Below are 55,123 nucleotides of genomic sequence, written 5' to 3' on the forward strand. Positions count from 1 at the left end.
ACCCGTACCCCCGCCGTCGCAAGAGCCCGCCGGGCCACCCCCGCACGAGCACCCCGAAGGGCCGCCGCCGGCCCCCGCTCGCCGCGCTGCGTGCCGTCCCGTGGCGCCACGACCTGCCCGCCTCGCTGGTGGTGTTCCTGGTCGCCCTCCCGCTGTGCGTCGGCGTGGCCGTCGCCTCCGGCGTCCCGGCCGAACTCGGCCTGGTCACCGGCATCGTCGGCGGCCTGGTCGTCGGCCTGCTGCCCGGCAGCACCCTGCAGGTCAGCGGCCCCGCCGCCGGACTGACCGTGCTGGTCGCCGACGCCGTCCAGCGCTTCGGCGCCGGCGCCCTCGGCCTGCTGGTGCTCGGCACCGGCCTGCTCCAACTGGCCATGGGGGCCTTACGCCTCGGCCGCTGGTTCCGCGCCATCTCCACCTCGGTGGTGCACGGCATGCTGGCCGGCATCGGCCTGACCCTGCTGACCGGCCAGCTCTACGCGCTCGCCGACCGCCGTGCCCCCGCCACCGGCCCGGACAAGCTCGCCCGGCTGCCCGCCCTGCTCGGCGACACCCTCACCGGCGCCGCCCACCCGAGCGCCGTCCTGCTGGGCGTCGGGACCCTGGCGGTGCTGATCGGCTGGAAGCACCTGCCGCAGCGCCTCGCCACGGCCGTCCCCGCGCCGCTGGCCGCGGTCGGACTGGCCGCCGCCGTCACCGCCGCCGCCGACCTGCCGGTGGCCCGGGTCCGGGTCGCCGGACTGCTCGATGTCGTCCACCTGCCCGAACGGGACTCGCTCGGCGCCCTGGCCGGCACCGCCGGGCTCGGCACCGTCGTCGCCTTCACCCTGATCGCCTCCGCCGAGACGCTGTTCAGCGCCGCCGCCGTCGACCGGATGCACCACGGCCCGCGCACCGACTACGACCGCGAACTGACGGCCCAGGGGCTCGGCAACACCGTCTGCGGGCTGCTCGGCGCGCTGCCGATGACCGCGGTGATCGTGCGCAGCGCCGCCAACGTCCAGGCCGGCGCCCGCAGCAGGGCCTCCCGCTTCCTGCACGGCCTGTGGCTGCTGCTGTTCACCGCGCTGCTGCCCGGCGCGCTCGGGCTCGTCCCGCTCTGCGCGCTGGCCGCCGTACTCGTGCACGCCGGCGCCAAGCTCGTCCCGGTGCGCCGGATCGTCGCGCTGTGCCGGGAGCACCGCAGCGAGGCGGCGGTGCTGGTGGTGACGGCCGTGGCGATCATCGCCACCGACCTGTTCGAGGGGGTGCTGATCGGCATCGGCCTGGCGGTGGTCACCTCCGCCTGGCAGACCTCCACCCTGCAGATCGCCGTCGAGGAGGTGGTGCTGACGACCGGGCAGCCGCTGCACCGCGTCCGGCTCAGCGGCAACGCCACCTTCCTGCGGCTGCCCCGACTGCTCGACACCCTGGAGCGGCTGCCCGCCGACCGGCCGGTCGAGCTCGACTGGTCCGGCCTGCGCCACCTCGACCACGCCTGCACGGTGGCGCTCACCTCCTGGGCGGCCCAGCACCGGGCCCGCTCCACCGCCCCGCTGGCCGTCGAACCGCCGCTGCCGACGATCGCCTGAGCCGGCCCGCCCGTCACCGACGGCATGGCCCGCGACTGAGGTGCGGACTCCCCTGCGGAGGGGCGGACGCGGCCGGTCGAGCACCGGCCGAGCGTCAGGACCTCAGCAGTCCGCCCACCCACCAGTCGTGCGGCCTGCCGTCGTTGGCGATGCTGCGATTGCGCAGCGTCCCCTCGACGGTGAAGCCGAGTCTCTCGGCGACGGCACGCGAGCCGGTGTTCCCGGCCATGGCCCACCACTCGATGCGATGCACGTCGAGGGTGGCCCAGCCCCAGTCGCACAGGGCCCGGGCGGCCTCCACCGAGTACCCGCGTCCGCGCTGCTCCTTGACCGCCCAGTAGCCGAGCTCCCAGACTCCACGGCTGATCAGGGTCAGGCAGTACGAGCCGACCAGGGCGCCGGTGTCCTTGCGGAACGCGCCGAAGGTGTAGTCCCGGTCCTCGGCCCACTGGGCGGGCAGCTTCTCGCCGACGAGCTGCTCCGCGTCCGCACGCCGGTACGGCACCGGCACCGGGGTGTAGAGCTGGATGTCCTCGTCCTGGCACGCTTCGTACACCGCGTCCACGTCCGCAGGTGCGAAGGGCCGCAGCACCAGGCGGTCGGTCTCGAACGTCACCGGATCCATGCCGGCAGTATGACCACCACCCATGTGCGGCGACCAGTGAATATCCGGACCGGGCGCCGGGATCGGGCGCCGGCCGGGCACCGTGCTCCGGGCCGGTCGACGGTCGTCACGACCCGGCTGGCCCGAGCCGGAGCCGCACCCGCCGTCGACGGCGGACCGCGCCGTAGCCTGGTCGCGGCCGGGGTGACCCGGGCCGCGACCAGTGCCGTCGACACAAGGAGCAGAGCCGTGATCGCAGCATTCTCGGTGACCCCGCTGGGCATCGGCGAGGACGTGGGGGAGGCGGTGGCCGCCGCCGTCCGGGTGGTCCGGGCGAGCGGGCTGCCGAACCGCACGGACGCCATGTTCACCAGCATCGAGGGCGAGTGGGACGAGGTGATGCCGGTGATCCGGGCGGCGATCGAGGCGGTGAAGGCGTACAGCGGCCGGGTGAGCACGGTCATCAAGATCGACGACCGGGCGGGGGTGACCGACGGCCTGACCGCGAAGGTGGCCACCGTCGAGCGGCACCTCGCGGAGGGTTGAGCACCGGGCTGAGTGACCGATCGATCTTGACCGATCGGTCTCGAAAGGCTTAGCGTTCCCTCATGGCGCGAACGAAGGAATTCGACCCGGACGCGGCGCTGCAGGCGGCACTCGAGCTGTTCTGGCGCCGCGGCTACGAGGCCACCTCGATGGCCGACCTGGTCGAGGAGCTCGGGATCGCCCGCGCGAGCATCTACGCCACCTTCGGCAGCAAGCACGAGCTCTACCTGCGCGCGTTGGAGCGGTACGCCGAGCAGACCGACCCGGTGCTGCTGGCCGAACTGTCCCAGCCCGGGCCGGTGCTGCCGGCGGTGCGGGCGATGGTGCGCCGGTACGCGACGTCCTCCACCGAGGACGGGCGGGAGCGCGGCTGCTTCGTCACCAACACGGCCGTCGAGCTCGCCCCGCACGACCCCTCGGCGGCCCGCCGGGTGGACGCCAGCCTCGGCCACCTGGAGACGGCGCTGACCGCCGCGCTGGTGCGGGCCGGGGCGCAGGGGGAGCTGCCCGCCGGGCGGGAACCCCGGGCGCTGGCCCGGATGCTGATGGTGCTGATGCAGGGCATGCGGGTGATGGGGAAGACCGCGGACGGCGCCGCGCGGGTGCGGGACGCGGCCGAGCAGGCGCTGGTGCTGCTCGACTGATCCGTGCGGGGGGCCGGGTACGTTCGCGGTTTTCTGCTGTCCCGATACTGGATCGAACGGTCGTTTAAATGAGAGGGGGGTTCCATGGGCACAACCACGAGCGCGACTGCGACTACGACTGCGACTGCGACCACGCCCGGCCGGCCGGGCTTCGCGCTGCTGGGCGGCGTGCAGGCCGCGCTGATCTTCACCATCATGATCCTCTCCGTGCCGCTGCCCCTGGTGGCCCGGGAGTTCGGGCTCGGCCCGTCCGGCGTGCTGCTGCTGAACGCCGCCTACGGGCTCTCCTTCAGCGCGCTGCTGCTGCTCGGCGGCCGGCTCACCGACCGGTACGGCGGGCGCCGGACGCTGCGCGCCGGCCTGGCCCTGCTCGCCGCCGCCTCGATCGCCTGCGCCCTCGCGCCCGGCTTCGCCGTCCTGCTGGCGGGCCGCTTCGCCGAGGGTGTCGGCGCGGCCCTGACCGCCCCGGCGGCCGTCGCGGTGGTCCGCGAGCTGCGTTCCGAACCCGCCGCCTACCGGCGGGCGATGGCCACCTGGGGCGGCCTCTCGGTGCTCGGCGCGACGGCCGGCAGCCTGGCCTCCGGCGCGGTCGCCGCCGTCGCCTCCTGGCGCTGGCTGTTCGCCGTGCCCGTCCTGGTCGCGCTCACCGGGCTGCTGCGCTCCGGCGTGCTGCCGCCCGCCGCACCCGCCGGCCGCCGCCCCGCCCTGGACCTGCGCGGCGCCGCGCTCGCCACCGCCGGTGTCTGCGCGGCCAGTTACGGCCTGGTCGGCTCCACCGAGCACGGCTGGCGCACCCCCGCGACGCTCGCCCCGCTGGCCGCCGGGCTCGTCCTGCTGCTCGCCTTCGCCGCCGCCGAACGGCACACCCCCGACCCGCTGCTGCCGCCCGGCTTCCTCGCCGACCGGCGCCGCGCCACCGCGCTCGCCGCCGTCATGGCGACCGCCGCCGGCACCGGGCTCACCTTCGTGCTGCTCGCGCTCTACCTCCAGCAGGTGCGCGGCTGGGGCCTGCTGGCCACCTCCGGCGCCTTCCTGCCGTACGCGGCCGTCCTGCTGCTCGCCGGCCGTCTCGCCGGGCCGCTGACCGCGCGGTACGGCCCGGCCGCGGTGACCGCCGGCGGCCTCGCCCTCGCGGCGGCCGGACTCGGCCTGCTGGCCCGGCTCACCCCCGGCAGCGGGTACGCCGCCGACCTGCTGCCCGGACTGCTCCTGCTGCCCGCCGGAGCCGCGGCCGCCTTCGCCGGCGCGGCCGTCCTCGCCACCGGCGGCGTGCCGCCCGAGCGGACCGGCCTCGCCGCGGGCGTCCTCAACACCGCCATGGAGCTCGGGCCCACCGCGGGCCTGGCAGCCCTGATGGCGCTCGCCGCGACCCGCCCGACCGTCGTCGGCGGCTACGCCGCGGCCTTCGCGGCGGCCGCCGCCGGGCTGGCGCTCACCGCCCTCGCGGTCGCCGCCCTGCCCCGAACCACCACGACCACCACGACCACCACCACTACGACCACGACCACCAGCACGACACCTGAACGCATCGACCGCATCAAGGAGTTCACCTCATGACCACGCGTTTCGCCGACAGCTCCGTCCTGGTCACCGGCGGCGGCAGCGGCATCGGCCGGGCCATCGCCCTGGCCTTCGCCGCCGAGGGCGCCCGGGTCGCCGTGGCCGGCCGCAGCGCCGGGCCGCTCGCCGAGACCGTCGAGCTGATCGAGCGGGCCGGCGGCAAGGCCGTCGCGCTGACCGGCGACGTGACGGACAGCCGGGACGCCGCCCGCCTCGTCCGCGAGACCGTCGAGCAGTTCGGCGCCCTGGACGTCGCCGTCAACAACGCCGGGGTGTTCGCCGCCCCCGGCCCGATCGCCGACATCGACGAGGCCGAGTGGCAGCGGCTGTTCGACACCAACGTGACCGGCACCCTGTTCGCGATGAAGCACCAGATCGGCCACATGCGGGCCAACGGCGGCGGCGCGATCGTCAACGTCTCGTCCAACCTCGGCGTCCACCGGCGGATGGAGGGCGCCGGCGCGTACGTCACCAGCAAGGCCGCCGTCACCGCGCTGACCCGCTCCGCCGCGCGCGACCACATCGCCGACGGCGTGCGGATCAACCTGGTCAGCCCCGGCCCGGTGGCCACCGACATGTCCACCCGGGCGGGGGAGAGCGAGGCCGAGAAGGCCGAGCGGATGAAGGCCGAGGTCCCGGTCGGCCGGGCCGGAGCGGTGGCGGAGATCGCGGCCGCGGTGCTCTACCTCGCCTCGCCGGAGGCCGGCTACACGGTCGGTGCCGACCTGGTGCTGGACGGCGGCGTCACCGCCTGACCGCAGCCCGCCGCACCTCGAACACGGCTCAACACCCCCGCGTCACAGGGGTGTTGAGCCGTTCCGCGTTCCCCGGAGCGCCCCCGCGCCCGCCGCGCAGGCGCAGCCGTCGCGGCCGCGGCCCGTCCGCGCACGACCGGCCGAATCTGACGCGAACGCGTAATCCCGCTGACACCCGCTGCTCATCGTGGGGTTTCCGCGCCGTCGTTCGGGCAAGACACGGTTTCGGCCGGAACCGACATACGAAAGGCGGACGCGCAACCCATGCCGACCGCACCGCACGCCGCGGCCCCCCGGGGCCGCACCCCGTCACCACGTCAGCGAGAGCGGCGCTGGGGCGAACACGGGCTCGCCTGGGCCTTCCTGCTGCCCTCCCTGGTGGTCTTCGCCCTCTTCATCGGCTACCCGCTGGGCCGGACCCTCTACCTGAGCGCGCACGCCAACGACCTGTTCGGCGCGCCCTCGAAGTACGTGGGGCTGAAGCACTACACCGACCTGCTCAGCTCGGCCGACTTCGCCGACACCCTCCTCACCACGGCGCTGTTCACGCTGCTCACCGTGGTCCCCGGGGTGCTGGGCGCGCTCGTGCTGGTGCTGCTCCTGGAGAACCGGATCCGGGGCGTGCGGCTGCTGCGCTCCGCCTTCGCGCTGCCGTTCGCCTTCTCGGTGGCGAGCGCGTCGGTGGTCTTCGCGGTCTTCTACAACCCCGCCAGCGGCGTCCTCAACGGCCTGCTCTCGCAGGTCGGCCTCGGCCCGATCGGCTGGCTGACGGACTCCCGGTACGCGCTGGTCTCGGTCGCCGCCACCACGGTGTGGATGAACCTCGGCTACAACGTGCTGGTGCTCTCCGCCGGCATCGGCTCGATCCCCACCGAGATCGTCGAGGCGGCCCGGCTGGACGGCGCCTCGGGCCTGCGCCTGGCCCGCTCGATCACCGTGCCGATGCTCGGCCCGAACCTGTTCTTCCTCACCGTGGTCTCCACCGTCCACTCACTGCAGAGTTTCGGCCAGATCCACATCCTCACCAAGGGCGGGCCGGACAGCTCCACCAAGACGCTCGTCTACTCCGTCTACGAGAAGGCCTTCGCGTACGGCTCCAGCGACTTCGGCCGGGCCAGCGCCCAGGCCGTGGTGCTGCTCCTGGTCGTCCTCGCCTGCACGGCCGTCCAGTTCGGCGTCCTGGAGCGGAAGGTGCACTACGCGTGAGTCTGACTACCACCGAGGCCCCCGAGCAGGCCGGGCCCGGGCCCGTCCGCCCGCGCCCGTTCGCCGGCCGCTCCCCACGCGACCTGCTCGGCCGCGCCGTCGTCTACCTGCTGCTCGCCGTCGCCGTGCTCACCGTGGTCTTCCCGGTGTACTACGCGATCGCCGGCGCCTTCATGGGGCCGTCCGAACTCTCCAGCTACCCGCCCGCGCTGGTGCCGCACTCGCTCACCGGCCGGAACTTCACCGGGGCGGTCGACGCGATCCCGCTGGTGCGCCAGTACGCCAACTCGGCGCTGGTGGCGACGGTCATCACGCTCGCCCAGCTGGTCACCTCGATCCTCGCCGCGTACGCCTTCGTCTTCCTGCCGATGAAGGCGCGGGCCGTGGTGTTCGGGGTGTTCCTGGCCACGCTGATGGTCCCGTGGGAGGCCATCATCATCCCCAACTACCTGACGCTGTCGGACTGGGGCTTCGGCAACACCTACTTCGGCCTGGTGCTGCCCTTCCTCGCCAGCGGCTTCGGCACCTTCATGCTGCGCCAGTCCTTCCGGCAGCTGCCCGGCGAACTGCGCGACGCCGCGCGGATCGACGGCGCCGGCCACTGGCGCTTCCTGTGGCGGGTGGTCGTGCCGCTCAACAAGCCGGCCCTCGCGGCGCTGTCGATCTACGTGTTCCTGTCCGCCTGGAACCAGTACTTCTGGCCGCTGATCATCACCCGCACGGCGGAGATGCGGACCCTGCAGATCGGTCTGACCTCGCTGCGCGACTCCGAGATGGCCGACCCCGGCCTGATCCTGGCCGGCGCCGTCCTGTCGCTGCTGCCCACGCTCGCCCTGGTGGTCTTCGGCCAGCGCTTCATCGTCCGCGGCCTCACCGCGGGCGCCGTCCGGTGACCGGGCAGCCCGTCGTCCCTTCTCGCCTGTCGTCCCTTCCCGCCAGTCGTCCCCTCCCGTCCAGTCGTCCCTTTCCCTCCAGTAGAGAGAGAACCCCCGTGAAGAAGAGTGCCCGCGCGCTCGCGGCCCTGCTGGTGGCCGGCCTGTCCCTGACCGCCGTCACCGCCTGCAGCTCCTCCGGCTCCGACTCGGGCTCCGGCGCCGCCGACGGCGCCCCCGGCGCGCAGGCGCTGGACCAGGCCTCGGGCGTCACCACCGTCGAGTTCTGGCACTCGATGACCGGCAAGAACGCCGACGTGCTGAACGGCCTGGTCAGCCAGTTCAACGCGGCCCACCAGGGCAAGATCGAGGTCAAGGCGCAGTTCCAGGGCAAGTACGACGAACTGGTCACCAAGTACAAGGCCGCGGTGCAGCAGAAGGGCACCCCCGCCCTGGTGCAGGTCTACGACATCGGCACCCGGTTCATGATCGACTCCCAGCAGACCGTTCCCGCGCAGGCCTTCGCCGACAAGGACGGCTACTCGCTGGACGACCTCGACGCCAACATCCGCAACTACTACTCGGCCGGCGGCAAGCTCGTCTCGATGCCGTTCAACTCCTCGATGCCGCTGCTCTACCTGAACGACGACGCGTTCAAGGAGGCCGGCCTCGACCCGGCGCAGGCGCCCAAGGACCTGGCCGGGCTGGGCGAGCTGGCGAAGAAGCTGACCAAGAAGGACGCCGACGGCAAGACCGTCCGGTACGGCTTCGGTGCCGCGATCTACGGCTGGTTCGTGGAGCAGCTGCTCGCCGAGTCCGGCACCATGTACTGCGACAACGACAACGGCCGCACCAGCAAGGCGGGCAAGGTCGTCTTCGACTCCGACAAGGGCGCCGAGATCGTCCAGTGGTGGGCCGACCTGGTCAAGGGCGGGTACGCCGCCAACACCGGCCGCAACACCGACGACGCCCAGGCCGCCTTCAAGGCCGGCACCGTCGCGATGCACCTGGAGTCCACCGGCGTGCTGCGCGGCTACAAGGAGGCCGCCAAGTTCGAGGTCGGCACCGCCGCGTTCCCGAAGACCTCCGCCGCCGACCAGGGCGGCCCGGTGATCGGCGGCGCCTCGCTGTGGATCAGCGGCCCCGGCCACTCGGACGCCGAGAAGCGCGCCGCCTGGGAGTTCGAGAAGTTCGTCACCTCGCCCGAGCAGCAGGCCGCCTGGCACACCGGCACCGGCTACTTCCCGGTCAACAAGAAGTCCCTGGACGACCCCAAGGACAAGGAGTGGGTGGCCAAGTACCCGCAGTTCCAGACGGCCATCGACCAGCTCAAGGCCACCAAGCCCACCCCGGCCACGGCCGGCTGCCTGCTCGGCGTCATGCCGCAGGCCCGCAAGGGCGTGGAGACCGCCATCGAGCAGACCATCGCCGGCACCAAGCCCGCGAAGCAGGCGCTGGCCGACGCGGCCAAGGAGATCCAGCCCGCGATCGAGAGCTACAACAGCTCCGTGGGGTGACCGCTCCCGGCCCGTGAACAGTGACGGCCCGCCCGGCACGCAGCAGCGTGCCGGGCGGGCCGTCGTCGGTCGGGCGGAGCAGGCTCCGTCACGCCGACAGCGCCTCGCCGCCGGCGTCCTCGGGCAGGGCGCAGGCCGCCGCCAGCTCGTCCAGCGAGAGGTCGAGCGCGAAGGCCAGCGCGGCGATCGTGAAGAACGAGGGCGTCGGCGCCCGGCCGGTCTCGATCTTGCGCAGCGTCTCCGCCGACACCCCGGCCACCGCCGCGATCTCGACCATGCTGCGCTCGCCACGCGCCTCGCGCAGCAGCGCCCCGAAGCGCTCGCCGCGCTCGCGCTCCCACGGGGAAAGCGGAGTCCTCACCATGGCGAGGAGTCTACGGCCATCGACGCCCGGCGGGCGGGGCGGTCCGTGGCCGGGGTCGGTGCCCAGGGTCAGTGCCCGGGGTCAGTGCTCCGCGGGCCAGGAGGGGAGGTCCTTGATCGGGCCGCCGGGCCGGGCGGTGTTCACGGCCAGGCAGAGGGTGACGATGGAGGAGCGGCGCTCCTCGGTGTACGAGCCGAAGACCTCGTCCGGCTCGGAGTCGCACGGGTGCTTGTCGTGCTCGTCGTGGACGACCTTGGTGACCTTGAAGTCCGCGTTGGGCTTCGTGCAGTCGACGAGCTCCATCTTCGGCTTGGTCCCGTTGCCGAGGTCGTGCACGCAGTCGCCGGCCTGGGCGGCCGCCGGTTCGGACTTCTCGGCGAAGCCGGCGACGGTCAGGGCGCCGGCGACCAGCACGACGAACAGGGCCGGGCCCCATGCGCGACGGCCGAAGCGGCGCAGCCGGGAGGGCTGGGCCGGGGTGGGGAGTGCGGGGTGCTCGGGCTGCTGGGCGGCGGGCTGGGTCGCGTCGGCGGAGTCGAGCGGCGGGGTGGTCACGGCAGGTCCTTGAAATTCAGATCATCAGAGTGTGCGGCCGAACACTAGCGGATCCCGGGCCGTCAGGCGTCACGAATTCCCTGGTGAGCGGCCTGCGGCCGCGCCGTGCGGCGTCCCCGCCGAGCGCCCGGCCCGCCGCCGGTGACGTCCGTTCACCATCGACCGTGATACAAATACCGGTATAAGAATTGGATCCAGGGGAGGGGCCGTCATGGTCGAACTCAAGTCGGACACCGCACTCGCCGCGATGCGCGAAGCCGGACGGGTGGTGGCCCGGGCACTGGCCGCCGTCCAGGAGACGGCCGACGTCGGCGTCAGCCTGCTGGAGCTGGACGAGGCGGCGCGCGCCGTCCTCCGGGCCGCCGGGGCCACCTCGCCGTTCCTCGGCTACCGCCCGTCCTTCGCGCCCGTCCCCTTCCCGGCCGTCATCTGCGCCTCCGTCAACGACGCCGTCGTCCACGGCATCCCGGACGGCTACCGGCTGCGCGACGGCGACCTGGTCAGCATCGACTGCGGCGCCGTCCTCGACGGCTGGGCCGGCGACGCCGCCGTCAGCTTCACCGTGGGCACCGCCCGCCCCGAGGACACCGCCCTGATCGCGGACGCCCGCCGCGCCCTGGAGGCCGGCATCGCCGCCGCCGTCGTCGGCAACCGCACCGGCGACATCGCCCACGCCATCGGCGCCGTCGCCAGGGCCGGCGGCTACGGCCTGCCCGAGGACTTCGGCGGCCACGGCATCGGCCGCCGCATGCACGAGGACCCGCACGTGCCCAACGAGGGCCGCCCCGGCCGGGGTTACCCGCTGCGCGCCGGCCTGGTGCTCGCCATCGAGCCGATGCTCACCCGCGGCGGCCGCGACGACCACCGCACCGACCCGGACGGCTGGACGCTGCGCACCACAGACGGCAGCCGCGCCGCCCACGTCGAGCACACCGTCGCGATCACCGAGGACGGCCCGCGCATCCTCACCCTGCTCTGACGGCCTGTCGGTCCGCTTGAGCGGCCGGCCGGGGGCGAGCCGGAGGCGAGTCGGGGGGAAACCCCCACCCCCGCTCGACCGGCTGTCCGGATGGGCCCAAGTCACCAGCCCCAGCAGACTCTTGGGCATGTCGATTCCCCAGCGCACCCTCACCGCCGCAGCCGCGGCCGTCCTCGCCGCCACCGTCCTCGGCACCCTGACCGCCGCCCCCGCCTCCGCCGCCGACCAGCGGCACGGCCGCCACGACGGCCTCGCCTGGACGGACTGTCCGAGCAAGCCGGGCCCGCCGCACGACCCGGCCCAGCGCTGCGCCGCCCTCGCCGTCCCGCTGGACTACCAGGACCCGGACGGCGAGCAGCTCACCCTCACCGTCTCCCGGATCGCCACCGCCAAGCCGGGCCTGCGCCAGGGCGTGCTGCTGATCGTCCCCGGCGGCCCCGGCGAGGACGGCCTCGACCGCCCGAGCCGGGCCCTCCAGCAACTGCCGCAGGAGGTGAAGGACCGCTTCGACCTGGTCGGCTTCGACCCGCGCGGCGTCGGCGCCTCCACCCCGGTCAGCTGCGGCCTGGACCACGACGACCTGGCGCCGGTCAGGCTCCGCCCCTGGCCCGCCCCGGACGGCTCGATCGACGGGAACCTCGCCCTCGCCCACCGCTTCGCCGACGCCTGCGCCCGCAACGGCGGCCCGGTGCTGCGCAGCATCTCCACCGCGAACGAGGCCCGCGACATCGACCGCGTCCGCCGCGCTCTCGGCGAGCGCCGGATCTCCGCCTGGGGCACCTCGTACGGGTCGTACGCGGGCGCCGTCTACGCCACGATGTTCGCCCGGAACACCGACCGGATCGTGCTGGACAGCAACGACGACCCGGACCCGTCGAAGGTCGGCCGCAACTGGCTGGCCGCGTACGGGCAGGGCGTCGAGGACCGCTTCCCGGACTTCGCCCGGTGGGCCGCGGCGCCCGGCAACCCGGACCGGGTCGCGGACACCCCCGAGGAGGTCCGCCCGCTCTTCCTCGACCTCGCCGCCCGCCTCGACCGCGCGCCGCTGCCCTGGCCCGGCGCCGACCCGGCCGAGCTGAACGGCAACGTGCTGCGCGGCGCCATGCTGCAGAGCCTGTACGCGGACGCGCGCTTCCCCGACCTCGCCCGCCTGATGCTGGCCGGTCTGGGCCGCCGCCCGCTGCCCGCGTCGGACGTGATGCCCCCGCAGGCCGAGCCGGTGGCGCAGAACCACATCGCCGCCTCCGCCGCCACCCTGTGCAACGACGTGTCCTGGCCGGCCGATCCGGCGGCCTACGCGAAGGACGTCGCCGCCGACCGCGCCGCCCGCCCGCTCACCGCGGGCATGCCGGTCAACGTGATGCCCTGCGCCTTCTGGCCGTTCGCCCCCGCCGAGCCGCCGGTGCGGGTGACCGACCGCGGCCCCGCCAACGTGCTGCTGGCGCAGAACCTGCGCGACGTGGCCACGCCGTACACCGGCGCGCGCAAGTTGGCGGCGGCGTTCGGCGAGCGCGCCCGGATGGTCACCGTGGACTCCGGCGGCCACGACGTGTACCGGGCCAACGGGAACGCCTGCGGCGACGCGGTGGTGACGGACTTCCTGGTCACCGGCCGCCGGCCGGCCGAGGACGTGGCCTGCCCGGCCGGCTGACCCGGCCGGCCGACCCGCGGGGGAGGGGCAAGGGTGGTGGACGAACGGCCCTTGCCCCTCCGTGGACGACCGTTCGACGCTCGCGAATGCGTCGAAGCTGTCGCGATTTTGTGACAATCGTTCGCCAACAGGCCGCCCACGCAGGCGTTTCGCGGCCTTAATCTTCCGACTATGTCACCGAAGAGCCGCATACCTGCCCAGGACCCGGGCGACACCTGGGTGCCGCGCCCCCGACGCCGTGAGACCCCGATCGGACTCCTCGGCCACGCGGGCAAGTTCCTCGGCAGCAGCGTGCTCGGCGGCATCCTGCTCGCGGGCATCGTGCTCCCGGCGGCCGGCGCGATCGGGCTCGGCGCGAAGAGCGGCGCCGAGAGCTTCGACAGCATCCCCGACGACTTCAAGACCCCGCCGCTCACCCAGGCCACCCAGATCTTCGACGCCAAGGGCGGCCTGATCGCCAAGGTGTACGAGCGCGACCGCACCGTCATCCCCGCCGAGCAGATGTCCCCGCTGATCCGCAAGGCGCAGGTGGACATCGAGGACGCCCGCTTCTACGAGCACGGCGCCGTGGACCTCAAGGGCGTGCTGCGCGCGATCACCAAGAACGCGGAGAGCGGATCCGCCGTCCAGGGCGCCTCCACCCTCACCCAGCAGTACGTGAAGAACGTCAACGTCGAGAAGGCGGGCGACGACCCGGACGCGGTGCGCGAGGCCCAGCGCAAGACCCTCGGCCGCAAGATCCAGGAACTCCGGTACGCCATCAAGCTGGAGGAGGACCTCACCAAGGAACAGATCCTCACCAACTACCTCAACATCACCTTCTACGGCCACCAGGCGTACGGCATCCAGGCCGCCTCCCAGCGGTACTTCGCCAAGGACGCCAAGGACCTCACCCTCGCCGAGGCGGCGATGCTCGCCGGGCTGGTGCAGAACCCCTCCCAGTACGACCCCAAGCTGCACCCGGTGGCCGCGCAGAAGCGCCGGGACACCGTCATCGACAAGATGCTGGAGCAGAAGCACATCACCGCCGACCAGGCGAAGGAGGCCAAGGCGGCCCCGCTCGGCCTCAACTACCGCGACCCGCAGAACGGCTGCATCACCGCCCGGGCCGGCGTGGGCTTCTTCTGCGACTACGTGCGGCGGGTGGTCAAGCAGGACCCGGCCTTCGGCAAGAGCGCCGCCGAGCGCAAGAAGCTGTGGGACACCGGCGGGTTGAACATCTACACCACGCTCGACCCGGACAAGCAGGCCGCCGCGCAGAACGCCGTCTCCACCAAGGTGTACGTCACCGACCCGGTCTCGGCCGCGATGACCATGGTCGAGCCGGGCACCGGGAAGATCCTGGCGATGGCCCAGACCCGCCCGTACGGCCTGGCCAAGGAGAAGAACGAGACCGTCGTCAACTACAACGTGGACGCGGGGATGGGCGGCGGCATCGGCTTCCAGCCCGGCTCCAACTTCAAGCCGATCGTGGCCGCCGCGGCCCTGGAGGCGGGCCTGCCGCCCACCCAGAGCTACGACTCGCCGAACCGGATGGACTGGCCGACGATGACCACCTGCGGCGGCACCTGGAAGAACGTCAACAAGGGCAAGAAGGACGGGGTGATCCCCAACGAGAGCCCGCGCGAGAAGGGCCCGTACCAGCTGAAGGAGGCGATGGCGCTCTCCGTCAACACCTACTTCGTGCAGATGGAGCAGGAGATCGGCCTCTGCGCCGTCAAGCAGATGGCCAACAAGCTCGGCGTCACGGCCAAGGCGAGCGGCGACCCGCTGGAGGAACTGCCCGGCCTCGGCCTCGGCACCGAGGAGGTCACCCCGCTGACCATGGCCAACGTGTACGCCACCTTCGCCGCCCGGGGCACCTACTGCGCGCCGCTGGCGATCAGCCGGATCAGCACCGTCGACGGCAAGGACGTCCCGGTGCCGGCTCCGCGCTGCGAGGCCGTGATGTCCGAGAACACCGCCGACGTGATCAACACCGTGCTGCTCGGCGTGACCGAGAAGGGCACCGGTAAGGACCTCGGCCTGGACGACGGCCGGCAGATCGCCGGCAAGACCGGCACCACCGACGAGAAGAAGTCGGCCTGGTTCACCGGCTACACCGGCAACCTCGCGGGCTCCGTCTGGCTCGGCAGCCCCGGCACCAAGGTGCCGATGCGCAACATCCGGATCGGCGGCGAGTACCAGGCCGAGGTGTTCGGCGCGACCGGGCCCGGCCCGATCTGGCGGAAGGCGATGAGCGACGCCGTCCAGGGCCTGCCGGAGAAGAACTTCACCACCGTCTACATCCCGGACCCGCCCAAGCGCGACCCCAACTGCCCCACCACCGGCCCCACCTCCGGCGCCGGCTGCACCGGCGGGGCCACCCCGGGCGGCACCGGCAAGCCGCGCGGCGGCGACCCGGTCGGCCGCTCCGCGCCGTCCGCCCCGCCGGCCGACCAGCCGGACGACGGGGGGCAGTGATCCTCCGCTGACCCCGTCCGGACACCCGGGCGGGGGTCAGCGTGCCTCGATCGGCTCGCCGCTGTCCTGGTCGAGGTTGAACACCCGCCGGTAGGAGTCCGTCACCACGGTGATCTGGTCCCGGTCCGTCCAACTCGCCGTCACCAGCCGGGAACCGTCCGGCCCGCCGCCGATCTCGGCCAGCGACCAGCGGCGCGCCGACCAGCCCTCCCCGGCCTCCAGCAGCACCTGCCACCGCTCCCCGCCGCCCGGCCCGGCCGGGAACTCGCGGTGCACCACGACCAGGGTGCGCGCCGGCACGGCCGGGGCGTCCTCCCGGCTGCGGGTCTCGGCGGCCGACACCTTGTGCGCGGTCAGCACGCCGAGCAGGAACACCACCCCGGCGGTCACCGTGACCGCCCGGGTCGCCTGCCGGACGGCGGTGCGGCGGTCGCCCAGCCAGGCCGCCGCGATCAGCGCGGCCAGCGCCGAACCGAGCAGCAGCTCCGGCTGGTTGAGCAGGTCAGCGACCAGCATCCGCCCGCCCGAACGGCTCTCCCACTGCCCCTCGGTGTACAACAGCACCGCGGCCACCCCGGTCGCGGCCAGCACCCGGACCAGGACGCGCCTGGCGCGGCGCCGCCCGGGTTCCCCACCTGTTCCGATCACTTCATCCCCCCGGTCACGGTGTCACAGTTCGGCGAGCAGTGCCCGGCCCTCCGGCCAGTCGCCCAGCCCGGAGGCCGAGTTGAGGTGCCCGTACGCCCCCGGCTCGACGTACCGGGCACCCCACGCCGCGGCGAACGCCCGGGCCCGCTCCGGCCGCACCCACGGGTCGTCCGTCGAGGACACGACGACCGTCGGGAACGGGAACGGCGCCAGCGCCACCGGACGGAAACCGACCAGCTCCGGCACCTCGGCGGTGTCGACGTCCGCCGGGGCGACCAGCAGCGCGCCCCGCACGGCGGCCGTCCGCTCGGCGGAGGCACCGGCCACCCAGCGGGCCGCCGTCACGCAGCCGAGGCTGTGCGCGACCAGCACCACCGGCCCGTGCGCCGCCGCCCCGGCCACCGCCGCGTCCACCCGGGCCACCCAGTCCACCGGCTCCGGGTGGTCCCAGTCGGCCTGCTCGACCCGGCGGAAGGCCGCCGGCTCGGCCGCCTCCCAGCGGGACTGCCAGTGCTCGGGCCCCGAGTTCTGGTAGCCGGGAAGGACGAGGTAGGTGGTGCGGTCCGGCAAGACGGTCCTCCGGGAGCGGATCGTTCGTACCACGGCTGGGCCGCGGTCGGGCACCTGGAGTCTAGGCCGCGCCCCCGCCCGCCGCCGCAGCCGGTCACCCACCCGGCGCGCACCGCCCGCCGCCAGCGCGCACGGGCGACCACGCGCCGTGTCGCACCCGGTGCGCCCTGTTGCCAACGGGCCCGCCGGTACGCAAGGTTGGACCCGGCCCCGGGCAGGCCCGCCCGGACGCCCGATCACGGGCACGACCACGTGGAGGAATGTCGGCGATGGCAACCAAGATCCTGCTCGTCACCGGGGACGCCGCCGAGTCGCTGGAGGTGTTCTACCCGTACCAGCGGCTGCGCGAGGAGGGCTACCAGGTCGACATCGCGGCCCCGACCAAGAAGCGCCTCCAGTTCGTGGTGCACGACTTCGTCGACGGCTACGACACCTACACCGAGAAGCCCGGCTACACCTGGCCCGCCGACATCGCCCTCGCCGACGTCGAACCGGCCGACTACGCCGCCCTCGTCATCCCCGGCGGCCGCGCCCCCGAGTACCTGCGCAACGACCCGCACGTGCAGCGGATCGCCCAGCACTTCTTCGCCGCCGACAAGCCCGTCGCCCAGATCTGCCACGGCCCGCTGATCCCCGCCGCGGCCGGCCTGCTGGACGGCCGCCGCAGCTCCGCCTACCCGTCCCTCGCCCCCGACATCAAGGCCGCCGGCGCCGAGTTCGTCGACGGCGAGGCCGTGGTCGACGGCCTGGTCGTCTCCGCCCGCGCCTGGCCCGACCACCCGGCCTGGCTGCGCGCCTTCCTCGACATCCTGCGCGACAAGGCCCCGCTGTCCTGACCCCCCGGCGGACCGTCCCCCGAGAGGCCTCGAGGGACGGCCCCGGACGCCGATCAGCCCGGACGCGACGGCGGTGACCAGCACCAGCAGCGCCACAGCCGCGGCCGGGACGAGCTGCTTCGGCTCGCCGGTGAAGGTGACGCGGATGCCCCGGACCTTGACCAGGTTCATCGGGTCCTGCCAATTGGTCTCGCCCTTCTTCAGGTCTGGGGCCTGACGCCGCGTGCCTGCCAGACGGATCGGTCAGAGGCCGTACTTGCGGCGGCGCAGCTTCTCGGCCAAGCCCGTGTACGGGTCGGGCTCGGAGTGCGGGGTCAGGCCCCCGGCACCCAGCAGGGGCTTCGGGGCGGCGACGGCGGCCAGCCGCTCGGCGTGCGCGCGCACGGAGGCCTCGTCGCCGCCCTGAACAAGGGCCGCGAGGACCGGCGGGAGGGCATACTCGGCGGCGATCCGGTCGCGCAGGGCCTGCTCCTGGAGCTGGGCCACCTGAGCGCGCAGCTCGTCCGCCTCGACGCCGGCCTCCTGGCCGCGCTCGCGGGCGGTGTCCAGGTCGGCCTGGATCTTCTCGTGCAACGCCTTGAGGTTTTCAGTTTTGGTGATCAGTGGTGAACTCGCCCGAGGACTTTCCACAGTCGGTAGGGCGTGCCATCGTTACCTGGAAGTCCCTTCAGTCCAAGGCTTCTTGGCCCAGCTCTGACGGGCAAGCGTTCGACCATGCGGGGGTTACGGACATGGCAATGCGCAGCTTCCAATACGTGTGCGGCGAGTGCGGGAGGCGTACCGGGTGGCTCCCCGAGAGCGCGGCCCAAGCCGCTCAGACAGCCCACTACGCGGAAAAGCACCCGGGCATCTTCCCCGGTGGCATGGTCGAGTACCGGGAAGGGGGAGAAGGCTGCTGCGGAGGCGGCTGTTGTCTGATGGTGTTTGTCGGCCTCTGGGGCCTGGCGCTCACGGCGTGGTTCCTCCTGTAGGAGGACGGCTCGTACGGGCTCTCGAGATGCCGTACTGGTTAAGGCGCTTGCGGGCGTTGAGGGCGTGCCGGGTCAGCGAGTAGTCCCGTACGTGCGGCAGTGCCACGGTCTCGATCGCGCCGACCATCGCCATGTGCTCGACGGTGGTCTCGCGCTGGTTGCCACGCATGTCGTAGCCGACCGTCGACTTCCCCGACGCCTTGATCAGTAGGTGCTTGCCGTGTTTCTCCGACCAGTCGGCGACGTACGACTCCCACCCGGCGATGTCGGCGAAGAAGCCGACCACGGTGTACCGCTTGAAGACGTGGGCCACCATGTCATTGACCTCGGTGCCGTCGACTTCCCAGTTCCTACCGGCCGGGCCGTCCGGCTTCTCCCGCAGGTCTGCATTGCAGCGTGCGGTGCGGGTGTGGGACGGTGTCCGCGACGGTGCGGACCGGCTCGTAGGTGATGGTCAGGACGGCCACCTCCTACGGCGGTCTTGTCAAGGCGGCTGTGGCAGGGAGCAGATGAAGCTCTACGCTCACGGCATGTCAACCTCGCAGGCCAACCAGGGCAAGACCTCTGCCCGTAAAGCAGCGACCTCGCGCACCGTCCAGGGCCGGGTGATCTCCACAGGAAGCGATCGGCTCCAGATCGGCGGCAGAACTGCCAGGCCGGAAGCCCCTTGGTTGCGCATCGCAGCCGAGCTACTGGGCAACGTATTCGGGCGAGGCGGGCTTATCGACTCGTGGCGCGACGTTCGGAAGGTCGAGATCGAGGTCGACGCCGATATCCATAAGGCCGAGATCGCGGCCGACGTTGAAGTACGTAAGGCCGAGATCGCGGCCAACGCTGAGGTACGCAAGGCCGAAATCGAGGCCAACGCAGAGGTGCGCAAGGCCGAGATCGAGGCTGAGACCCGCCGCGAGGCAATGCGCCTCGGTGTGAAGCTGACCGACGCAAAGACGGCATGAACCCCAGCTCCTACCGGGCTGCCTCTCGCTGGGCGCGCTCCTCCAGCAGCCGGGCGGCGTTCACGGAGACGTGCTCACCGGCCGCGAAGGGCGAGTTCATGTCGTGGGCCCACAGTTCGCGCGCGACGGCCTGCGGGACCTCGGAATCCAAGCACGCCTCGTAGTAGACGATCGTCCGCGCGATGCGCAGGGACTCGCCCGAGGGCCCGGCGACTCGGGTCTTGCGGCGTGCCACGGCAGCCCCCTCTTCTCAGACTCGGTTGCCCCAACAGGCGGCGATCGCGTCGCGGGCGTTGTGGCCTCGACGGTTGCCTTCGCCCTCACCGCGGATCTTCGCGAGGTAGCCGGCCGCGCTCGCCCGGTTGGTCTGGGCCTGCGCGATAGCCCGGATGGAGGACCATCATCCCCGCCCGGTTACCGCCTGGGATCGCCGGCATCGGCAGAGTCCTTACGGAGCACGTGCCAGTCGCACAGCGCGCGGAGGTCGGCGGGGTCGTCGGAGCCGCCTTCGGAGGCGGGGACGATGTGGTCGCAGTGGCGCGCGGGCTCGCCGCACGGCTCGCCGGTGTCATACCGGATGAGCTGGCACATCCAGCCGTCGCGGTTCATCACCGCGCGGCGAAGCCGGGCCCAGTGCGCAGGGAGCGGGGCCGTCCGGCGCGAACTCGCGGCCATGGCGGCCTCCTTGAAGCGCAGGGCCCCGCCAGGTGCTCGACCGCAACCGGAGAGAGGGCCGAGCGGGGAGCGTTGCCCTGGCGGGGCTGCGAGGGGAGGCCGGCCGGGTGCCGCAGCGACAGGTGCGCGCACGCGCGCGAACCGCCTCCACATGTATTGAGGCCGCCCGGTTAACATGCCGGCCGACACCTGCGGCCCCCTGTGCTGGTGGGTGAAATGGGCTGGTCAGCGGGTGCGGTGACCAGGCAGGGCCCCTCGTCGTCGGCGTGGTGAGTCCACTCATCACACCGGCGACCGAAGGGGCTCTGTCGGTTCCGTATCGAGCCACGCTCGACGACCCGCATGAGCTCGTCGAGCATGTTGCCTGGCTGCTGTACGAGCACCGCCGGACCCGCAACTATTCAGGATGAAAGAGGCCGAGGGAATCAGCCCGGCCTCCCCGCCTACGGCTTCACATCGAGACGCACGAGCGCGCCGATCTCCACGAGTTGGTCCGGCAGCGCCAAGTCGGAAACGCCCATGACCGTGCTGGCGGGCCGATGCTCCCCGAAGTACTGGGCGTGGAGGCGTGCTGTCGCGTCGAAGTTCTCCCGCAGGTTCCTCACCAGAACCGTGGTCTCCACTATCTGGCTACGCTCGGCCCCGAAATTCCTCAGCACCAGGTCCAGATTCTCCAGCGCGGTGCGGACCTGCAGTTCGAAGTTGCCGGCACCCACGAAGTTGCCGTGACGGTCATGAGACAGCTGCCCCGACACATAAACCGTGTCACCGACCTGGGTGGCCTGGCTGTACCCGTACAACGACTCCCACGGCATGCCGAACCCGAATGCCCTCACCTGAGAAATCATGACCCACTCCCTTGATGCAGCGCGTGGAACCGTCAGTTGCAGACAGGCCCCTTGCGCATAGACGTTACGGGTCCGTATGAACGATGCTTTTCTGGTAGCGCCATCCAAGTTTTCTCTGCGCGCACAAAATTGGCTGCAGTGGGCTCCTCCGGGCACCGGTGTGGTGAGTGGAACCTCTACGCCACGACGAGGCGCCCTGCCTCCTCACCACATTCGTCGGCCAGCCCGTTTCACCCTCCAGCAAGAATGAAAGAGACTCACTCTCTGTGCAAAGTGCGTGGCGCTACCAGGAGCTGAACGATGCAGAGAGCAGCAACGATTACCTTCTGGCTCCGGACACCAAAAGCCAGCAACGATTGTGCGACAGAAATTGCGGGATCCTCAACAGGAGTCCGCTGCCTACCTGGTGAGCTGACGGGTTCGGGCCTGAACGGACCCTACGACGCCTCAGCAGGCCGTCAGGGCCGCCCTAGCGCCGATTCACCCCGGAGGAACGTGGTTCCCAGGCTCCGACTCGCCGCAAAGGCGGCCCGAGGGCCTCACGGGTTGTCAGACTCGGCAGTCAGAAGCTTTTACTGCTTTTTGCAGTATGCGAAGGCTTCCGTGCATCCACTTTAGCAAGCCCCTTGGTTCCCCGGCCCAGGTGACTCAGGAGGCTCCCCTTTGAGATCGCACAGCGGGCACATAGCCCTACCCCAAGCACGACATAACCCTTCCGCCAGTGACCACCCCCACCCGCGCCCCCTGGATACCCGGGGGCGGCACCGCCCTGGAGTGGGGGCTGCGCAACCCCTGCCAGGTCGGGGTCGGCCCCGGTGGTTACCGAGGCGATGGCGGGAAGGTGTGGTGCCTGGACTGCGGCGACCGCTACACCGGCCGCCCTGCCCGGACCGGTGACGAACACCTCCACCGCGACGCCGCCCACCACGCCGCCCGACTCCACGCAGACGGCCACGAAGCCGAGATCCGCCGCTTCATCACGGCCGAGCGCACCCGCCAGACCCGCGAGAAGTCCGGGTGGACCACCCGCGTCCACGCCCTGGTCGCGGCAGCCTGCGGGGAGGACTACAGCGGGGTCTGGCGGGACGGCATCGGCTACCGCCTCGTCCCCGCCGGAGCCCGCCTCGACGCCAAGGGCCGCCGGGTATGCCGCCGCGTCGTCGAGCTGGTCATCAAGGCCGGGTTCCTCCAGCAGGGCGGCCGCTCAGTCCTCCGCCGCCACCACGGCCACGGCCGTCGCCAGGGCGGCGGCGATCAGCCAGGCCAGCATCGGCAGGCCCATGGTGAGGGCCAGTGGCCAGCGCCAGCTCAGCAGCCGCGCACCGACGTCCCAGGTGAGGAGGAACAGCGGGACCAGGATCACCGCCTGGATCCTCCACGCCTCCAGGAACGCCCCGGCCAGGCCGCCGGCCAGCAGCGCCGTGCCCGCCACGACCAGCAGCCCGATCGGGAACATCAGGGCCCACGGGGTGGTCGGCGGGTCGGTTCGGTGCCCCTGGTGAATGATCTCGGCCACCCGGCCCCGCCAGAAGCGCAGTTCCACGGTCGAGCCGACGTCCACCGCGTCGTAGAACGACTCGTCGACCGTGTAGGTGCGGCCCGGCGCGTCCTCCCGGAGAACCGCGAGGCGGTACGAGGTCGAGTCACTGTCGGCGTCCACCCACTTCTTCGTCACCCGGCCGCTCTCGGGACGCAGGCAGTCCGCCTGTGCCACCCCGTCGGCCGTGGCACCGCAGACGGGTGCGTCGAGATAGGCCCTGCCCTCGTCGTAGGCGTCGTGGTAGCGGACGAAGCTGAACACCACGATCGCCAGCCCCAGCGCGGCGATCAGGCCGCGCAGCACCTGACCCGCCGCCGGTCCGCGCCGCGGGCGCCGGTCCCGCGGGCCGTCCACCTTCCCCATGGGCCCCTCCTCCCCTGCCGGACCCATGCCATTGTGCCCCGGGACCGGGGGCGGCTGGCGCGCGGCTGTCGCCCTGGTAGACCCCGATCAGCTGGCCGTCCGTATCCTTGATCGGCGCGAACGTGGCGCTGGGGCCGTTCGTCCGGCTCAGCGGCGACGTGAAGCGCTCGGGAGATGGGCGGGGTCACGTCGTGCAGCTCCTGCTTACGGGAGATGGACCTTCTGCCACTCCAGAGAGGTCATCGAGAGCGCGGCTTCGGCAAGGACGCGCGCCGAGTCGGTCTTGAGGTTGCCGAGGCTGCTGTCGATCCACGGCTGGACGTTCTGGTAGCCCTGCTCGCGGTACTCCACGGCCTGGATCAGGCACTCGAGCTTGTCCGCGTCGTGGGCAACGGTGACTTCCAGGCTCTCGGAGTTCTCGTACTCCTCGACGATGGCCTGTACCCCGGCGACGACAGCCGGGAGAGCGGCGCTGACCTGGTCGGCGGTCACGCGTTCGTTCGAGGCGGCGGTGAGGTAGCGCCGGCCGATGTGCGGGATGTCGCCTACCCGGGTCTCCTGGGTGTCGTGGAAGAGGCACAGCAGGGCGACCTTCGCCGGGTCAGCACCCTCCATCATGGCGAGCACCGCGCCGATGATGCCGGTCCGGAACGAGTGCTCGGCGATCGTCTCGGGGTCCTTGACTCCCACGATCCACCAGCCGGAGCGCTTCGCCCGCTTGAGCATGCCCGTCTCGAACAGGTAGCCGGCGGTACCCCTCGCCTGCGTGTCGTCCGTCATTGATGTCCTTCGCTGGTGGATCGACGGTTGCTGCAACCGCCTACCCACAGACCGTAGTTCACAGACTCCCACTCGCGGCGAGACTGCGGTGAAGGACCATCGCCGTCGAGCAGGACGCGCACTTGTGCGGCCAGGTTGCGAGCCGTACGACGGTCCGCGTCGGCCAGGCCGCGCCTTCCTCGACATCCTGCGCGACAAGGCCCCGCTGTCCTGACCCCTGGCGGGCCGTACCCCGAGAGGTCTCGGGGTACGGCCCCGGAGGCCGATCGGGGTCGTCCCCCTCCCCAGGGCGGAGACCGGGCCGCCCGCACGGTTGACGACCGTGCGAGGGCGGCCTGCCATGGTGTCAACGGCCATGGAAATCGCCGTAGTCGACACCTCCGGCGACCGCACCAGGGAGAACGGCATGACCGTCGCCGACTCGACCACCCGATCCCACCCACCGGGCCTGCGCGCCGCCGTCGCGGCCGTCCTGGGCGTCGTCCTGCTCGTCGCCCTCGCCCCGGCCGCCGCCGCCCGGCCCGCCGAACGTCCGGCCGCCGCCGGCTGCCATACCGTCCACTACTCCCTCAACGGCCTGCACATCGACGACAGTTACGAGACGGACCGGGACGACGACACCGCCGGGGACGACGCGGCCCCGACACACGGCGTCGACCGGCCGGCCGCCGACGCCGCCCTGGCCGGCATGACCGACACCGGCCACGCGACCTCCGCCCTCGCCGCCGTCCGCGACAACGGCCGCCTGGTCTGGCGCAACGCCGGCGGCGTCGCGGACCTCGACACCCGGGCCCCCGCCGACCCCGGGGGCCGCTTCCGGATCGGCGGCGCCACCGAGACCTTCGTCGCCACCGTCCTGCTCCAACTGGTCGGCGAAGGCCGGCTCGGCCTCGACGACCGGCTGGAGTGCCTGCTGCCCGGCGTCGTCCCGAACAGCACCCGGATCACGGTCCGGAACCTGCTCGACCACACCAGCGGCGTCGCCGACTACGCGCAGGACCCGGCCTTCGCGTTCCACGCGCCGGACTGGCTGACCACCCGCCGCTACACGTCCTACCGCCTGCGGGACCTCGTGGACATCGCGAACAGGTACCCGCCCGCGTTCGCCCCGGGGCAGGACTGGAAGCCCTCCGGCACCGACGACGTCCTGGTTGCGATGATCATCGAGAAGCTCACCGGCCACCCCTGGACCGACGAGGTCACCCGCCGGATCATCCGCCCGCTGCGCCTCACCGGCACCTCCGCCCCCGGCGACTTCCCGCTCGTCCCCGGGCCGCACGCCCACGGCTACGTCGAACTGGCCACCGGCCCGGTCGACGTCACCGTGCTCAACCCCTCGATGGCCGGCCCCTCCGGCGGCCTCGTCTCTACCACCGCGGACCTCACCACCTTCCTCCGGGCCCTGCTCGGCGGCCGCCTGCTGCACCCCGCCGAACTCGCCGCGATGCGGCAGACCACCCCCCAACGGCGAGGGCCGGGCGTACGGCCTCGGCCTGCAGCGCGTGGACACCCCGTGCGGACCCTTCTGGGGCCACACCGGGGACATCCCCGGCTACCGGACGACGATGCTGTCCTCCCCGGACGGGCAGCGCCAGGTCGCCGCCGCCACCTCCCCGTACGACGTGCCGGACGCGACCCCGGGCCCGACCCCGGACGCGACCGCGGCCCGGGCTGCCATGGACCGGGTGACCGTCACCGCCCTGTGCGGCGCCCAGCCCGCCGCGGCCGTACCCGACCTCGGCCGCACGGCGCCGTAGCCGGAGCCCTACGCTGACCGGCGGCAGGTACGGCACACCGTCACCAGGAGGACGAGACCATGGCAGAACCGCTGATCGCCGGCATCGGGGGCCTCACGCCCAGCGTCGACCCCACCGCCTTCCTGGCGCCGAACGCCGTGGTGGTCGGCGACGTGACCATCGGCGCCGGCGCGAGCGTCTGGTACGGCGCGGTGCTGCGCGCCGACGCCGGGCCGATCACGGTCGGGGCGGGCAGCAACATCCAGGACAACTGCAGCCTGCACGCCGACCCGGGCTTCCCGCTGGTCGTCGGCGAGCGGATCACCGTCGGGCACAACGCCGTGCTGCACGGCTGCACGGTCGAGGACGACGTCCTGGTCGGGATGAGCGCCACCGTGCTCAACGGCGCCCGGATCGGCACCGGTTCGCTGATCGCGGCCGGTGCCGTCGTCCCGCAGGGCACCGTCGTGCCGCCCGGCTCGCTGGTCGCCGGCGTCCCGGCCAAGGTCCGCCGGGAGCTGACCGAGGAGGAGAGGGCCGGCATCAAGGCCAACGGCGAGGGCTACCTGCTGCTCTCCGAGGCCCACCGGGCCGCCTTCCACAACGACGAGACCGACGAGACCGACGAGACCGACTGGCCCGGCTAGACCGGCGCGCCCGCCAGGACGGCCGGCTCCGCCTCGCGCACCGCGGGCGCGGCGGGCCGGCGCCGGTCGGCCGCCCAGGCGAGCACCGCGATCAGCGCGCCCGAGGCGGCCAGGACCGCGCCCACCAGCGTCGGGGCCGTCCAGCCGAGCCCGGCGTCCAGCGCCAGCCCGCCGAGGTACGCCCCCTGCGCGTTCGCCAGGTTGAACGCGCCCTGCACCGTCGCCGAGGCCAGCGTCGGCGCGCTGCGCGCCTTCCGCATCACCAGGGTCTGCACCGCCGGGACGATCGCGAAGCCGAACAGCCCGATCAGCACCACCGTGACGGCCGCCGACCAGCGGGCGTGCGCGGTTACCGCGAACAGCGCGAGCGTGGCGGAGAGAAGTACGAAGGACGCGCAGACGGTCGGGCGCAGCGCCCGGTCGGCGGCGAATCCGCCGAGCACGTTGCCGATCGTCATGCCCACCCCGAACAGTGCCAGCACCACGGTCACCGAGCCGGTGGCGTAGCCGGAGACCTCGGTGAGCAGCGGCGCGATGTAGCTGTAGCAGGCGAACATACCGCCGCAGCCGAACACCACGGTGGCCAGCGCCAGCCACAGCTGCCCGCTGCGGAAGGTCCGCAGCTCGTGCCGGAGCCCGGTGTGGCCGGGGAAGGGCAGCGCGGGCACCAGCCGGGCGATGGCGAGCGTCCCGGCGGCGGCGATCAGCACCACCACCAGCATGGTGGCCCGCCAGCCCAGGTGCTGGCCGAGCAGGGTGGCGGCCGGGACGCCGACGATGTTGGCGACGGTCAGCCCGGAGAACATCACGGCCACCGCCCGGGCCCGCCGGTCCGGCGCGACCAGTTCGGCCGCGGCCACCGCCCCGGCCCCGAAGAAGGCGCCGTGCGGCAGCCCGGTGACCAGCCGCGCGGCCGCCAGCGTCCAGAAGTCGGGGGCCAGCGCGCACAGCAGGTTCCCGGTGGCGAACAGGCCGGCCAGCGCCACCAGCACCGCCTTGCGGGGCCGCCCGGCGGCCAGCGCGGTGAGCAGCGGCGCGCCCACCACCACTCCGAGCGCGTAGGCGGAGATCAGCCAGCCGGCTTGCGGGATGGAGACGTGCAGGCTGTCGGCGACCTGGGGGAGCAGCCCCATGGCGGCGAATTCGGTGGTGCCGATGGCGAACGCGGTGACGGCCAGCGCGACCAGCGCGAGAGGCAAGGCGGTGCTCCGGGGTGCTGCCCGCGCCGGGGGCGCGCGTCGGGGCGCGCGCGGGGCGGGTGGGGAATTGGTTCGACCGGCATCCTAATCCGCCCGGGTGATGCCCTCGTGAGACGGAGGTGACGGGAGGGGGTCGCCTGCGCGGCGTCCGCGCGCGAGACTGGGGTCATGTGCCGCAACATCAAGACGCTGCGACCGCCCGTCACGCCGGACGCGGGGGAGGAGGACTTCCACGCCGCCGCGCTGCAGTACGTCCGGAAGGTCTCCGGCTTCCGCGCCCCGGCGGCGCACAACCGGGAGGCCTTCGACCGGGCCGTGGCGGCGGTCACCGAGGCCACCGCCCGGCTGCTCGGCGAGCTGGAGGTGCGCGGCTCGCACGCCCGGGCCGCCGTCGAGCCGGTCGCCGTCGACGGCGCCATGGCCGAGCCCGTCATGGCCGAGCCGGTCGCCGTCGAACCCGTTATGGCCGAGCCGGTCGCCGCTGAGCCCGTTATGGTCGAGCCCGTCGTGGTCGAGGCCGCCGCCCGCTAGGGCGCGGGAGCCAGGGAACCGGGGATCCGGGGAACCGAGAGAGCAGGAGACCAGTGATGGGACCAGTCGACCGCTACGCGCTCACCTTCCCCGGCACCCCCGGCACCCAGGCCCCGCAGGACGTGGTCGTGGTGGTGCGCACCAGCGCGACCGGCCCGGGCGGCCACCCCGTCTACGAGGACGAGAGCGGCATCGTCCGGGCCGAGATCAGCGATGCGGGCGAGGTCCGGATGCTGGCCAGCGGCGGCCACCAGAGCCCGCACCTGCCGGTCCGCGCGCACCCGCTGCCCTGAGCGGACGGCCCCTGCTCAGCCGGCCGGCGGCGCCGGGGCCGTCGCGCCCCTGCCCGCCTTGACGCCGTTCACCATCGCCTGGTGGATCGCCCGCGCGGTCGTCTCGTCGGCGGCCGGCACCGGGCTGCCGGCGACCGTGTACCAGTCCAGCGCGCCGGTGTACTGGACGGTCAGCCGGGCCTCGCCGTCCACCCAGGTGGTGTGCACGGTGAGGTCGCCGGAGATGGGGCCGACCTCGCTGGTGGTCACCCCGCCCGGGCCGCTGATGATCGACTGGGTGGTCCAGGTCGCCCACGAGGTGCGCGGGTCCGCCGGGGGTCGGGCGTGCGGGCCGTTCTGGTCGTGTGGGGTCATGCGCCAGTCCTTCCTCGCCGGTGCGCCCCCGCCAGGGCGGCGGCGGCACCCGCGGTCGCGGCGACCGCCCGGTCGGGCCCGGGCGGTCGTGGTCTCGGCGAACCTCAGCCGTTGCGGCCGGGTTCCTCCAGCATGTCCTCGCCCTCGGCCTGGGAGGTGTCCTGGGCGTGCAGGTTCTGCATCGAGGTGATGCCCTCCTCCGGGTCGGCGGCGCGGACGTCCTCGTCGCGGTCGGTGCTCGGCTCGAACCGTCCGCTCATGTCGGTCATCGCGGGCTCCGTCTCCTCGGCCGGTCCCCGCCGCGCCCGAACGGAGGCACGGCGGGGCCGGATCCTTTGTGCCCCTCAAGCCTGCCTCCGCCCCGCCGCCCCGGCCAGCCGGGTGAGGTGCGCGCCGCCCGTCACCAGGCCACGGGCAGCGACGGCATGCCGTGGATCAGCGTGTCGGCGCGGAACTCCAGCTCCTCGGCGGGCACGGCCAGCCGCAGCCCGGGCAGTCGCCGGAACAGCGCGGCGAGCGCGATCTGCAGCTCGGCCCGGGCCAGTGGCTGGCCGAGGCACTGGTGCACGCCGAAGCCGAAGGCCAGGTGCCGGCGGGCGTCCCGGGAGAGGTCGACCTCGTCGAGCGGCCGCCGGTCGGGGCCGCCGAAGACCGCCGCGTCCCGGTTGGCCGTGGAGAGCAGCGCGAGCACGCCCTCGCCGGCCCGGATCACGGTGCCGGCCAGCTCGACGTCCTCCAGCGCCACCCGGGGCAGCCCGCTGTGCACGATGGTGAGGTGGCGCAGCAGCTCCTCGACGGCCCCGGGCAGTGCGGCCGGGTCGGCGAGCCGGGCGATCTGCGCGGGCCGGCCGAGCAGCAGCGCGGTGGAGAGGGCGAGCATGTTCGCGGTGGTCTCGTGCCCGGCGATCAGCAGCAGGAGGCCGGTCCGGGCGGCCTGGCGCGGGGTGAGGTCGTCCCGGGCGGCGAGCCGGCTGAGGATGTCGTCCTCGGGCCGCTCCCGCTTGCGGTCGGCCAGGTCGCCCAGGTAGTCCAGCAGCTCCTGCTGGGCGGCGGCGACGTCCGCCACCGCGCTGTCGCTGCTGAGCAGCGTGCGGCTGAGCCGCTGGAAGTGCTCGCGGTCCTCGTACGGGACGCCGAGCAGCAGGCAGATCACCAGCGAGGGGACGGGCAGCGCGAACTCGGCGACCAGGTCGGCCGAGCTGCGGCCCTCGGTCATCCGGTCCAGGGCCGTCTCCACGATCTGCTGGATGCCGGGGCGCAGCGCCTCGATCCGCTTGACCAGGAAGTCGCCGGTGACCATGCGGCGCAGCCGGGCGTGCTCGGGGTCGTCGAGGCGCAGGAAGGTGGGGTTGGAGGCGAGGATCTCGCGCCGCCCGGGCAGCAGGAGCGGGAGGGCCGGGTGGCGGATGTCCGCGCTGAAACGGTGGTCGGACAGCACGGCGCGGACCTCGGCGTAGCCGGTGACCAGCCAGCAGGTGTCGCCGCCGGGCAGTTCGGCGCGGGTGACGGGGCCGTCCGCGGCGGCCTCCAGGTAGGCGGGCGGCGGGTCGAACGGGCAGCGGGCGGAGTGGGGGGACGGCATCGGCACGGCAGGGCGGGCGGGTGCGGGTGAAGTGGTCACGGTGGGGCCTCCTTGGTCGGCGGGGTCCTCGGAGTGGGTGGTCGGTGGAGCGGGGGACGGGTGGCTCGGGGCGCGGGACGGACGGCCGCTCAGCGGCGCGCGGCGTCGTCCTCGACGGCGTCCTCGACGACGCTGATCGCGCCACCCGGGCACAGGTCGGCCGCCAGCCTCAGCTCGGCGAACTGCTCGGGACGGAAGGTGGATTGACGCAGCATCACCAGACCGTCGCGGTCGTCCTGGTCGAAGATCTCGGGGGAGTTCGTGACGCACATGCCGGAGCTGCAGCACAGCTCCCGGTCGACCTTGACCTGCACGGGTGGAATCCTCTCGACAGCGCGGCGCCGACAGCCCGGCGGCCGCGTCTCGTTGTCATTGCCAACTTTGTAGCCAACCTGACCGCCGATATTCCGCCCCCGCACGGCGTGTTGGCCGGATCGTCGAGAATGGCCGATTCGTCCCGCTCCGAAGTGGACGGACGCGCGGGGGATTTGACTTCACGCTCCTCCACGGAGCAGTAGCTCACAACCCCTCGGCAGCCGCGATCTCCCGGACGGTGGCCACGGTGTCCGCCTCGCCCGCGCCCTTGTCCGGTCGGTAGCGCACCACCCGGGCGAAGCGCAGCGCCAGCCCGGCCGGGTAGCGCGGACTGCGCTGGACACCGTCGAAGGCGATCTCCACCACCAGTTCCGGACGCACCCGCACCGTCCAGTCGTCCCGCTCCGTCTCGCGGGCCAGCAGCTCCGCGGTCTGCCAGGCCAGCGTCTCGTCGGTCAGCCCCTTGAAGGTCTTGCCCAGCATCACCCACGGGCCGAGCCCCGGCTCGCCCGCCGCCCGCGCCCCCAGGTGCAGGTTGCTCAGGAACCCGCGCCGGCGCCCGCTGCCCCACTCGGCGGCCAGTACCACCAGGTCCAGCGTGTGCCGCGGCTTGACCTTGATCCAGCCCGCGCCCCGGCGCCCCGCCGCGTACCCGGCCGACCGGTCCTTCACCAGTACGCCCTCGTGGCCGAGCGCCAGCGACTCCCGCAGGAACGCGGACGCCCGTTCGCGGTCCCCCGTCTCGGTGCGCCCCACCCGCAGGCCCGGCGGGACGGCCTCGGCCAGCGCCGCCCAGCGCTCCAGGCCCGGACGGTCCACCAGGTCCGCGCCGTCCTGGTGCAGCAGGTCGAAGAAGAAGACGCTGAGCGGGACTTCGGCCCGCAGCCGATCCGGGTCCCGGCGGGACGCGGCGCGCGCCGCGGTCTCCTGGAACGGGCGCGGCCGCCCGTCCGGGCCGAGCGCGATCGCCTCGCCGTCCAGCACCGCCGACCGCAGCGGCAGGGCCAGCGCGGCCTCCGCCACCTCCGGGACCCGCCCGGTGACGTCCTCCAGACCGCGGGTGAACACCGCCACCTCACCGCCGTCCCGGTGCACCTGCACCCGGACGCCGTCCAGCTTCCACTCCAGCGCGGCCGGCCCCGTCCGTTCCAACGCCGAACCCACGTCCGGTGCGGAAGCCGCCAACATCGGCCGCACCGGCCGCCCCACCTCCAACCGGAACGCCGCCAGCGCCGGCTCGCCACCCGCCAACGCCGCCTCCGCCACCGCGCGCGCCGACCCCCGGAACATCAGCGCCCGCCGCACCGCCGCCACCGGCACCCCGGCCGCCTGCGCCACCGCCTCCCCGACCAGCGCGTCCAACGCACCCTGCCGCAGGTCCCCCACCAGCACCGCCCGCAGGAACTCCTGCTCCACCGCCGTCGCCCGCGCGAACAGGTCCACCAGCAACCGCCGCCGCTCCGCCCGCGCCCCCGCGCCGTGCACCCCGGCGATCCGCTCCAGCTCCCGCTCCGCCTCCCGCACCCCCAGCGAGGCCTCCGCCGCCGGCCCCGGCAGGTCCCGCAACCCCGCCGGCCCCACCCCCGTGCGCAACCGCTGCGCCTCCCCGGACAGCAGCACCACCGCCGCCGGGCCCTCCTCCGGGCCCAACTCCCGCAGGCAGTCCGCCAACAGCGCCGTCTTCGCCCGCCGCCCCGACTCACCCGCGACGGCCCGCGAAACCAGCGCCACCCGGCGCAACCCCATCGGGCCGGTCATCTCCACGCCACCAGCATCGACGACCACCCCCGCCCCCGCGCGGCGAGCCCGGGCCGGACCGGGCGGACCCGGCCCGGCAGCCGGCAGGGCCCGGTTCTGGCCATGGGAGATCAACTGGGCCCGATCAAGGGGTCCAGGGAGACGGTCGGCGCAGCGGTTGCGCACGGGGGTGGGCCCGGCGGTGTCCGGCAGCCTGCTGGAGGTTCGCCCGGAGTGCTCAGCGATGGTCGCGGGGCCGGCGGACCTGCTGCGTGAGGAAGAGGGCTGCCCGGTCCAGTGCCTGGTCGGCCTCGTCGAGAACGCCGGCGAAGGACTGGAACACGTGGGGCACGTCGGCGGTGATGTCGAGGACGACGTCCACTCCGGCGGCCCGGGCGCGGGCGGCCAGGCGGGTGGAGTCGTCCAGGAGCACTTCGTTGGTGCCCGCCTGGAGGAGCATCGGCGGGAAGCCGGTCAGGTCGGCGAGGACGGCGGGGCTGAGCATGGGCTGGTGCGGGTCGGCTCCCGCCAGGTACATGGCCCCGGTGTGTCCGAGGCTCTCGCGGGTGAAGAACGGGTCGATGCCCGCCTTGGTGTCCATGCTCTCGCCCGTCCGGGTGGCGTCGAGGCCGGGGGAGAAGGCCACGATGGCGGCGGGCATCGGGAGGCCGGCGTCGCGGGCGGCGAGGCAGGTGGTGACGGTGAGGCCGCCACCGGCGGAGTCCCCGGCGAACGCGATGGTCGAAGGGTCCGCACCGCTGTCGAGGAGGGCGCGGTAGGCGCCCAGGGTGTCTTCGATCGCGGCCGGGAACGGGTGCTCGGGGGCGAGCCGGTAGTCCAGCGAGTACGACCTGAAGCCGGTCCTGGCCACGAGCTGCCCCGTGAGTGACAGTGCGGTCTCGGGCGAGCCGAACACGAAGCCGCCGCCGTGGAAGTACAGGATCGTCCCGGTGCGCGGGCCGTTGTCCGGCTCGATGTGCAGGGAGGGCCGGCCGCCGAGCGTCGTCCGGGTGATGCGGATGCCGTCCGGGACGGCCATCCGGGCCATCATCGCCTTGAATCCGGCTCGGAGCGCCTCGACCGGCTGGGGGCCGTCAGGTCGGGGCTGCCGCAGCATCGCGTCGACCTGCGCGCGCTGTTCCTTGCTCATGTGTGCTCCCGCCGTAAGTAGGTTCCCAAGAACTATATTCCTAGGCATGTAATGTAGGCTACATGCCATGGCATCCACAGCGGGCGATGAGACGGTCGACCTCCCGGGCTTCTTCGCCGACCTCGTCCGATGCGAGACGCGCCTGTACAACGCCCTCAACGACCGACTTCGAGAGCGGCACGGGATCGCCACCTCGCAGTTCGAATTCCTGCGCTACCTCCGCGACCGTCCCGGATCCCGGGTGGCCGACCTGGCCGCCGAGTTCGCTGTCGGCATCGGGGCCACCAGCAAGGGCGTCGACCGCCTGGAGAAGCAGGGGTGGGTGGCCCGCCGGCCGAATCCGTCCGATCGCCGGTCGTCACTGCTGGCCCTGACCGACGACGGCCTGCAGGTGGTCGACGCGGCAGAACGGACCTTCACGGAGCGGTTGGCCGAGTTGATCCCGGACGCGCTCAAGGCGTCGCCCCTCGCGACCGCCGCGCAGGCCCTCTCGGAGCTGCGTTCGCTCCTGGAGCGCGACCAGATCGGCACACCCACGGGCTGACGCGTTCCACCACCGGTCGAACCGGCCGCGTCGTGGTCAGCCCCGGCGCGCCATCGGCATCGGCTCGTCCAGGACTTCGGGCCCCGAGGCGATGAGCGCGTCCTGGACGTCCTCCGCCACCTCGGCCGCATCCGGGCCGGCTCGCCCACCCGTCGAGCCGGCCCGGGCCCGCCCACCAGGACCAGCCCACGGTCCCCGCGTCGCGCTCCGCGCGCTCCCCGGTCCGCCGCACGGGTGGCGGGGCGCCACTTCGGGCGGCGGCGGCCGTTCTCCCAGGGGCGGCCCGAGGGGGTGTCAGGAGGTGGGTGTCAGGAGGTGGCGGACATTCGTTCGGAGTTTTTTGTTATCGCCCTCCGGCCCACGGGTCTCCTGGGTGTCGGCACCCGATCGGCCGGCCCGGACAGAAAGCGTGACCAGGTGAACAGCGACGACAGGACGACCATCCTCCCGGCGAGCGGCAACGGCGGAGCCGACCGCAGCTCCGGTGGCCGGGCCGCGCGGCGGGCGGCCCAGCGGAACGCGGCCCAGCGGCACGCGGGCCGGGGCCGGCGGGCGCGGCGGCGTGGCGGGCTGACGCCCGTGACGGCGGCGGTCGCGGCGGTCGCGGGCACGGGGCTGCTGGCGGCACTGGCCGGGGCCGGGTACGCGGCGTACGGGGGGAAGCAGACGGACCGGGACATCGCCGCGCAGTCGGTGGCGGCGGACGGCCTGATATCCGCCGAGCTCGGCACGCACGACGGCATCCAGGTGCCCGGCGCCGGGGGAGTGACCCGGGTGGCACCGGCGGCGGGCAGCCCGACCGGGACCCCGACCGCGACGGACACCCCGACCGCCGCGGCGACGCCGTCCCCCACGGCCACCGCCACCGCGACGCCCTCGGCGACCGCGACTGCCACGGCTTCCGCCAAGGCCACCCCGACCGCCGCCAGGGCCACCGCGACCGGCGCCCCGAGCGCCGCCCAGCGCACGGCCGGCGGCACCGGCGGCAGCACCGGCGGCGGTTCGGGCAGTGCGGGCAGCGCGGGCGGGGGCCCGGCCTCGGGGTACGCCCAGCAGGTGGTGGACCTGGTGAACGCCGAGCGGGCGAAGGCCGGCTGCGGGCCGGTCACCGCCGAGTCGCGGCTGGCCAGCGCGGCCCAGTCGCACAGCGACGACATGGCCGACCGGAACTACTTCGACCACGCCAGCCCCGAGGGCTACCACGCCGACCACCGGATCGAGGCGACCGGCTACCGCTGGAGCACCTGGGGCGAGAACATCGCCCGCGGCCAGAAGGACCCGGCCGCCGTGATGGACGCCTGGATGAACAGCCCCGGCCACCGCGCCAACATCCTGAACTGCGCGTTCAAGCAGCTCGGGGTGGGCGTGCGGACCGGTGCGGACGGCCCGTGGTGGACGCAGGTGTTCGCCACCCCGTCCTGAGCGGGGCGCGAGTCCCCGGGTCGAACCTATGGGTCATGACTCCGGGTTGAAGCTCCCATCCGAGCCGATTTTCCGATTCGGTGCACATTGTTGTTATCTGATCACTCCCCACGGGTCTCCCAGGAGGCAGCGGCGGACGGATACACGGCAAGACGGAGTGCGGACCATGAACGCTGACGTGCACGGCAGGGACCTGCGGAACGGGACCGGGACCACCCTGGTCCGCGAAGCCCAGGGCGGCGACCGGCAGGCCCAGGAGGCGCTGGTCGCCACCTGGCTGCCGCTCGTCTACAACGTGGCGGGCCGCGCGCTCGGCGGCCACGCCGACGTCGACGACGTCGCGCAGGAGACCATGATCCGAGCCCTGGACGGCCTGGACGGGCTGCGCGACCCGTCGTCGTTCCGGTCCTGGCTGATCGCGATCACCATGAACCAGATCCGCCGCCGACACGCCGCCGGCCAGCAGCAGCCCATCGTCGGCGGCCTCGACGAGTCCTGGGAACTCGCCGACCCCCGGGGCGACTTCACCGACCTGACCATCCTGCGCCTGGGCCTGTCCGGTCAGCGGCGGGAGGTCGCCGAAGCCACCCGCTGGCTCGACCCGGACGACCGCGAACTGCTCTCCCTGTGGTGGATGGAGGCCTCCGGCGAACTCACCCGCACCGAACTCGCCGAGGCCCTCGACCTGACCCCGCAGCACACCGCCGTCCGCGTGCAGCGGATGAAGAAGCAGCTGGAGGCCGGACGGATCGTGGTCCGGGCCCTCAGTGCCTACCCCCGCTGCCCGGAACTCGCCGAGGTCACCGCCGGGTTCGACGGCACCCCGAACTCGGTGTGGCGCAAGCGGATCGCCCGCCACATCCGCGGCTGCGCCGACTGCGACCGCCTCGGCCGTGACCTCTTCCCCGCCGAGGGGCTGCTGGCCGGCCTCGCCCTGGTGCCGATCCCGCTGGACCCGCCGAGCGTGCTGCAGCTCCAGCAGGCCGCGGCGACCGCAGCCGGGACGCCCGCCGCACCCACCGCGCCTGCCACGCCCAGCCCGAGCGGCACCGGCACCGGAACCGGAGGCGGTGCCGACCACGGAACCGGCGCCGGGAACGGCAGCGGCGCGGGGAACGGCAACAGCGCGGGGAACGCGGGCGGCACGAACACCGGCCACGGTGGCCACGCCAGCCGGACGGGCACCGCGACCCGGAAGGCCGTGCTGGCCGGGAGCGCCGCAGCCGTCCTGGCCGTCACCACCCTCGCGTTCGTCTGGCCGCAGCACGAGCAGCACGACGAACCGCCGAGGAGCACGCCGCCCGCGCCGACCGCCCCGGACACCCCGACGACCCTCGCCGTTCCGGTCTCCGCCGCGCCCGCCCCGGTCGTGGCCCCGACCCCGACTCCGACCGCGGAGCCCACGCCCACGGCCACCCCCACACCGACCGCCTCGGCCACCTCGACGGCCACCGCGCGGCCGAGCACCCCGCCGGCGCCCAGCCCGGAGCGCCAGCTGATCGACCTGGTCAACGCCGAGCGCGCGAAGGCCGGTTGCGGCCCCCTGCGGATCGACCCCCGGCTGCACGCCGCCGCCCAGAAGCACACCGACGACATGGTGGCCCGGGGTTTCTTCGACCACGTCAACCCCGATGGCGCCCGGGCCGACGCCCGGATCACCGCGTCCGGCTACCGCTGGTCCCAGTGGGGCGAGAACCTCGACCGGGGCCCGAGCGCCCCCGCCGTGGTCCTCTCCGACTGGATGGACGGCGGCATCCACCAGTCCAACATGCTCGACTGCGGCTTCAAGGACGTCGGCGTCGGCATCGCCACCACCCCGTCCGGCACCTACTGGACCCAGGACCTCGGCGCCCCGCAGCCCTGAGCCGGGCGCGGGGAGTGCCGGCAGGCCGGTCGGGCTAGGCCGGGGTGACCCCGACCAGCCCGTCCGCCGAGCCGGTCACGTACCCGGTGGCGTGGCCGACCACCCCGCCGGCGTCCCCGACCTGGCCGGGCACCACGTCGGGGGCGCTGCTGAGCGGCCCGGGCAGGCCCTCCTGGCCCCCGACCGCACTGGCGTGCGCGGAGGGAGCGGTCAGGGAGGCCACGACGCCGACGGCGAGCGAGGCGACGGCGAGCATGCTGCGCTTCTTCATGGCCGGTCCAACGAGCGTTCCGCCGCCCGGGTTACGGAACGCCGCCGAATCCGGCGTGAAGCAGCGCACGGGGAGGCCGCGTCAGGCCCGGTGGACCGTTCGCCCACCGGGGCCGGGGACGACCGGCCGCACCGCGGTTATCAGCCCGCCGGACGGCCGTGGGACGTCCGTGCCGCTCACCGCCGTCCACCGGTCGTCCACCTCGACGCCGCCCGTCCGCGGTCCGCTCCGCGCGAGCAGTTCGACACCCATGAGAGAACCCCCGTTCGTGTTCCGACCGTTCCTCGATCGTGCTCGGGACGCTAGCAGCACCCACTGACAGTCGAGCCCGGCCGAGCCCCCTCACCCGGCGGGCCCGCCCACCCCGGCGTGGGCGGGCCCGCCGTGGCCGCCCGCCCCGGGAGCGGCCGCCGCTCAGCGCCGCGCGGGCGGCACGGGCGGCACGGGCGGCACGGACGGCGAGGACGGCGAGGACAGCGCGGACGGTGTGGACGGCGAGGACGGCGAGGCGACGGCCGGCTGCGGGGACCGGATCGACTCGATGACCTGCCGGATCTGCGCGAGCGTCCGCCCGGACGGCTCCCGGAGACAGCCCGTCAGCTCGATCCGCACCGGCTTTCCGAGGGCCTCGATTCGGCGGTGGCCGACGAGCTCCCCGGTACCGCCCCGCGCGGCGCACACCGTGCCGGCGGGGACGGTGGACAGGGACGTCAACGCACCGGGCTCGCCGGGGTCGGGTTCCGTCGGCCCGCCCAGGCGCACGGTGAGCACGGCGCCGTCGACCGGCAGCGCCTCGACCGGCAGGCAGCCGGGGTCGGTGGCCCTGCAGAGGGACGAGCGGTCGAACGGCACGTTGGCCAGGTGCTCGACGCCGTCCCGGGGCGCGTCGGCCGAGGTCCGGGCGCTCCAGCCCGGCGGCAGGTCCCCGATCAGGCCGTAGATCGGGAACCGGGTCGCGATCGCCGTCTCGACGCCGGGCGAAGCGGACACGGAGGCCGAGGGCGCGACCCCGGCCGGTCCCCGGCCCGCGGCGGCGTCGGCCCCGGGCGACGGGGCGAGGGCCGGCGCGGCGGCGAGCACCGCCGCGAGCAGCCCGGTGGTCAACCCGCCGGCGAGTCCGGCGGTCCGCTTGCGGGCACGCGTCCGGTCGGCGCGCGCGAGCACCCGCTGCATCCGGTCCTCCGGGGTCGGCAGCGGCGGTACGGCCTGCTGGAGCAGGTCGCGCAGCTCCCGTTCCTGCCTTTCCTGCCGTTCCTCCAGCTCCGCCTGCTCCTCCGGCTCGTCCCAGCGGAATTCAGACGCGCTCACGAGGCCCCCCGGTCAGCAGCAGCTCGCGGTCCGGCAGCCGTCCGCGCAGCGCGGCGAGCGCGCGGTGCGTCTGGCTCTTGACCGTGCCGGGGGAGCAGCGCAGCACCTCGGCGGTCTCCTCGACGCTCAGGTCCTCGAAGAACCGCAGCACCACGACGGCCCGTTGGCGCGGCGGCAGCCCCCGGACGGCCTCGGCGACGACCTGGCCGAGCACCACCCCCTCGTACGGGTCCGCGTCCGTCGGCGGCTCCGGCAGGTCGTCGTGCGGCAGTTCGCCGGTCCAGCGGCGGCGCCACCAGGAGACGTGCGAGGTGACGAGCACCTTGCGCAGGTACGCCTCGGGCCGGTCGAGCGCGATCCGCCCCCAGCGCGGCCAGAGTTTGGCGAGCGCGGTCTGCAGCAGGTCCTCGGCCTGGTGCCGGTCCCGGTCAGCAGCCAGGCCACGCGCAGCATCTTCGGGCCGCACGCGGCGACGAACTCGGTGAAGTCCGGTGTCGCTTCGCTCATCCCGCCGTTCCCGCCATGGTGTCCGTGCCGTTCCTGTCAGCCGTGGCGGCCGGGTGGGCCGCGTCGTCGGTGAAGCTCTCACGGCTGGTGAACGCGGTGGGGGCCGGTCCGGGTTGCCTGCCCGGGCGGGAAATCTGCGCACGAACGTGGACGGCCCGCGCGCCGGCCGGGACTCGGCCGGGCGGCGGGCGGGCCGTGGGCACCACGATCGCCGCCCGGACCGGGCCCGGCCAGGCGTACGCACGGGCGCCCGGAAGCGGACCGGCGCGCCGGGGCGTACGTCGGCGGGGCGGGGCGGCGCCGTCAGAGCGTCCCGGACCCCTGCGCCGCGCCCGCCCGGCCCCGCACCGCCGAGCCCTGCGCCGCGGAGCCCCGCACCGCCGAGCCCCGCGCCGCCGCACCCGCGCCCGACCCCACCGGCGCGACCGTCCAGTCCGGGTGCCCCGGCATCGGCGGGGTGCGCCGCCCGTACAGCCAGTCGTCGAGGAAGCCGCCCAGGTCCTGCCCCGACACCGCGGAGGCGGTGCGCTCGTAGTCCCGGGTGGTGGCGATGCCGTGGCGGTGCTCGCGCAGGAAGGTGCGTTCGATCCGGTCGAAGGTCTCGGCGCCGACCTTCTCGCGCAGCGCGTACAGCACCAGCGCGCCGCCGAGGTAGCGCTGCTCGCCGAAGAGGTCGGCGGCGGTGGGGGTTGCGACCGGCCCGGAGTCGTGGCGCCACTGGTCGCCCTGCCCGTAGACCTCGCGCATCCGGTCGGCCAGCGTGGTGTGGCCGGAGGCGTCGGGCCAGCCGCGCTCGTAGCGGTACATCAGCCCGTAGAGGTCGGCGTGGCCCTCGTTGAGCCAGAGGTCGGCCCAGGTGGCGGGGGAGACGCTGTCGCCGAACCAGGAGTGGACGAGTTCGTGCATCATGTGCGAGCCGATCGCGGGCTCGGCCTGGCGCAGGAAACCGGGCTTGTAGAGGGTGAGGGTCTGGGTCTCCAGGCCGGTGAAGCGGAACGCCTCCGGGTCGTCGGTGTCGGCGGGCAGGATGCCGTAGGTCTCGAACGGGAACGGCCCGAGACGCCGTTCGGCCCAGGCGAGTTGGTCGGCGGTGAGGGCGAGGGCGGGTTCGAGTTCGGCGGCGCGCGCGGTCGGGACGACGTCGCGCAGCGGCAGGCCGTGCGGGCCGGTGCGCTCGCGGACGGTGTACCGGCCGACCGAGACCTGCAGCAGTTCGGTGGCCAGCGGCTCGCGGGAGGTGTACCTGCGGGTGGTGCGGCCGTCGTCGTGGTGCTCGGTGTCCGTCAACTCGCCGGTGGCGACGCCCAGCAGGTCGTCGGGCGCGGTGACGGCGACGGTGAAGCGGGCCTTCTGGCTGGGGTGGTCGTTGCAGGGGAACACGGTGTGCGCGGCGTCCGGCTGCCCGGCGACCGCGAAGCCGTCCGGGGTGGGCACCCAGGCGGTGTGCGGGAGCGCGGCGCGCGGGTCGGCGGTGTACTCGACGGTCAGCCGGGCGGTGCTGCCGCGGTGCAGCGGCCGGTCCGGGGTGACGACCAGCTTCTCGTCGCGGGCGGCGAACCGGGCCGGCCGCCCGTCCACGCGCACCGACCGGACGTCCAACCCGAGCGCGTCGAGCCGCAGTTCGGCGAGCGTACGGGTGAGCCGGGCGGTGACGGTGGCGTCGCCGCGCACCGTACGGGAGTCGGCCCGGTAGTCGAAGGCCAGGTCGTAGGCGAGCGCCTGGTATCCGGGATTGCCGAGGGCGGGGAACACGGGATCGCCCAGGCCGTCCGCTGCGGTGGCCACCGGGGCGCTGGCGGACAGCAGTGCCGCACCGAGCACGAGCGACAGGGCGAGGGCGGCGCGGCGCCCGGGCAGCGGGATCACCGTCGGACGATAGCGGACCGCCGGGCCGGGCCGGGCGGGATTCCCGACGGCCCGTCGACGACACGCGGGGCTCCCCCGGACGGCCCAGCGTGCTGGCGGGGCGGCCGGGGCCCGCCTAGTGTCGGAGGTGCTTCGTCCCCTGACGGACGGGGCCACGGCCGCCGGAGCTCTGGCCAGATCCGGCGGCCGTACTCGTGTGCCCTGCGGTGCCCGGCGCCCGGCGCCCCCCGCGTAGGCTGGCGGCCGAGACGACGCCCCGTACGGATGCCAGGAGCCCGCCGTGACCAGCCCCGAACCACCCGTCCTGGTGATCGGCGAGTGCGTCGCCGACATCGTCCGCACGGACGGCGCCCCGGACCGCGTGCACCCCGGCGGCAGCCCCGCGAACGTCGCCTACGGCCTGGCCCGCCTCGGCCGCCCCGCCATGCTGCTCACCGAGCTCGGCCCGGACGCCAACGGGCGGCTGATCCGCGCGCACCTGGAGTCGGCCGGGGTGGTGGTCCGGGCGGCCGAGGCGGCGCGGACGCCCTCGGCCGTGGTGCGGTTGGACGGCCTCGGGCGGGCCGAGTACACCTTCGACATCGGCTGGACGCTCCCCCCGACCGACCCGACCGACCCCTATCCGACCGACCCGACCGAGCCCGCCGTGGCGCCCGCCGCGATCCACCTGGGCTCGATCGGCGCGGTCGCCGAACCGGGCGCGGCGGCGGTCCTCGCACGGGTGGAGCGCTGGCGCGGCCGGGCGCCGGTCAGCTACGACCCCAACGTGCGCCCCGCACTGATGGGCGAGCGGGCCGAGGCCGTCCGGCGGGTCGAGCGGTGCGTCGCGCTGAGCGACGTGGTCAAGGCGAGCGACGAGGACCTGGCCTGGCTGTACCCGGACGAGCGGCCGGAGGCGGTCGCCGAGCGGTGGCTCGCCCTCGGGCCGGCCGTGGTCGCGGTCACCCTGGGCGCGGAGGGCGCCTTCGCGTTGACTGCCGAGGGCGGGTACGTGCGGGCGGCCGCCGTGCCGGTGCCGGTGGCCGACACGGTCGGCGCCGGGGACTCCTTCACGGCCGCCTTCCTGGACGCCCGCGCGGCGGGCACCGGCCTCCCCGGCTGCCTGACCCGCGCCGTGACGGCCGCCGCCCTCACCGTCTCCCGCCCGGGCGCCAACCCGCCCTCGGCCGCCGAACTCGCGGCCGCCCTCGCCCGCTACGACGACTACGACGACCACGACGACGCGGGCGCCCGGTAGACCCGGACCGTCGTGGCGACGGCCTCCGGCGGCGCCGGACCAGCTCCGGCCGCCCGGCGAACCGGACGACCGGGTGGCCCTCGGCGCCCTCCGGCCGCGGCGCGGCGGCGCTCGAAGGCGCTGACGACCGCTTTCGTGACGTCCTTACCGACCGAGGCCGGTGAGCTCCTTGCCGTACCAGACCTCGGCGTACGGGCCGCCGCTGTAGGCGGGGATCTCGCGGTAGCCGCTGCGGAGGTAGAGGGCGCGGGCCTCGACCAGGTCGAGGCGGGTGTCGAGGACGATCCGGCGCACGCCGAGGCCCCGGGCGGCCTCGTCGACGGCGGCCATCAGGCGGGCGCCGCCGCCGGTGCCGCGCACGTCCGGGCGGACGAAGACGCGGGTCAGTTCCGCGGTGCCGTCGTCGCTCAGCCGCAGGCCGGCGCAGGACTGCGGGGCGCCGTCGTAGCGGCCGATCAGGAAGACGCCGCTCGGGGCCACGAGGTGCTCGCTGCCGGAGGCGGCGAGCCCGGTCTCCAGTTCCTCGGGGGTGCACTCGCGGGCGAAGTGGAGGAGGTAGTAGCGGTTGGCCACGTCGTAGTAGTACTCGCGCAGGAGCTGCAGGGCCTCGGGGGAGTTCACGTCGGCCGGGGTGACGGTCCAGAGGTCGGAGCGGCGGGGCGCGGGGTTCGTCATGCGCGCATGATCCACTTCGCCGCGGCCCGGACGCAATCGGGTTTCGCGGAACGGCGGAGGACCGACGGGCCGGGCCGCAGCCCGGTCGCGGGGCCGGAGGGGAGCACTCGGGCGGTGGGACACGGGCTCAGCCAGCACCGGTGCGGTGTGGTTCAGCCATGGCTGCCGGGTGGACCAGGCGGGCATCGTAGGCGGAGATGACGAGTTGGGCCCGGTTGCGGGCGCCGAGTTTCATGAGCAGGCGTCCGACGTGGGTCTTGGCGGTCGACAGGCTGACGTGCAGCCGGGCGGCGATCTCGGAGTTCGACAGGCCGAGGCCGACCAGGGTCAGGACTTCCCGCTCCCGTTCGGTCGTCTCCGCCAGTGCGGTGGAGGGCCGGCGGATCGGCGGCATCTCCCTCCCCGGCGCCGGGGTCGTGTCCGCCGGCCACGCGGTCGACTCGACCGGTCGACCACCCGGCGCCGAGAAGATCGATGACTGCTTGCGGCCGGGCCGGTTCAGCCAGACGGTCGACTGCCTGGCCGGACAGGACCTCCACGTGACCGCCACCTACCAGCCGAACTCCCGCTACTGGCCCTTCCAGCTGATCGAGGCAGCGCTCTACACGGCCATGACCGCGGCACTCTCGGGTCTCTGCTTCTTCTGGATCCGACGCCGCACGACCTGAAGGAACGGCCGGGCCGCGGCAAAGGAACGGCAAGGCGCTCGGCGCGTCGTTGCCCCGCGCGGGTGACGGGGGGATTGGCGGGGGCGCAGCACGGGGGAGCAGTGCCCTTATGAACAGACCATCAGATTGTCGGATTAATGGGGGTTTGAGGGGGAGTCGGCAGAACCGGCAGGGCCGGCACCCGGCCCGCACCGGCCTGCTCGCCACCGTCTGCCTCTCCGCCGTCGTGGCCGGCTGCGCCGGGCCCGCGGGCCCTGCCCGGCCCGCGCCCGAGCGCCCGGCCGCCAACGCCGCGGCCAACGCCGCCAACGCTGCCAACGGTGCCAAGGCCGTCAACGCCGCGACCGCCGCCGCCGAGGGCACCGCCGCGAACGGCACCGCCAACGCCGCGCCGCCGCAGCTGCCCGGCCTCGCCCGCAAGGAGGAGGAGACCAGCAGCGAGGCGGCGGCCCGTCAGGAGGCGGCCGTCCGGGCGGCCTTCGAGACCGCGCAGCGCTGGGGCCTGGAGCGCCCGCCGATCAAGGCCCCGCAGCGCCCGGCGACCAGGGCGGCCCTGACCCCGATGACCGGCGTCAAGATCAAGGACGGTCTGCCGCCCGTGGTCTACCGCGTGCCGACCGACGACAAGGTGGTCTTCCTGACCGTCGACGACGGCTGGGAGAAGGACCCGGAGTTCAACCGGATGGCCGAGGAACTGGGCATCCCGCTCAGCGCCTTCGTCTCCGACTACCTCGCCCGCGAGAACTACGGCTACTTCCGCGATCTCCACGCCCAGGGCGTGGAGATCAACAACCACACCATCAACCACCGCAACCTGAAGGTCCTCGACTACGAGACCCAGCGCGGCGAGATCTGCAACCAGCAGGACCAGCTGGAGCAGCAGATCGGCGTCCGCCCCCGGCTGTTCCGGCCGCCGTACGGCGAGTACAACGACGACACGCTGCGCGCCGCCGCCTCCTGCGGCGTGCAGGCCGTGCCGCTGTGGAACGAGGAGGCCTTCCCGGACCACATGGACTACCGCTACGACGACCGGGAGTTCCACCCGGGAGACATCATCCTGACCCACTTCCGGGGCCCCGACATCTGGAAGGCCACGATGCCGGACCTGCTGCGCAAGGTGGTCAACGACGTCACCGCGGCCGGCTTCTCGCTGGGCCGGCTGGACGACTACCTGTAGCCGCCCGCGGGGGCCGCCGGCGCGGATCAGCCGATCGAGAGGGCGTCGAGGTACACCCAGGCGCCCTCGTGCCGGACGAAGCGGCTGTGCTCGGCGAGCACGCCCCGCTCGCCGCCCTGCGTCCAGCTCGCCCGGAACGCGACCGTCCCCTCGGCGTGGAAGGCGCCGCCGTCCGAGGTGGACACCACCTCCAGGCCGGTCCAGCGCAGGCCCGGGTCGAAGTCCACCTCGGCGGGCCGGGTGTCCGGGTGCCAGGTGCGCAGCAGGTAGGCCTCGTCCTGGGCGACGAAGGCGCTGTACCGCGAGCGCATCAGCGCCTCGGCGGTGGTGGCGGCGGCCGTGCCCCGGTGGTAGCGGCCGCAGCAGTCGCCGTAGCCGGCGGGCAGGCCGCACGGGCAGGGGGAGGAGGGCAGCAGCCGGGGCGCGGCGGCGCGGGGCGCGGCGGGGCGGGGCTCGGAGCGGCGTCGGGACATGCGGCCCATTCTCCCCCAACGGCCGCCGGCGGACGCGCCGGGCCCGCCCCTCGCGGCGGTGCGCGCGCGGAGGGGCGGGCCCGGTCGGGTCACTTCGCCCGCTGGATGCGGTAGTTGAACTCGGCGGTGCCGAATTTCCGCATCAGCCGGAGCCAGAGCGGCATCATCATCTCGGTCGCGCGGGCGGCCGTGATGTCCCCGAGGTCGATGATCCACTCGGCCGGCCAGCCGAACCCGCCGAGCAGGGCGACGGTCTCGGCCTTGGCGTCGGCGTCGTTCCCGGCGATGAAGAGCTGGTGCTCGCCGGCCAGCCGGCCGGGGGCCACCATCAGGGCGCAGTTCACCGTGTTGAGCGCCTTCACCACCTTCGCCTCGGGGAACTCGCGCTGGATCCGCTCGCCGATGCTGTCGGTGTTCGCCGGGTCGAGCGTCACCTGCCCGTCGGCGTCGAAGACCAGCGGGTTGGCCAGGTCGATCAGCAGCTTGCCGCCGAGGTGCTCGGCCCCGGCCGCGCGCAGCGCCGCCAGCGAGACCGTGCCGCCGGTGGCGTTCAGCACCACCTCGCCGAAGGCCGCCGCCTCGGCGAAGGTCCCGGCGTGCCCGTCCGGGCCGGCCTGTGCGGCCCAGGCGAGTGCCTTCTCGTTGTCCTTGGTCCGCGACCCCAACGTCACCTGGTGGCCGAGCGAGACCAGCTTGCTCCCCAGTGTCTGGCCGACCATGCCCGTGCCGATGATTCCGATGCGCACAGCTTCCCCGTCTCGTCCGGTGGCGGCCCGTCCCCGGTGGAGCGGGTCGGCGACGACGATAGTTGACCGTGCGTCAGCGGCAGCGCGTGTCCGGATCGCGTGTCCGGGTCGCGTGTCCGGGTCGCGTGTCCGGGTCGCGTGTCCCGGGTCGCGTGTCCGCCACCCGGCGGCGGGCGCTCAGCCCCGGGGCGCGCCGAACCAGGTGCGCAGCGCCCGCTCCAGCCCGTCCGGGTCCGCCGCGCCGGCGTCGCAGGCCCAGGCGACGTACCCGTCCGGGCGCAGCAGCAGGGCGCCGGCGGGCGCCTCGGGGCAGTCCGCCGCGACGGTGTCCACCCGGTCCTTCCAGCCCGCCGCGCGGTCCGCGAGACCGGCGTCGCCGCCCGTCAGGTCGAGCAGCAACGGGCGTGAGCCACGGGCGAGTTCCGCCAGGCGGACGGCCCCCTGGGAGGTCCGGGCGGTGAGGTCCGGGGCGAAGCGCCCGGCCAGCGGGTGGGCGCAGTCGACGGCGTAGCGGACGTCGCCGCCGGCCATCAGCGCGGCGATCCGGCCGAGGTTGTCCGGGTGGGCGAGCAGTTCGCCGAACAGGGCGCGGATCGCGGTGATCCCGGGGCCCGGGGACATCAGCGCCATCTGGGCCTGGGTGTGCATGTACACCCGCGCCCCGATCGGGTGCCGCTCGCGGTGGTAGCTGTCGAGCAGGCCGTCCGGTGCCCAGCCCCGTACGTCGGCGGCCAGCTTCCAGCCGAGGTTGGCGGCGTCCTGGAGGCCGAGGTTGAGGCCGGGCCCGCCGACGGCGGCGTGCGCGTGCGCGGCGTCGCCGACCAGGAGCACGCGGCCCTGCCGGTAGCGGTCGGCGAGCCGGGTGTTGTGGCCGGCCTGCCGGCGCACGCCCTGCGGGAAGGGCGCGGGGGCCGGGGCGAGCGCCAGGTCCGCGCCGGTCACCCGGAGCAGGCTGGCCCGGAGCTCGTCCAGGGTGGGCGGCGCGGCCTCGTCGGCGGCCGGGCGGCCCCACTCCATGGTGGCGAGGATGGTGGCGTCCGGGCTGACCGGGGCGACGACGACCACGCCGTGCTCGGTGCGGGTGTGGGTGAACGGCGCGATCGGCGTCGGGCAGCCGGGCAGCAGGAACGCGCCGGTGTCGGTGGTGCGGACGGTGTCGGGCAGGATCGCGTGGGTGGTCAGGGAGACCGGGTCGGGGGCGGTGACGCCGGGGAAGCCGATCCCGGCGAGCTTGCGGACGGTGCTGCGCCCGCCGTCGGCGCCGACCAGGTAGCGGGCGCGCAGTCGGCGGTCGCCGTCCGGGCCCCGGTACTCGACGGTGACGCCGTCCGGGGTGTCGGTGAAGCCGGTCAGCTCGCAGCCCTGGCGGAGGTCGATGCCGAGCTCGCGGGCGCGCCGTTCGAGCACCGCCTCGATCCGGTGCTGCGGCGCGAGCAGGGTGTAGAGGGCGTTGTCCTCGACCTCCCGCAGGTCGAGCGGGAAGGCGCCGAAGACGAAGCGGGGTACGGGCTGCGGCGTGCCGGTGCCGCCGAGCGGTTCGTACAGGCCGCGCCGGTCGAGCAGCCGGACCACCTGGCCGGCCAGCCCGTTGGCCTTCTGCTCGGTCGAGCGCTCGGTGAGGCGGTCCAGCACCACCGGCCGGACTCCGGCCAGGGCGAGCTCGCAGGCCAGCATCAGGCCGACCGGGCCCGCTCCCGCGATGACGACATCGGTGTCCGGTGCGGAGTCGCGCGCTTCGGAGTCGCGCGCTTCGGAGTCGCGCGCTTCGGAGTCGCGCATTGCGGAGTTGCTCATGTCGAATCCCCCCTCAGGGACGGTGAGTTCATTGCGACGAGGGGTCCGGCAGCCCGGCCGCGACCTGCCGCAGCGCTTCGGTGAGCAGCGGCTGGTACGGCACCACCGGATCGGCGGCGAGGTAGTGGTCGTCGGCGGTCTGGAGCGCGGCCAGCGCCGCCGCGGCGACCAGCTTCGGGTAGAGGTCGCGGGTGGCGTCGGTCCCGGTCCGGGCGGCCACCGCGGCCGCGAGCCCGGAGCGGACCACGACCGCGCCGCGGGTCAGTTCGGCCTGCAGCGACGGCTCGCGCAGCAGCAGCCGTACGGCCGCGGTCCAGTTCGGGTCCGGTTCCTCGGTCGCGCCGTCGAACCGCGCGAGCAGGGCGTGGGTGAGTGCCTCCCACAGCGGCTCCCCGGCCGGGCGGGCGCGCAGTTCCTCCGCGGCCTGCCGGATCCGGTCGTGCTGCCGGGAGACGATCGCCTCGGCCTTGCTGGAGTAGTAGTTGTTGTAGGTGCGCGGCGACACCCCGGCCCTGGCCGCGATGTCCTCCACCCGCACGTTCTCCAGTCCCCGCTCGACGGCCAGGCACAGTGCGGCCCAGCTGATCGCGTCCCGCGTCGCGGCCTTCTTCCGTTCCCGCAGTCCGGGCTGCCCCTTCGTCATGTGCCCACTCTCGCGCGAAAGTTGCGTGTCGCGCAAGTCTGCGTGACACGCAACTTCCGAACTGCCGGTTCGGTCGGATCGCGCCGTCCCCCCGGAGGGTCGGCGAGTCGCCCCGGGACCTGCGCTTGGTCACTGGTAGTAGTTGCCTGGTCGCGCGGCGACCCGCCGCAGGAGCGAGGTCCCGCCCGGCGAACCGGGCGGGACGACCCGACAGCACGTGAGGAGCGGTCATGGCTGGCAGACGGCGTCCGCCGAGAACGCGGGCCCCCCGGCAGGACAGGCCCGCGGGCGTCGGCCGTACGGAGTCCAGGGTCGGGATCGCCCGGCTGGAGGGCCTGCTCGCCTGGGAGGCGGAGATCGCGGCGGCCGAACGCGACGCCCGGGCCTTCGCCGAGCAGTTCCCCTGGCTGCCCGCCGCCGAACGGGAGAACCTGGAGCGGGCCTACGCCGCGGACCGGCTGCGCTACGCCGAGGAGGTCGTCGACCGCGCCGTCGAGCGCTGCCGCCGCCTGGCGGCCCGCTACCGCTCCGAGTGCCGGCGGATCTGCGCCCGCTGGGCGGCGCTCTGCCTGTCCGTCACCCTGGCGGCGGCGCTGTTCGCCGTCGTCCCCGCCGCCCTGCGGGGCTGAGTCCACGAAGAGGCCCGCCGCGCCGGTGACGGCGCAGCGGGCCTCCGTGCTGCCCGGGGGTTCCCCGGGGTGGGGATCAGTGGTGGCCGTGGCCGCTGCTGATCTCCCGGTGCTCCTCGACGGTGGGCTTGGCGATTTGGCTGCCCTCGCCGTAGAAGCCGCGGGAGAGCTTCACCCGGGCGCGGGTCCACACGTTGGTCTTGCGGGCCACCCCGTTCTCGTCCACCGCGGGCGGCAGCTCGGCCGGCTCCGGCTGGTCGTGCGAGGTGAGGGTGTACAGCCGGCCGGGCGGCAGCGGCGCGTGCACCTCGACGAACTCGCCGTGCTGGAGCCGCTGGATGACACCGGACTCCCGGCCGTGCAGCACCTTTTCCTTGTCGCGCCGCTGCAGGCCGAGGCACCAGCGCTTGGTGATCACGAAGACGACCACGGGCACGGCGAAGAAGCCGATCCGCACCGCGTAGGTGATCGCGTTGATCGACAGGTGGAAGTGGGTGGCGAGTAGGTCGTTTCCGCCGCCGGCCAGCAGGATCAGGTAGAGGCTGATCCAGGCCGCGCCGAAGGCGGTGCGCACCGGCGCGTTGCGCGGCCGGTCGGCGATGTGGTGCTCGCCGCGGTCGCCGGTGACCCAGGCCTCCAGGAACGGCCAGCACCAGATGATCAGCAGCACCGTCGGGAAGACCATCAGCGGGATGAACACCCCGAGGTTCAGGGTGTGGCCGCCCCAGACGCTGATCTCCCAGCCGGGCATCACCCGGATCAGGCCCTCGGAGAAGCCCATGTACCAGTCCGGCTGGGCGTCGGTGGACACCTGGTCCGGCCGGTACGGGCCGTACGCCCAGATCGGGTTGACGGTGGCGATCGCCGCCATCGCCGCGACCACGCCGAAGACCAGGAAGAAGAAGCCGCCGGCCTTGGCCATGTAGATCGGCAGCAGCGGCATGCCGACCACGTTCTCGTTGGTCCGGCCGGGCCCGGCGAACTGGGTGTGCTTGTGGTAGAAGACCAGGATCAGGTGCGCCGCGAGCAGGCCGAGCATGACCCCGGGGATCAGCAGGATGTGGACGGTGAACAGCCGCGGGATGATGTCGTGGCCGGGGAACTCGCCGCCGAAGATGAACATCTGCAGGTAGGTGCCGACGATCGGCACGGCGAGCACCGCACCCTCCATGAACCGGATGCCGGTGCCGGAGAGCAGGTCGTCCGGCAGCGAGTAGCCCATGAAGCCGTCGAACATGCCGAGGAACAGCAGCAGCGCGCCGAAGATCCAGTTGATCTCGCGGGGCTTGCGGAACGCGCCGGTGAAGAAGACGCGCATCATGTGCGTCAGCATCGCCGCGATGAAGACGATCGCCGCCCAGTGGTGGATCTGGCGCATCAGCAGGCCGCCGCGCACCTCGAAGCTGATGTTGATCGTGGAGGCGTAGGCCTCCGACATCTGGATGCCCTTGAGCGGCACGTAGGAGCCGTCGTAGACGACCTCGCCCATGCTCGGGTTGAAGAACAGGGTCAGCCAGACGCCGGTGAGGATGATGATGACGAAGGTGTAGAGCGCGACCTCGCCCAGCATGAAGGACCAGTGGTCCGGGAAGATCTTGCGCAGGTTGGCCTTGGCCAGGGAGTAGATGCCCAGCCGCCCGTCCGCCCAGTCGGCGAGGGCCTCGGCCTTGTTGGCGGGCTTGGCGCGGGTGCTGGTGACCGGTCCCGGCCGCGACTGCTGGTCGGTGCTCACGACGGGCTCCCCGGCGTTCGCGGCGTGCCGAGGTGCAGGCCCGCCGGCGGGAACCCAGGCCGGCGAAGTGTTGTGATCATGGGACCTCTCGATACGGGCCTGCCGGTCGCACCGGCGTGCGGATCGGCCTGATCCGCTGGACCCGCTGCTCAGAGTGATGGATCGCTTACTCTGTCATGCTGTCGGCAGGGGGCCGACTGTGCACGTCCATCGGCCCGTCCGGCGGCTCGTGTCGGGCCGGACGGGGGGTCCTGACGCCCGATCGGTCGACCGCCGGACGGCCGAACGGTCCGCGCTGCTGCGCCCGGGTGCCGCTGAACCGTTTCGGCGCGCGCCGCGCCCGCCGGTCGCGCGGCCGGCGCCTACGCTGCGCCAATGGTGGAACACCGTGAACTCTGCGCGTCCGTCACCGAGGCCCTGGCCGGCGCCGGCTTCGACACCGCGCCCGGCGCCTCCCCGCTGCGGATCGGCCCGGGCCCCGAGGGCGTCCTGGTCGACTGGCCGTCGGACGGGGAGGGCGGCGGGCCGCTCTCCGGGGAGGTCCGCGCGGCGGTGAGCGGCGCCGCCGCGGTGGTGCTGCGCGAACGCGGCCACCTGGTCGCCGAGACGGCCGGGGGCGGGCTGCTGGTCACCGCCGCCGAACCGGTGGCCGTCGCGGCCGAGTCGGAGGCCGTCCCCGAGCAGTGGTGGGGCTGACCGGCCCGGGAAGCGGCAGAAGTGCCCGCCGGCGCGCCGTTTTGACGTGCGCACAGGCATCCTCATACCGAACCCTTACCTTTCCGAGGGGTTCAGTTGACCTCGACACCTCTAAGGTTTGCCTAAGCTAAGCCCATGCGCCCCGGACCGTGCGTCCGGGGCGTTCGGCTGTGCCGCCCCGCCCGCCGCCGGCGTCCGGGGCGTCCAGAACAGGTACGACCGGCCCGGGTTTCCCGGGGGGAGGAGCCCGCTGCATGTGGGATGAGGCGTTTCCCAGCTTTCTGATCGGGCTACGCGAGGGCCTGGAAGCCGGACTGATCGTGTCGATCCTCGTCGCCACGCTCGTCCGCTTCGGCCACAAGGCCCGGCTGCCCCAGGTGTGGACGGGCGTCGCGGCGGCCGTCGCACTCAGCCTCAGCTTCGGCGCGGTGCTCACCTTCACCGCCGCCAACCTCTCCGGCCACGCCCAGGAGGCGTTCGGCGGCGTGCTGAGCCTGATCGCGGTCGGCTTCGTCACCGCGATGGTGTTCTGGATGCGCCGCTCGGCACGCACCCTCTCCGCCGAGATCAAGGAGAAGGTCCAGGCCTCGCTGGCGATGGGCGCCGGCGCGCTGGTGCTCACCAGCTTCCTCGCGGTCGCCCGCGAGGGCCTGGAGACCTCCCTCTTCCTGTGGACCAACGTGCGCACCGCCGGGGAGTCCACCGGCCCGCTGATCGGCGCCGCGGTCGGCCTGGTGCTCTCCAGCGGCCTGTGCTGGGGCCTCTACCGCCGCGCGCTGAAGATGAACCTCACCCGGTTCTTCACCATCACCGGCGCTGGCCTGATCGTCGTCGCGGCCGGCGTGCTCGGCTACGGGCTGCGCGACCTGCAGGAGTCCGGACTGGTCGGCGGCGGCAGCACGTACGCCTTCGACCTGAGCGGGCACCTGGACGCCTCCTCCTGGTACGCCACGCTGGTGCAGGGCACCCTCAACCTGACCGTCACCATGACGGTCCTCCAGGTCGTCGGCTACGTCGCCTACCTGTGCGTCGTCATGACGCTCTTCATCGAGGGCGTCCGGGGCGGTCAGCCCGCCCCGGCCAAGGCGGCCGAGGCCAAGGCCGCCGGCGCCGACGCGGAGAAGGCCGCCGCGCCCGCGCGCTCCGGCCGGCCGCGCTGGGTGCTGCCCGCCGCGCTGATCGCCGTCCCCGCCGTGGTGGCCGGCACCGTGATCGCGGTCAGCGACGGCAAGCAGGACAGCTCCTCCACCGTCGCCGTCTCCGAGGACGAGTGCGGCAGCGGCTTCAAGGCCCCGCTGCCCGGCCAGCAGGTGTTCCAGATGCACAACACCGGGGACAAGGTCTCCGAGGTGTACCTGGTCAACCCGGGCACCGGAGCCGTCTACGGCGAGATCGAGGGCCTGGCCCCCGGCACCACCCGGGCGCTCACCGCCACCATCGGCTCCGGCGACTACGCCTGGCGCTGCGTGCCCACCGGCGGAAAGGCCGTCACCTCCTCCGCCGTGCACGTCGCCGGCGGCGTCGAGGTCAAGGCCGTCAAGCCGGTCGCCGAGGACGACCTCAAGGCCCCGCTCGACGCCTACAAGGACTACGTCAACAAGGGCCTCGCCACCCTGGTGACCGAGACCGCGAAGCTGCAGGCCGACGTCCACGCCGGCGACCTCGCCACCGCGAAGGCGGACTGGCTCACCGCCCACCTGCAGTACGCCTCGCTCGGCGCCGCCTACGGCACCTTCGCCGACCTCGACGGCAAGATCAACGGGCGCCCGGACGGCCTCGCCGACAAGGCCAAGGACAAGGACTTCACCGGCTTCCTGCGCCTGGAGTACGGCCTCTGGCACGGCCAGTCCGTCGACGAGCTGACCCCCGTCGCCGACCAGCTCACCGGCGACGTCACCAAGCTGCAGCAGGACTTCCCCGGGCAGCAGTTCGACCCGGGCGACCTGCCGCTGCGCGCCCACGAGATCCTGGAGAACACCCTCCAGTTCGAGCTCACCGGCGACACCGACCAGGGCAGCGGCACCAACCTGGCCACCACCCAGGCCAACCTGGCCGGCACCCAGGAACTGCTGACCGTCCTCAAGCCGCTGCTCGACGAGCGCGACCCGCAGGTGCTGGTGCGCGCCGACGCCGGGATGAAGCGGGTCGGCGACCTCGTCGCCGCCGCCCACAAGGCCGAGGGCTGGACCCCGCTCGACCAGCTCCCCGCCGACACCCGCCGGCAGCTCAACGGCGCCACCGGGCAGCTGCTCGAAGACCTCTCGCCCATCCCCGCCCTGCTCGAGATCCGGAAGGCCGCCTGATGACCGACCACACCGCAGCCGCCGGAGGCTCCTGCCCGTTCCCGCACGCCGCCGCGCCGGTCGAGGCCGCCGAGGCGGGCGGCTGCCCGGCCGGACCGGCCCGGCGCAGCTTCGTGCGCGCCGCGCTCGGCGCGGGCGCCGGGGCCGCCGTGATAGCCGGCGGGACGTCCCTCGCGCTCGGCGCTGCCCCGGCCGCCGCCGGGGACGGCAAGGAGGCCAAGAGCGGGGCCGTACCGTTCCACGGCGACCACCAGGCCGGCATCACCACCCCGCAGCAGGGCTACGCGGCCTTCGTCTCCTGCCAGGTCATCGCCCCGGACCGCAAGGGCCTGGAGGACCTCCTCAAGACCCTGACCGAGCGGATCCGCTTCCTCACCGCCGGCGGCACCCCGCCCGACCTCGGCGTCGGCGCCCCGCCCTCCGACAGCGGCATCCTCGGCCCGACCGTGACCACCGACAACCTGACCGTCACGGTCGGGGTCGGCGCCTCGCTCTTCGACGACCGCTACGGGCTGGCCAAGGCCAAGCCGGCCAAGCTGACGCCGATGAAGACCTTCCCCAACGACAACCTGCAGGCCGCCGAACTGCACGGCGACCTCTCCCTGCAGATCTGCGCCGACCAGCAGGACACCGTCCTGCACGCGCTGCGCGACATCACCCGGCACACCCGCGGCGCGATGCAGATCCTCTGGCGGATCGACGGCTTCCAGAACCGGTCCCGCCCGGACGGCAGCCAGCGCAACCTGCTCGGCTTCAAGGACGGAATCGTCAACCCCGACACCAAGTCGGCCCGGGAGATGGACCGGCTGATCTGGGTCACCGACGGCATGGGCGAACCCGCCTGGGCCACCGGCGGCAGCTACCAGGTGATCCGGATCATCCGGATGCTGATCGAGTTCTGGGACCGCGTCACCCTCGCCGAGCAGGAGAAGATGTTCGGCCGCCGCCGCGACACCGGCGCCCCGCTGGACGGCCACCTGGAGACCGACGCGCCGGACTACGGCAAGGACCCGGACGGCAAGGCGATCCCGCTCAAGGCGCACATCCGGCTCGCCAACCCGCGCACCGCCGACACCGACAACTCCCGCATCCTGCGCCGCGGTTACAACTACGACCGGGGCATCGACAAGGCCGGAAACCTCGACATGGGCCTGGCGTTCTGCTGCTACCAGCAGGACGTGGCGCGGCAGTTCGAGGCCACCCAGACCCGGCTCGTCGACGAGCCGCTGGTCGACTACATCTCGCCGACCGGCGGCGGGTACTTCTTCGTCCTGCCGGGCGTGAAGGACAACGCCGACTGGCTCGGCCGAGGACTGCTCGCCGCCGTCTGACGGCCGACCGCGCGCACGGGCCCCGGCGATTCCCCGCCGGGGCCTGTGCGCGTTCCTCCGTCGGCCGTCCGGCGTCATCGGCCGACTTCCGGTGCGGCGTCCGCGCGGCAGCCGCGGAGCGCCACCGAGGGCTCGCAGACTGGGCGCATGATTCGACTCCGAACCGCCGCCCCGGCGGTCCTC

Annotated in this window: 55 protein-coding genes, 4 pseudogenes and 1 riboswitch (1 of these 60 running past the window's edge); of the genes and pseudogenes, 29 read left to right on the forward strand and 30 right to left on the reverse strand. The window is 73.7% G+C overall.

Features of this window, described 5'->3' with window-relative positions:
* Positions 1-86 precede the first annotated feature (86 nt).
* Positions 87-1,568 carry a SulP family inorganic anion transporter gene (locus AB2U05_RS31895; protein WP_369186024.1) on the forward strand — a complete coding sequence of 494 codons (1,482 nt, stop codon included), beginning with the start codon at positions 87-89 and terminating at the stop codon, positions 1,566-1,568.
* 94 nt (positions 1,569-1,662) lie between these two features.
* Here AB2U05_RS31895 and AB2U05_RS31900 read toward each other — a convergent pair whose 3' ends face one another.
* The gene (locus tag AB2U05_RS31900; RefSeq protein ID WP_369185053.1) at positions 1,663-2,193 is read right to left on the reverse strand and encodes a GNAT family N-acetyltransferase; all 531 of its coding nucleotides are present in this window, start codon (positions 2,191-2,193) and stop codon (positions 1,663-1,665) included.
* A gap of 228 nt (positions 2,194-2,421) precedes the next feature.
* Between AB2U05_RS31900 and AB2U05_RS31905 the strand changes: the two genes are divergently transcribed.
* The 7 genes from AB2U05_RS31905 (at position 2,422) to AB2U05_RS31935 (ending at position 9,272) form a co-directional block, all read left to right on the forward strand.
* The gene (locus AB2U05_RS31905) at positions 2,422-2,718 is read left to right on the forward strand and encodes an MTH1187 family thiamine-binding protein (RefSeq protein ID WP_045703119.1); all 297 of its coding nucleotides are present in this window, start codon (positions 2,422-2,424) and stop codon (positions 2,716-2,718) included.
* 62 nt (positions 2,719-2,780) lie between these two features.
* Positions 2,781-3,362 (forward strand): TetR/AcrR family transcriptional regulator, encoded by a 582-nt coding sequence (locus AB2U05_RS31910; RefSeq protein WP_045703117.1) that lies wholly within the window; start codon positions 2,781-2,783, stop codon positions 3,360-3,362.
* Positions 3,363-3,446: 84 nt separating this feature from the next.
* Positions 3,447-4,919, forward strand: coding sequence for an MFS transporter (locus tag AB2U05_RS31915; RefSeq protein ID WP_369185054.1), 1,473 nt, complete (start codon positions 3,447-3,449; stop codon positions 4,917-4,919).
* Entirely contained in the window at positions 4,916-5,677 is a 762-nt protein-coding gene (locus AB2U05_RS31920; RefSeq protein ID WP_045710991.1) for an SDR family NAD(P)-dependent oxidoreductase, read from the forward strand. Before AB2U05_RS31915 ends, AB2U05_RS31920 begins: the two co-directional genes overlap by 4 nt.
* Positions 5,678-5,941: 264 nt before the next feature.
* A complete protein-coding gene (locus tag AB2U05_RS31925) occupies positions 5,942-6,883 on the forward strand; it encodes a carbohydrate ABC transporter permease (RefSeq protein WP_045710992.1) in 942 nt (313 codons plus the stop codon).
* Entirely contained in the window at positions 6,880-7,776 is an 897-nt protein-coding gene (locus tag AB2U05_RS31930; RefSeq protein ID WP_369185055.1) for a carbohydrate ABC transporter permease, read from the forward strand. Before AB2U05_RS31925 ends, AB2U05_RS31930 begins: the two co-directional genes overlap by 4 nt.
* Positions 7,777-7,874: 98 nt before the next feature.
* Positions 7,875-9,272: an ABC transporter substrate-binding protein gene (locus tag AB2U05_RS31935; RefSeq protein ID WP_045703111.1), complete on the forward strand. Its 1,398-nt coding sequence runs from the start codon at positions 7,875-7,877 to the stop codon at positions 9,270-9,272.
* An 88-nt stretch (positions 9,273-9,360) separates the two neighbouring features.
* Here AB2U05_RS31935 and AB2U05_RS31940 read toward each other — a convergent pair whose 3' ends face one another.
* Positions 9,361-9,636, reverse strand: coding sequence for a helix-turn-helix domain-containing protein (locus AB2U05_RS31940; protein WP_045703109.1), 276 nt, complete (start codon positions 9,634-9,636; stop codon positions 9,361-9,363).
* Positions 9,637-9,717: 81 nt separating this feature from the next.
* Positions 9,718-10,191 (reverse strand): hypothetical protein, encoded by a 474-nt coding sequence (locus AB2U05_RS31945; RefSeq protein ID WP_052706742.1) that lies wholly within the window; start codon positions 10,189-10,191, stop codon positions 9,718-9,720.
* 211 nt (positions 10,192-10,402) lie between these two features.
* On the opposite strand from AB2U05_RS31945, the gene map reads away from it, so the two are divergent.
* The 3 genes from map to AB2U05_RS31960 all read left to right on the forward strand — a co-directional run bounded on the left by map (position 10,403) and on the right by AB2U05_RS31960 (position 15,284).
* Positions 10,403-11,170, forward strand: coding sequence for a type I methionyl aminopeptidase (gene map, locus AB2U05_RS31950; protein ID WP_369185056.1), 768 nt, complete (start codon positions 10,403-10,405; stop codon positions 11,168-11,170).
* A 127-nt stretch (positions 11,171-11,297) separates the two neighbouring features.
* Positions 11,298-12,821, forward strand: coding sequence for an alpha/beta hydrolase (locus AB2U05_RS31955; protein ID WP_369185057.1), 1,524 nt, complete (start codon positions 11,298-11,300; stop codon positions 12,819-12,821).
* A gap of 171 nt (positions 12,822-12,992) precedes the next feature.
* Positions 12,993-15,284: a transglycosylase domain-containing protein gene (locus tag AB2U05_RS31960; protein ID WP_369185058.1), complete on the forward strand. Its 2,292-nt coding sequence runs from the start codon at positions 12,993-12,995 to the stop codon at positions 15,282-15,284.
* 36 nt (positions 15,285-15,320) lie between these two features.
* Here AB2U05_RS31960 and AB2U05_RS31965 read toward each other — a convergent pair whose 3' ends face one another.
* The gene (locus AB2U05_RS31965; RefSeq protein ID WP_157882247.1) at positions 15,321-15,932 is read right to left on the reverse strand and encodes a hypothetical protein; all 612 of its coding nucleotides are present in this window, start codon (positions 15,930-15,932) and stop codon (positions 15,321-15,323) included.
* Between the two features lie 21 nt (positions 15,933-15,953).
* Positions 15,954-16,502, reverse strand: a complete 549-nt coding sequence (locus AB2U05_RS31970; RefSeq protein WP_045703100.1) for an alpha/beta hydrolase — start codon at positions 16,500-16,502, stop codon at positions 15,954-15,956.
* A 269-nt stretch (positions 16,503-16,771) separates the two neighbouring features.
* Here AB2U05_RS31970 and AB2U05_RS31975 point away from each other — a divergent pair, with 269 nt between their 5' ends.
* Positions 16,772-17,338, forward strand: coding sequence for a DJ-1/PfpI family protein (locus AB2U05_RS31975; RefSeq protein ID WP_369185059.1), 567 nt, complete (start codon positions 16,772-16,774; stop codon positions 17,336-17,338).
* 243 nt (positions 17,339-17,581) lie between these two features.
* On the opposite strand, the gene AB2U05_RS31980 is transcribed toward AB2U05_RS31975, so the two are convergent.
* Positions 17,582-17,911 carry a hypothetical protein gene (locus tag AB2U05_RS31980; protein WP_369185060.1) on the reverse strand — a complete coding sequence of 110 codons (330 nt, stop codon included), beginning with the start codon at positions 17,909-17,911 and terminating at the stop codon, positions 17,582-17,584.
* 375 nt (positions 17,912-18,286) lie between these two features.
* Complete coding sequence (locus AB2U05_RS31985) at positions 18,287-18,625, reverse strand: hypothetical protein (RefSeq protein WP_369185061.1); 339 nt, start codon at positions 18,623-18,625, stop codon at positions 18,287-18,289.
* Between the two features lie 214 nt (positions 18,626-18,839).
* Here AB2U05_RS31985 and AB2U05_RS31990 point away from each other — a divergent pair, with 214 nt between their 5' ends.
* Entirely contained in the window at positions 18,840-19,265 is a 426-nt protein-coding gene (locus tag AB2U05_RS31990) for a hypothetical protein (protein ID WP_369185062.1), read from the forward strand.
* Between the two features lie 10 nt (positions 19,266-19,275).
* Here AB2U05_RS31990 and AB2U05_RS31995 read toward each other — a convergent pair whose 3' ends face one another.
* Together AB2U05_RS31995 and AB2U05_RS32000 are read right to left on the reverse strand one after the other, a co-directional pair.
* Entirely contained in the window at positions 19,276-19,500 is a 225-nt protein-coding gene (locus AB2U05_RS31995; protein ID WP_369185063.1) for a hypothetical protein, read from the reverse strand.
* Between the two features lie 179 nt (positions 19,501-19,679).
* On the reverse strand, positions 19,680-19,940 hold the full coding sequence (locus AB2U05_RS32000; RefSeq protein ID WP_369185064.1) for an HNH endonuclease: 261 nt from the start codon (positions 19,938-19,940) through the stop codon (positions 19,680-19,682).
* Between the two features lie 266 nt (positions 19,941-20,206).
* Here AB2U05_RS32000 and AB2U05_RS32005 point away from each other — a divergent pair.
* Positions 20,207-20,338: pseudogene (locus tag AB2U05_RS32005) on the forward strand (IS5/IS1182 family transposase); the annotation flags it as partial.
* A gap of 45 nt (positions 20,339-20,383) precedes the next feature.
* Here the strand turns inward: AB2U05_RS32005 and AB2U05_RS32010 are convergent.
* The 3 genes from AB2U05_RS32010 to AB2U05_RS32020 form a co-directional block, all read right to left on the reverse strand.
* Positions 20,384-20,788, reverse strand: coding sequence for a RidA family protein (locus tag AB2U05_RS32010; protein ID WP_369185065.1), 405 nt, complete (start codon positions 20,786-20,788; stop codon positions 20,384-20,386).
* A gap of 381 nt (positions 20,789-21,169) precedes the next feature.
* A riboswitch (cyclic di-AMP (ydaO/yuaA leader) is annotated at positions 21,170-21,359 on the reverse strand.
* A gap of 633 nt (positions 21,360-21,992) precedes the next feature.
* Positions 21,993-22,691 carry a hypothetical protein gene (locus AB2U05_RS32015; RefSeq protein WP_369185066.1) on the reverse strand — a complete coding sequence of 233 codons (699 nt, stop codon included), beginning with the start codon at positions 22,689-22,691 and terminating at the stop codon, positions 21,993-21,995.
* A gap of 204 nt (positions 22,692-22,895) precedes the next feature.
* On the reverse strand, positions 22,896-23,471 hold the full coding sequence (locus AB2U05_RS32020; RefSeq protein ID WP_369185067.1) for an HD family hydrolase: 576 nt from the start codon (positions 23,469-23,471) through the stop codon (positions 22,896-22,898).
* Between the two features lie 355 nt (positions 23,472-23,826).
* On the opposite strand from AB2U05_RS32020, the gene AB2U05_RS32025 reads away from it, so the two are divergent.
* Both AB2U05_RS32025 and AB2U05_RS32030 read left to right on the forward strand, forming a co-directional pair.
* On the forward strand, positions 23,827-25,245 hold the full coding sequence (locus AB2U05_RS32025; protein ID WP_369185068.1) for a serine hydrolase domain-containing protein: 1,419 nt from the start codon (positions 23,827-23,829) through the stop codon (positions 25,243-25,245).
* 42 nt (positions 25,246-25,287) lie between these two features.
* Positions 25,288-25,854: a gamma carbonic anhydrase family protein gene (locus AB2U05_RS32030; protein WP_369185069.1), complete on the forward strand. Its 567-nt coding sequence runs from the start codon at positions 25,288-25,290 to the stop codon at positions 25,852-25,854.
* On the opposite strand, the gene AB2U05_RS32035 is transcribed toward AB2U05_RS32030, so the two are convergent.
* Complete coding sequence (locus AB2U05_RS32035; RefSeq protein ID WP_045711585.1) at positions 25,851-27,053, reverse strand: MFS transporter; 1,203 nt, start codon at positions 27,051-27,053, stop codon at positions 25,851-25,853. The two genes, AB2U05_RS32030 and AB2U05_RS32035, sit on opposite strands and share 4 nt — an antisense overlap.
* A gap of 168 nt (positions 27,054-27,221) precedes the next feature.
* Here AB2U05_RS32035 and AB2U05_RS32040 point away from each other — a divergent pair.
* Positions 27,222-27,440 (forward strand): annotated as a pseudogene (locus tag AB2U05_RS32040) (DUF2277 domain-containing protein); the annotation flags it as partial.
* 200 nt (positions 27,441-27,640) lie between these two features.
* Entirely contained in the window at positions 27,641-27,877 is a 237-nt protein-coding gene (locus AB2U05_RS32045; RefSeq protein WP_369185070.1) for a DUF6296 family protein, read from the forward strand.
* Positions 27,878-27,892: 15 nt separating this feature from the next.
* On the opposite strand, the gene AB2U05_RS32050 is transcribed toward AB2U05_RS32045, so the two are convergent.
* The 6 genes from AB2U05_RS32050 to AB2U05_RS32075 form a co-directional block, all read right to left on the reverse strand.
* Positions 27,893-28,231 carry a hypothetical protein gene (locus tag AB2U05_RS32050; RefSeq protein ID WP_045711587.1) on the reverse strand — a complete coding sequence of 113 codons (339 nt, stop codon included), beginning with the start codon at positions 28,229-28,231 and terminating at the stop codon, positions 27,893-27,895.
* 104 nt (positions 28,232-28,335) lie between these two features.
* Entirely contained in the window at positions 28,336-28,500 is a 165-nt protein-coding gene (locus AB2U05_RS32055) for a hypothetical protein (protein WP_369185071.1), read from the reverse strand.
* A gap of 131 nt (positions 28,501-28,631) precedes the next feature.
* Positions 28,632-29,852, reverse strand: a complete 1,221-nt coding sequence (locus AB2U05_RS32060; RefSeq protein ID WP_369185072.1) for a cytochrome P450 — start codon at positions 29,850-29,852, stop codon at positions 28,632-28,634.
* Between the two features lie 89 nt (positions 29,853-29,941).
* On the reverse strand, positions 29,942-30,166 hold the full coding sequence (locus AB2U05_RS32065; protein ID WP_063773472.1) for a ferredoxin: 225 nt from the start codon (positions 30,164-30,166) through the stop codon (positions 29,942-29,944).
* Between the two features lie 205 nt (positions 30,167-30,371).
* Positions 30,372-31,913 carry an ATP-dependent DNA ligase gene (locus tag AB2U05_RS32070; RefSeq protein ID WP_369186025.1) on the reverse strand — a complete coding sequence of 514 codons (1,542 nt, stop codon included), beginning with the start codon at positions 31,911-31,913 and terminating at the stop codon, positions 30,372-30,374.
* A gap of 229 nt (positions 31,914-32,142) precedes the next feature.
* A complete protein-coding gene (locus tag AB2U05_RS32075; RefSeq protein WP_369185073.1) occupies positions 32,143-33,054 on the reverse strand; it encodes an alpha/beta hydrolase in 912 nt (303 codons plus the stop codon).
* A 67-nt stretch (positions 33,055-33,121) separates the two neighbouring features.
* Between AB2U05_RS32075 and AB2U05_RS32080 the strand changes: the two genes are divergently transcribed.
* From AB2U05_RS32080 to AB2U05_RS32090, 3 genes are all read left to right on the forward strand, one after another.
* A complete protein-coding gene (locus tag AB2U05_RS32080; RefSeq protein ID WP_045693877.1) occupies positions 33,122-33,598 on the forward strand; it encodes a MarR family winged helix-turn-helix transcriptional regulator in 477 nt (158 codons plus the stop codon).
* A gap of 417 nt (positions 33,599-34,015) precedes the next feature.
* Positions 34,016-35,020: a CAP domain-containing protein gene (locus AB2U05_RS32085; RefSeq protein WP_369185074.1), complete on the forward strand. Its 1,005-nt coding sequence runs from the start codon at positions 34,016-34,018 to the stop codon at positions 35,018-35,020.
* Positions 35,021-35,186: 166 nt separating this feature from the next.
* The gene (locus tag AB2U05_RS32090) at positions 35,187-36,884 is read left to right on the forward strand and encodes a sigma-70 family RNA polymerase sigma factor (protein ID WP_369185075.1); all 1,698 of its coding nucleotides are present in this window, start codon (positions 35,187-35,189) and stop codon (positions 36,882-36,884) included.
* A 34-nt stretch (positions 36,885-36,918) separates the two neighbouring features.
* On the opposite strand, the gene AB2U05_RS32095 is transcribed toward AB2U05_RS32090, so the two are convergent.
* From AB2U05_RS32095 to AB2U05_RS32110, 4 genes and pseudogenes are all read right to left on the reverse strand, one after another.
* On the reverse strand, positions 36,919-37,155 hold the full coding sequence (locus AB2U05_RS32095) for a hypothetical protein (RefSeq protein ID WP_045693879.1): 237 nt from the start codon (positions 37,153-37,155) through the stop codon (positions 36,919-36,921).
* Between the two features lie 414 nt (positions 37,156-37,569).
* Entirely contained in the window at positions 37,570-38,463 is an 894-nt protein-coding gene (locus AB2U05_RS32100; RefSeq protein ID WP_369185076.1) for a hypothetical protein, read from the reverse strand.
* Positions 38,450-38,970 (reverse strand): annotated as a pseudogene (locus AB2U05_RS32105) (SigE family RNA polymerase sigma factor). Before AB2U05_RS32105 ends, AB2U05_RS32100 begins: the two are co-directional and overlap by 14 nt.
* Positions 38,971-39,273: 303 nt before the next feature.
* Positions 39,274-40,791 (reverse strand): M1 family metallopeptidase, encoded by a 1,518-nt coding sequence (locus tag AB2U05_RS32110; RefSeq protein WP_369186026.1) that lies wholly within the window; start codon positions 40,789-40,791, stop codon positions 39,274-39,276.
* Positions 40,792-41,116: 325 nt separating this feature from the next.
* Here AB2U05_RS32110 and AB2U05_RS32115 point away from each other — a divergent pair, with 325 nt between their 5' ends.
* The gene (locus AB2U05_RS32115; protein WP_369185077.1) at positions 41,117-42,073 is read left to right on the forward strand and encodes a carbohydrate kinase; all 957 of its coding nucleotides are present in this window, start codon (positions 41,117-41,119) and stop codon (positions 42,071-42,073) included.
* A gap of 144 nt (positions 42,074-42,217) precedes the next feature.
* Here AB2U05_RS32115 and AB2U05_RS32120 read toward each other — a convergent pair whose 3' ends face one another.
* Both AB2U05_RS32120 and AB2U05_RS32125 read right to left on the reverse strand, forming a co-directional pair.
* Positions 42,218-42,748 carry a GNAT family N-acetyltransferase gene (locus AB2U05_RS32120; RefSeq protein ID WP_369185078.1) on the reverse strand — a complete coding sequence of 177 codons (531 nt, stop codon included), beginning with the start codon at positions 42,746-42,748 and terminating at the stop codon, positions 42,218-42,220.
* Between the two features lie 127 nt (positions 42,749-42,875).
* A pseudogene (locus AB2U05_RS32125) lies at positions 42,876-43,118 on the reverse strand (response regulator transcription factor); the annotation flags it as partial.
* Positions 43,119-43,164: 46 nt separating this feature from the next.
* Between AB2U05_RS32125 and AB2U05_RS32130 the strand changes: the two are divergent.
* Entirely contained in the window at positions 43,165-43,416 is a 252-nt protein-coding gene (locus AB2U05_RS32130; RefSeq protein ID WP_369185079.1) for a hypothetical protein, read from the forward strand.
* Between the two features lie 145 nt (positions 43,417-43,561).
* A complete protein-coding gene (locus AB2U05_RS32135) occupies positions 43,562-44,593 on the forward strand; it encodes a polysaccharide deacetylase family protein (protein ID WP_369185080.1) in 1,032 nt (343 codons plus the stop codon).
* 26 nt (positions 44,594-44,619) lie between these two features.
* On the opposite strand, the gene AB2U05_RS32140 is transcribed toward AB2U05_RS32135, so the two are convergent.
* The 4 genes from AB2U05_RS32140 to AB2U05_RS32155 all read right to left on the reverse strand — a co-directional run bounded on the left by AB2U05_RS32140 (position 44,620) and on the right by AB2U05_RS32155 (position 48,249).
* Entirely contained in the window at positions 44,620-45,066 is a 447-nt protein-coding gene (locus AB2U05_RS32140; protein ID WP_045710935.1) for a YchJ family protein, read from the reverse strand.
* Positions 45,067-45,155: 89 nt separating this feature from the next.
* Positions 45,156-45,812, reverse strand: coding sequence for an NADPH-dependent F420 reductase (locus AB2U05_RS32145; RefSeq protein ID WP_369185081.1), 657 nt, complete (start codon positions 45,810-45,812; stop codon positions 45,156-45,158).
* Positions 45,813-45,989: 177 nt separating this feature from the next.
* Complete coding sequence (locus tag AB2U05_RS32150; protein ID WP_369185082.1) at positions 45,990-47,606, reverse strand: FAD-dependent monooxygenase; 1,617 nt, start codon at positions 47,604-47,606, stop codon at positions 45,990-45,992.
* 28 nt (positions 47,607-47,634) lie between these two features.
* The gene (locus tag AB2U05_RS32155) at positions 47,635-48,249 is read right to left on the reverse strand and encodes a TetR family transcriptional regulator (RefSeq protein WP_369185083.1); all 615 of its coding nucleotides are present in this window, start codon (positions 48,247-48,249) and stop codon (positions 47,635-47,637) included.
* Between the two features lie 230 nt (positions 48,250-48,479).
* On the opposite strand from AB2U05_RS32155, the gene AB2U05_RS32160 reads away from it, so the two are divergent.
* Positions 48,480-48,878, forward strand: a complete 399-nt coding sequence (locus AB2U05_RS32160; RefSeq protein WP_369185084.1) for a hypothetical protein — start codon at positions 48,480-48,482, stop codon at positions 48,876-48,878.
* 76 nt (positions 48,879-48,954) lie between these two features.
* Here AB2U05_RS32160 and AB2U05_RS32165 read toward each other — a convergent pair whose 3' ends face one another.
* Positions 48,955-50,610, reverse strand: coding sequence for a cytochrome bc complex cytochrome b subunit (locus tag AB2U05_RS32165; protein ID WP_369185085.1), 1,656 nt, complete (start codon positions 50,608-50,610; stop codon positions 48,955-48,957).
* A 375-nt stretch (positions 50,611-50,985) separates the two neighbouring features.
* Between AB2U05_RS32165 and AB2U05_RS32170 the strand changes: the two genes are divergently transcribed.
* From AB2U05_RS32170 to AB2U05_RS32185, 4 genes are all read left to right on the forward strand, one after another.
* Positions 50,986-51,306, forward strand: a complete 321-nt coding sequence (locus tag AB2U05_RS32170) for a hypothetical protein (protein ID WP_045693907.1) — start codon at positions 50,986-50,988, stop codon at positions 51,304-51,306.
* Between the two features lie 254 nt (positions 51,307-51,560).
* The gene (efeU, locus tag AB2U05_RS32175; protein WP_369185086.1) at positions 51,561-53,609 is read left to right on the forward strand and encodes an iron uptake transporter permease EfeU; all 2,049 of its coding nucleotides are present in this window, start codon (positions 51,561-51,563) and stop codon (positions 53,607-53,609) included.
* A complete protein-coding gene (efeB, locus tag AB2U05_RS32180; RefSeq protein ID WP_045693909.1) occupies positions 53,609-54,940 on the forward strand; it encodes an iron uptake transporter deferrochelatase/peroxidase subunit in 1,332 nt (443 codons plus the stop codon). Before efeU ends, efeB begins: the two co-directional genes overlap by 1 nt.
* Before the next feature lie 147 nt (positions 54,941-55,087).
* Positions 55,088-55,123: the 5' end (the start) of a hypothetical protein gene (locus AB2U05_RS32185; RefSeq protein WP_369185087.1), read on the forward strand. It continues 426 nt past the right edge of the window; the window shows 36 of its 462 coding nt (coding positions 1-36); the start codon lies at positions 55,088-55,090; its stop codon lies off the right edge, out of view.

This window comes from Streptomyces sp. Y1 (genome assembly GCF_041053115.1).
GTDB classification, from domain to species: Bacteria; Actinomycetota; Actinomycetes; order Streptomycetales; family Streptomycetaceae; genus Kitasatospora; species Kitasatospora rubellomurina.

Coding starts and splice junctions, on each gene's coding strand:
- AB2U05_RS31925 (WP_045710992.1), top strand. CDS start 5,942: ATGCCGACCGCACCGCACGCCGCGGCCCCCCGGGGCCGCACCCCGTCA.
- map (WP_369185056.1), top strand. CDS start 10,403: ATGGTCGAACTCAAGTCGGACACCGCACTCGCCGCGATGCGCGAAGCC.
- AB2U05_RS32070 (WP_369186025.1), bottom strand. CDS start 31,913: ATGGGGTTGCGCCGGGTGGCGCTGGTTTCGCGGGCCGTCGCGGGTGAG.
- AB2U05_RS31915 (WP_369185054.1), top strand. CDS start 3,447: ATGGGCACAACCACGAGCGCGACTGCGACTACGACTGCGACTGCGACC.
- AB2U05_RS32050 (WP_045711587.1), bottom strand. CDS start 28,231: ATGACCCCACACGACCAGAACGGCCCGCACGCCCGACCCCCGGCGGAC.
- efeB (WP_045693909.1), top strand. CDS start 53,609: ATGACCGACCACACCGCAGCCGCCGGAGGCTCCTGCCCGTTCCCGCAC.
- AB2U05_RS32155 (WP_369185083.1), bottom strand. CDS start 48,249: ATGACGAAGGGGCAGCCCGGACTGCGGGAACGGAAGAAGGCCGCGACG.
- AB2U05_RS32055 (WP_369185071.1), bottom strand. CDS start 28,500: ATGACCGACATGAGCGGACGGTTCGAGCCGAGCACCGACCGCGACGAG.
- AB2U05_RS32015 (WP_369185066.1), bottom strand. CDS start 22,691: ATGGGGAAGGTGGACGGCCCGCGGGACCGGCGCCCGCGGCGCGGACCG.
- AB2U05_RS31955 (WP_369185057.1), top strand. CDS start 11,298: ATGTCGATTCCCCAGCGCACCCTCACCGCCGCAGCCGCGGCCGTCCTC.
- AB2U05_RS31960 (WP_369185058.1), top strand. CDS start 12,993: ATGTCACCGAAGAGCCGCATACCTGCCCAGGACCCGGGCGACACCTGG.
- AB2U05_RS31985 (WP_369185061.1), bottom strand. CDS start 18,625: ATGGTGGCCCACGTCTTCAAGCGGTACACCGTGGTCGGCTTCTTCGCC.
- AB2U05_RS32030 (WP_369185069.1), top strand. CDS start 25,288: ATGGCAGAACCGCTGATCGCCGGCATCGGGGGCCTCACGCCCAGCGTC.
- AB2U05_RS31910 (WP_045703117.1), top strand. CDS start 2,781: ATGGCGCGAACGAAGGAATTCGACCCGGACGCGGCGCTGCAGGCGGCA.
- AB2U05_RS32160 (WP_369185084.1), top strand. CDS start 48,480: ATGGCTGGCAGACGGCGTCCGCCGAGAACGCGGGCCCCCCGGCAGGAC.
- AB2U05_RS32080 (WP_045693877.1), top strand. CDS start 33,122: ATGGCATCCACAGCGGGCGATGAGACGGTCGACCTCCCGGGCTTCTTC.
- AB2U05_RS31975 (WP_369185059.1), top strand. CDS start 16,772: ATGGCAACCAAGATCCTGCTCGTCACCGGGGACGCCGCCGAGTCGCTG.
- AB2U05_RS31990 (WP_369185062.1), top strand. CDS start 18,840: ATGTCAACCTCGCAGGCCAACCAGGGCAAGACCTCTGCCCGTAAAGCA.
- AB2U05_RS32010 (WP_369185065.1), bottom strand. CDS start 20,788: ATGATTTCTCAGGTGAGGGCATTCGGGTTCGGCATGCCGTGGGAGTCG.
- AB2U05_RS32095 (WP_045693879.1), bottom strand. CDS start 37,155: ATGAAGAAGCGCAGCATGCTCGCCGTCGCCTCGCTCGCCGTCGGCGTC.
- AB2U05_RS32170 (WP_045693907.1), top strand. CDS start 50,986: ATGGTGGAACACCGTGAACTCTGCGCGTCCGTCACCGAGGCCCTGGCC.
- AB2U05_RS32000 (WP_369185064.1), bottom strand. CDS start 19,940: ATGGCCGCGAGTTCGCGCCGGACGGCCCCGCTCCCTGCGCACTGGGCC.
- AB2U05_RS32090 (WP_369185075.1), top strand. CDS start 35,187: ATGAACGCTGACGTGCACGGCAGGGACCTGCGGAACGGGACCGGGACC.
- AB2U05_RS32120 (WP_369185078.1), bottom strand. CDS start 42,748: ATGACGAACCCCGCGCCCCGCCGCTCCGACCTCTGGACCGTCACCCCG.
- AB2U05_RS32025 (WP_369185068.1), top strand. CDS start 23,827: ATGGAAATCGCCGTAGTCGACACCTCCGGCGACCGCACCAGGGAGAAC.
- AB2U05_RS32075 (WP_369185073.1), bottom strand. CDS start 33,054: ATGAGCAAGGAACAGCGCGCGCAGGTCGACGCGATGCTGCGGCAGCCC.
- efeU (WP_369185086.1), top strand. CDS start 51,561: ATGTGGGATGAGGCGTTTCCCAGCTTTCTGATCGGGCTACGCGAGGGC.
- AB2U05_RS32150 (WP_369185082.1), bottom strand. CDS start 47,606: ATGAGCAACTCCGCAATGCGCGACTCCGAAGCGCGCGACTCCGAAGCG.
- AB2U05_RS31900 (WP_369185053.1), bottom strand. CDS start 2,193: ATGGATCCGGTGACGTTCGAGACCGACCGCCTGGTGCTGCGGCCCTTC.
- AB2U05_RS32020 (WP_369185067.1), bottom strand. CDS start 23,471: ATGACGGACGACACGCAGGCGAGGGGTACCGCCGGCTACCTGTTCGAG.
- AB2U05_RS32045 (WP_369185070.1), top strand. CDS start 27,641: ATGGGACCAGTCGACCGCTACGCGCTCACCTTCCCCGGCACCCCCGGC.
- AB2U05_RS32140 (WP_045710935.1), bottom strand. CDS start 45,066: ATGTCCCGACGCCGCTCCGAGCCCCGCCCCGCCGCGCCCCGCGCCGCC.
- AB2U05_RS31940 (WP_045703109.1), bottom strand. CDS start 9,636: ATGGTGAGGACTCCGCTTTCCCCGTGGGAGCGCGAGCGCGGCGAGCGC.
- AB2U05_RS31920 (WP_045710991.1), top strand. CDS start 4,916: ATGACCACGCGTTTCGCCGACAGCTCCGTCCTGGTCACCGGCGGCGGC.